This is a genomic window from Cohnella sp. GCM10012308, from assembly GCF_042649185.1.
Classification (GTDB): domain Bacteria; phylum Bacillota; class Bacilli; order Paenibacillales; family Paenibacillaceae; genus Cohnella.
The window spans coordinates 1-57671 of the sequence record NZ_JBHRYU010000013.1; the positions used below are offsets into that span (position 1 = coordinate 1).

Below are 57671 nucleotides of genomic sequence, written 5' to 3' on the forward strand. Positions count from 1 at the left end.
CAAGAGGAAGGACCAAAGGCCGCCAAACGCGTAAAACACCAGCTCCGCTGTTACAGCCGCACCACTGCGATGTGGCGCTTACGAAGCCGTCGAAAAGAAAAAGACGATAAACCCAATTTTTGGATTTCGCAACCTACTGTAGCATGCCTCTGCTCTTTTTAAAAAGTCGAGCGAAATGCGGATGTAAAATTTTACATTAAGGCACTTTTTGAGGAAGTTCCTCAATCCAAGGCAGCTTTTATGCAACGCTAGTGAAGTTTGTTCCGCTATTGCGCCGCGAGGGCGTTGTGCGGGCGGGCTTAGCGGAAGTTTGTTCCGCTATCGCGCAGCGGGCCGCTGCTACTTCTTGCCCTTCGCCTTCAGCCAAGCGTCCAGCTGTTTCTGCTTCTCCTGGACGATCACGCCGGCGCCCGCCTTCGCGAGCTTGTCTTCATACTCCGCCAGGAAGCGCGCCGGGTCGATCGTGCCGGTGGCGAGGGCGGGATAATATTCGTCGTTGACGGCGCGCACGTTCGCGATCTCCGTCTTGACCGCGTCCGGATCGAACTCGAAGCCGTCGAAGGCGGATACGGCCGCTTCTTCGTTTGCGCGTATCGTATCCTCGATCTTGCCGGGCGGCGACCCTTCGGGTAGGTACTCGTTGCGGATGTCGCCGAAAACCCAGTCCGTATTCGTAAAGTAGCCGCTGTCGGGATTCGTACGGATGAAGTTGCCGGTCGTCTTCGTATAATGCTTGCCTTCGATGCCGTAGACGAGCAGATTGTACAGCTGCTTGTCCGTATTCACGAGCTCCAGCAGCATGAGCGCCCGCTCGGGATTGGCGGAGGTGCGGCTGATCGCGTTCATCGAGTTGCCGGCGCCGACGAAGACCGATCCGGCGAGCGGCACGAGCTGCACGTCGTAGCCGCCGTCCGCGGCTTTAAACTCGACCTCCGAGCCCGGCTTGCCCGTGATATCGAACCACACCGCCGTGTTTCCTTTATTGTACGCTTGCGCGGCATCCTTGAGCGTGGCTGCGTCTTCATTAATATAGCCCTTCGTATACCAATCGTGCATCAGGGCGAAGTTGGCCCGCATCTCCGCGGTGACGTCCGGCAGCACCGTCGGCGTCGGATCGTTCCGGTAGACCGGCACGTTCCAGTCGATGCCGTACAAAAGATTCGTATAGAAGCCGCGTGTCGTGCCGAACGGGACGACGCCCTTGTCCCCCTCCTTGATTTGTTTCAGGAAAGGCTCGATGTCCTCGATCCGCTTGATCTTGCCGACGTCCAGCTTGTATTTGTCGATGAACCGCTTCTGGATCACCAGGCTCGGACGCATTGCGGAGATCTGATAGTTCGGGACCGCGTACGTTTTGCCGCCAAGCTTGCCGCCGTTCCAATACTTCTCGTCCATCGACGCAAGCAGTTGTCCGCCGTATTGGCCGAGCAGATCGTCGATCGGCCGAAACACGCCTTTTTTAGCGTTGGTCGACCACTGGAACAGCCAGTTGGAGGTCCAAAGAATGTCCATCGGCTCGCTGGAGGCAACGATCGTATTCATCTTCTGCTCGTAACTGGCGAAGTCGATCGGCCGCAAATCGACGGTGGCGTTAATCTTCGCCCTTGTAATTTCATTGACCGCATCGTTCACGAGCTGCTGGTCGGGATTCGCCCCGTATTGCGGGTAATACCATACCAGGTCCGCCGGCTTCAGCTCGGCCGAGTCGTTACCCGCCGCCGCTCCCGACGAAGCGCCCGTGCCCGCGCAACCCGCCAAGGCTGCCGCGCACAGCATGCAGACGGCGAACGCCCAAGCCCTCCGTATGCCAATCCTCCGTTCAATCGCTCTGTCCAAGATCAACCGCTCCTCCTCGATGCCTTTTGTCCCCTGCCGTATGTTGCGATCGTTCACTTATTTATAAATATAGCAACTCGACCGTCCCATTGCGTATACAAAAGTGCATTTTGGCGTGCTTCTCCAGAAAGAGCAATCTGGTACGCTTGCGGAAGACCCGACATCAAGCCGCGATCAAACGCCATGCGCGATCTGAACGACGCCATCCGAACGACGCCATCTGAACAATGCGATCTGAAAAAAGGGGGATTACGATGCGATTCGAACTGCCGCCGCTGCGCGCGGCTGCCGTAGCCGCCTCAGGCTCCGGCTGGTACCTTCAAGGCGGATTCCATTCATCGGCAGCCGGAGAAGATCCGGCGTTTCGCGCGGGCCGGCTCACCGTGTCGCTGGCTTCCGCGGCCGACGGCACTCAGACGGTCTCCGTCGTCAACGACGGGCCCGAGCCGCTCGCGATACGCGAGATCCGGCTGGAATGGTCCGCCTCCATCCTGGGCGGCCGGCTCGATGCGCGGGATTACGTCCAGCTCCATCATGCCCGCGACTTCTCCGGCCATTCCGGCGTTCGCCCGCTCCATCGGCCCGCCGCTTGGTCGCCCGGCACTGAGCCCTCCGGCATGGTAAGCGTCGTCTGCCACCGCCGGACGGGCGCCTGCCTCCTGCTCGGCGCGCTGCCGCCCTTTGGCGATTGCTTCGTCGATATCGCGATCCTGCATGCGCAGCCCCATCGCGACGGCGCATTCGGACTCGGCTTCCATCTCCGCGCGCCGCGCGAGCTGGGTCCGGGAGAGCGCGTCGTCCTGGCGCACCTGATCGTGCTGCAGGGGGACGACGGCATCGCGCTGCTGTCCGAATATGCGGAGCGGATGCGGCAGCGGCTCGCCGCGTTGCGGTTTCTGCCGCCCGCGGCCCGGATCGGCGGCTGGAACAGCTGGGATTACTATGCGGGCGCCGTTCAAGCCGATGACGTGCTGGCCAACGCGAGAGCGGCGAACAAGCTTTTCGGCACCGGCTTGCGGTACGTCGTCATCGACGAAGGCTACGAGCGCCAGTGGGGCGTCTGGGACGCCGGCTGGAAATTTCCGCAGGGACTGGATGCCCTCTGCGCGCAGATCCGCGCCGAAGGCTATGAGCCCGGCATCTGGACGGCGCCGCTTATGGTCAGCGTGTATACGCCGCTTTACCGAGAGCACCCGGACTGGTTCGTCGGCGACGAGAAGGGCGACCCCTTCGTTGAAAATGCGGGCTACGGCAGCATGGTTCAGCTGGATATTACGCACCCGCAAGTCGAGGCGCATATCCGCAAGACGTTCGAGCGGCTTCGGGCCGCCGGCTTTACCTATTTTAAATGCGACTTCGCCCAGCTGCTGCTCGGCGCCTCCACCTTCCACGACGGCGGCATGTCGCACGCCGGCATGATCCGGCGGCTGTTCGAGGTCATCCGCGAGGCCATCGGACCGGATGCCTACTTGCTCGCCTGCGGCGCTCCCTACGAGGCCGTCATCGGCATCGCGGACGCGCACCGCACGACGGGAGACATTCACAATTATTGGAGCCATATCCGCCAGAATATCCGCTCGATGCTGGCAAGATGGTGGATGCAGGGGGCTGTCGGCAATACGGATCCAGACACCGCCATCGTACGCTGCCCGGATACGACGGACGACCGACGGCTCAACCGCCGCTTGGCGAAAAATCCGTGGGGACTCGGCGGCGGCTGGGCCGCTGGCAGGGAGATGAACCTTGAGGAAGCCAAGACGCTGCTCCTCGCCTGCTATGCCAGCGGAGGCGATCTCCTGCTGGGGGACGCGCTCGACAAGCTGAACCGCGTGGGCACAGAGCTGCTCGCCGGAATGCTGCGGCAGCCCCCGGTTCGGCGCGGCGTCCCGCTCAACCTGTTCGCGCCCGACGGCGACGAGCTGCCGGTCGTCGCGGCCGAGACGGACGACCCGGATAATCGGCTGCTCGCGCTGTTCAATCTCGGCGACGATTACCGGACGCAGCGAATCCCCGAATTATTCCAGGCATCCGATCTCGCGTGGACCTCATTCTGGACCGGGGAGGCCGTACCGGCTCCGATCGCCGGAGAGGTTGCGCTCGCGCCGAGAAGCGCGGTCGCCTGGCTGATCGCGCGAAACGGCGCGCCGGCGCTTGAGCCAAAGACGCGGCCCTGATTATCGGGCCTCCGTTCCGGTCGCCAGCACGGTCAGCAGCTCCGAGATCACGCCGTCGTAATCCCGCTCGTCGAGCGAGATCAATTCCTCGACGCGCCGCCGGGCGTCCCGGTGCAGGTCGGCCGGCGACCGCCACCGCAGAACGCTTTGCAGGCGCGTCTCCAGATGCGCCAGATCTCCGCCTTCGCGGACGTACCTGGCGATGATCTCGTAATCCCGGATCCCCTTCTGCAGCAGCTTGTACCGCAAGCTCAGCAGCGGACGGCCGTCCCGGCCCGGGTAGACGAAGTTGGTATCGCCCGCCGGGAAAAACGGATGGTGGTACGAGATTTTGCGAAGAGGATCGGTCGGCCACACCGTATAGTTCCAGCGCAGGAAGCCGTCCAACCGGAGCTGCCAGACGATCCAGGGAATGGCGCGCGCCTCAAGCAGGTTCGACGAGATGAAGGTGTTCGGATGCTTGACGTCGCAGGCGACGTAGTATAGCGTCCGCCCCTTCTTGCCTTGCCTCATCTCCATGATCTGCTCGTGCTCCTGACCCGCGCAGTCGAGGATCGGCACGTGGTCCACGATGCCTTCCTCCGCCATAAACGATGCGTGCGCGATCGCGGCCTTATATTGGAAGGAAGGGGCCATCTTGCGCATGGCGCCGAGACGCTCGCGGAACAAGGGCAGGTCCGAAGGCTCGTCCGCCAGCACCCGCACCTTGTCGATCCACCCGCGATCGATAAAATGCTTTTCCAGCGCGACGACGTACGCTTCGAACTCGCTCCGCTGCCGGATGAAGCGGTATGTGCCGCCCGCTTCGTCGCGGTACCGGATGCGTACGGCATCCGGATGATCCGCAATGATTCCGCCGTAGCCCGCATCCTCGATGACCCAGATGTTCAACAAGCCGAACACCTCGATCTCGTCCGCGATGCCGTGCTTCATGCACAGCTCCACGTAGCGGTCGAGCGCGCGGAAATCGTAATCCCACGCCCCGCCGGCAAGCTTGGTCACCCGCACGATGCTGTACTCGAACAGGTTGGCCGGATCGATTCGGTCGTAGCAGGAAGCCTGGCCGGACCACGGGATTTCGGAGACGACCAGCGAGATCGCCTTCTGTCCGAGCGCCGCGAGCGAAGCGACGTAAGGCTCGATCGCCTCGAAATGGCTGTCGCTCCACAGCTCGGCGTCGTACTTGCGAGCGATGTTCGAATTGTGCTGCCACAGGTCCAGATAAAACGTATTTTCCGCAGGCGCGCCCAAGAGCGCGTCATGTACGACGATCTCGAACTGCAGGGCAGCCTCCACCCGCTCGTCCTCGAACATCCGCCTGCGATAGACGGTGATCTCCGTGCGATAGACGCCAGGCGCCGCGCCCTCGCCGATCTCCGCCTCGATCCAGACCGGCTGCACACGCCGCTTGTCCACGCGGAGCGACGTCTGCCGCAGGAGAATATCCGATTTGAGCTGCCGGTCGTCGTCCTCGACGAGGCCGACCAAGCTCGCGCGGACGCTGCCGTCGGCGAGCCCGGGCACCTTCGCGCTCACGCGCAGGACGTCGATCGGTCCGCGCTCGTCGAACGCGGCATCCTCGCCGACGCAGACCAGCAGCTCCTCGTCCGCGCAGATCAGCAGCTGCGCTGCCGCCTTGTCGCGGCGCCCGCAAGCCAGCGTGACGGTGCGTTCCGGATCGAACGGCACGCCGTACTTGTGGTAGACGCCGAATACATATTTGTAGCTGTCCGGGGCGAGGCCCATGGTGATGTTCATGTCCAGTAATTCCTCCGATACAAGGATGCAGACGGCGCGTCGGAGCGCCGTCTGCATGGTCTTGATGATTAATGAATGGCTGTTGAATGAATGGCTGTTGAATGAATGGTTGTTGAATGAACGATAAATTTAATTCGCAAAGCGATTAAGCTTCCGCCGCTTCAAGATTGAGCGGCGGCTGCTCTTCTCCCGCCTGCAGCTCGTCGCCGTATACGGCGTCCGGAACCGATGTCGCCTCTTCGCTCGCCGGCTCTGCCTCTGCCTCCTCGGCGGAAGCCGCGTACGAGAGCGCGTCGTTCGTGTTATACAGGACAAGCTTGTCCAGCGTGTACTTGCCCGTGAACCGCTGGGCGCTGAACTTGAACAGCTCGAAACCCTTGACGGCGTTGTTCGGATCCATGAACGGGATATTCGTCACGCGGTAGACGCCCGTCGCGGCGTCCAGCGTGCCGCCGGCCGTGATCGAACCGCCGTAGGTCTTGAGCGAATCCGCCTGCACGGTCAGCGTATAAGTTTTGGCCGTAAAATTAAAGTCGAAGCGCAGCGTCACCCACTCGTCGGCCGGCTGCTTGTAGACGTTGTAGTCCGTCAGGCGGACGAACGTCGGCGTCCCGTTCACGAGCTTCTGATAACCGAGCCCGCCGTCGGAGAAGCCCACGAACTCGCCGAAGACCTTGCCGTTGCCGGCCAGATCGATCAGATAATGGCCGACGTTGCTGTTCAGCTTGGAGAACTGCACGCGCGTCTCCAGCGTCACCAGTCCGGTAATGCTGCTCGTCGTGCGCTGCATGATCGGCGACGAAGCGTACGCATCCGTCGACGGATCGTAATTGTCGATCGCCTGCAATCCCTTGCCGCCGAGATCGTTCAGCGGAACGGCTTGCACAGATGTGCCGCCGGTCTTGGTGTAGGTCCAGCCCGCGCCGTTCGAGACTTCGCCGGTCGGCCACGTATCGAACGAATCGTACACCATCTTGCCCGTTGCCGGCAGCGTGACGGTCAGCGTCGGTCCGTCTCCGGACTCCCCGCCGGCCGCATTCTTCGCCTGGACGCGGAACGTATACGTCGCGCCCGGCGTCAGGTCGGCCACGTCCAGCGTCGTGCCAGTCGCGGTGCCCGCCGGCACGGCAGCCGACGAACCCTCCGCCTTATACACCGTATACGAAGCCACCTGACCGGAGCCTGCCGTCGCCGGGCTCCATGTCAGCCGTACCGCATTCGTGAACGTCAGGTCCGCGTTCAGCGCGGCCGTCGCGCTCCAGGTCGGCGCGCCCGCCAGCGTTACGGCCAGGCTCCGCGACTCGGCCGACGTCTTGTCGCTCTGGTCGACGGCCCGGATGGCGAACGTATACGCGTTGCCGACCGTCAGGCCCGTCAGCGTCGCGGTATTCGCGCTCGCCGGCACCGTCGTTTTCAGCGTGCCGTTCTGATAGATCGCGTAGCTCTTCACCGCCGGATCGGTCGAAGCGTCCCAGGCGAGCGTCGCCGACGTGTTAGACTGCGACGCCAGCCGCAGCTTCGGCGCCGGGAGGCTGTCCTTGATCGAATCCGTCGGATAGACGGCCAGATGGTCGAACGAATACTTGCCCGTATACCGCTGGGCGGAGAAGCGGAACATCTCGAAGCCGACGAGCGTCGCGCTCGTGTTCAGGAACGGAATGTCGTCGACCCGGTATACGCCGGAATCGCGATCGAGCTGCCCGCCTGAGACGAGAATGCCTTTGTAATCCCTGAGACCGTCCTCCTGTACGATCAAGTCGTACGTCTTGGCGTCGAAGTCGATGTCCCAGCGGATCGTCATCCACTGATCCTTGGGCTGCTTGTAGCCCTCAGCCAGGCGGATGTTCGTGGAGACGCCGTTCACCATCTTCTGGAAGCCGATGCCGCCGTCCGAGAAGCCGACGAAGCCGGCGAAGACTTTGCCGTTGCCGCTCAGATCGATCAGATAGTTGCCGACGTCGTGATTCACCTTGGAGAACATCGTCCGCGTCTCGACGGTCAGCTTGCCGCCGGTATTCGCGATGGTCTTCCGCATGATCGGCGAAGACGCGTATTCGTCGGTGGACGGATAATAGTTGTCGATCCCTACCAGCGCCTTGCCGCCTTCAGGGAGACTGACGGTCTGCACCGACGTGCCGCCCGTCTTGGTGAAGGACCAGCCGCTGATATCGGAGACCTCGCCGTCGCCTACCCAGCTGTCGAACGTATCGTAGACCGGCAGGACGACGGACGAAGGCAGCGTCGCGGTCACGTCCGGACCGTCGGTCGTTGCGTTGTTCTGATTGTCCTTCGCCTCGACCTTGTACGTGTAGGTGCCGCCTGCCTGCGTAACGTTCAGGTCGATCGTCGTACCCTTCGCCGTGCCGACAGGCAGCAGCGTCGAGCCGCTCACGCGATAGATCTGATATTCGCTGACCTGGCCCGCATTATCTACGGCCGGCGTCCAGGTCAACCGGACCATCTTGTTGGACAGGAACCGGGTATGCACCGCAGCGTCGGCGCCCCATACCGGCGGCGTCGTATCCGTCATCAGGACGGTAAGCGGCGCAGAACCGGGAGCTCTGAACGAGCGGTTGCCGCCGGTATCCACGGCCGTAACGCGGAACGCATACGCTTTGCCGGAGGACAATCCCGTGATCGTGGCCGTGTTCGTGCCGAACGGCACGGTCAGCTTTTTGACGCCGTCCATCTCGACCTCGTATTCTTTGACGGCCGCATTGTCCGTGGACGGGTCCCAGCCGAGCGTGACTTGTCCGTCCGCCTGGGCCACCTCGCGAAGGTTGGCCGGTGCGGAAGGACGAATCTCGTCGCTGCCGACCTTGACGAGGCCGATCCAGTCCAGGTTCACGCCGCCGCGGGAATGGTACATCGTCAGGTCGACGATTCCGGCGGACAGCTGCACGCCCGTCTTGACGCGAAGCCCGCGCCACTGCTCGGCCGTCGTGCCGAAGCTCTCGGTTTTCGGCAGTTTAAAATATTTGATGTCATCGCCGAGCGTGACGTACCGGACCGAATCCGTATCCGCCTCCGTCGCGAGATCCCAACCTCCCACGTACTTCAGCACCAGGTCGTACGTGCCTGTCTCCGGCACGTTCAGCTTCCACTTGAGCGAGACGCCGAACTGATCCCAGTTGCTCACGCCTTTGCCGTTCGAGAGGAACGCGCGGGTGTCGTACACCGTCGGTTGCTTGGTGCCGTTCCACTGCGTGAACGACTCGGCCTCCTGCCATTCGATGCCGAGCGTCTGGCGCGTCTGATCCGGATCCTGGTACTGCTCCGTTTGCAGCGGCGCGCCCGATCCGAGATTTTTCAGCTTCAGCACGCCGGTGGCGCCCTTCAGCAGGACGGAAGCATTCGCGTCGATCAGGCCGCTCGCAATCTTGCCGTACTTCTGGAAGGAGAAGCCCGCCGGTGCTTCCAGCACTTCATAGAAGCCCTGTGCGTTGGAGATCTGTCCCCAGGCGACGCTGTCGCCGTTCACGTCGCGGTACGCTTGCAGCGTGACCGACCCGGCGACGCCGTCGATCTCCGTTTGCAGCGTGACCGGTGCAAGCGTTCCCGGCATCGGCGCGGCGTTCAGCTTGAACGCGCGTTGACCCTTCTCGACGTACATCGTCAGCTTGTTGCTTGCGAACGTCCATTGCACCCCGCGGTTGTTCATGCCGTCGGCTACCGTGCCGCCGGAAGGAATGGCCGTACCGGTATCGGCATCGCGTACTGCCGTCAGGCCCGTTGCAGCCAGCGTAACTTGAACGTCGGCCTGCGCCGATATGGACAGCTGATCGCCGCCGTACGAGACGGTCGCGGCCGAATCGCTCTCGATAAGCGTAACGCCGTTTTTGACGAGCTTGGTTCCGACCACGAGCAGCGCCGAATCGCCCTTGACCGCTGCGGCCGCGCCGTCGAACTGCACGCCGTCCGCGCCGGTGTCGACCAGTCCGCTGTTCGACTTGCGGACATATACGACGGTGCCGTCTTCGAAGGCGAGCTTGATATAGTTCGCCGTTTCGGTCGGCGTTACGGCTTCAGGCGCTTCGCCGCGCTTGTAAGGCGTCAGCGTTGCGACCATCTTGGCTTCGTTCGCCCGTGGCGTGATGAAAGCCGCATGTACCTGCGATTTGCCGGCGAACGCGTTCACCGGCGGGTACGAAACGCCGTCAGGCCCCAGATATTGGGTCTCATACGTCGTACGGTAGCTCTGCGCGGCCTGGCCGTAGAACCGCACCTTCAGGTTCGCGTCGCCCTTGACGATCGTCGCGCCGGCGCCGGCGGAATCGAGCGTCAGATTGTCGTCGGCATGCAGGTTCCATTCGAACTCGGAACCGCCGTCCTTGGTCGTCGCCAGGTCGTCGATGACGACGTAGGCGTCCGGACGCACATAGATAATGTGGCGAACGGCCTTGGACAAGCCGCCCTGGTAAGCCTGGGTGGCGTCGCCGCTCGTCGCGTCGAAGTCCGGGCTCGTGACGAAACCGAGAATTTTGCCGTCAGCCGAGATGTTGTCGTTGGCTTGACCCTTGCGTCCGTCGAACGTAATCGCGTTGGCGGAGAAGGTGTTCCGGGTGAAGTTGGCATGATGCTTGCTGCCATAGAAGTCGTAATAGCCTGCTTTCACGGCTAGAGACTCGCCGAAGGCGTTCAGCACGAAGCTGTTCTGATCGGACATCGTATGATTGTACGTCCCGTAAGGGCTCGAACGGAAGTACAGCGACGTGCGGTCGGTCTCGTACAGCTCCGAATGCATGGCGACGGCGCCCGTATCCGGGAACCAGATGCCCTTCGGCAGGTCGACCGGCGGCTGGCTGCCCACGTCGTCGGCCCGGTAGAAATAGTCCGTCAGGCCGGTCGCCTTGGTGCCGATCGCTTCCGCTTCCCATTTCAGCCGGGAATCGTCGTAAATCTGGGCCATCCGCGTCAGCAGGCTGGTGCTGGCCGCGCCCGGCGTATACTGGGAATCGTCGCCGAAGACGCCGATCGGACTGCCGTGCGGGAACATGTACAACGGATACAGGCCCTCGTTGCGCGAGAACGCCTTGTCGTAAAGGTTGATCGCGCCGGAGCTCAGCAGCACGTCCATCAGCTCCTTGTTGGAGCCGGACGACCACTGCCAATATCCGGTGCCCTGGGACCAGGAGCCGTCCTCGCCGCCCCACGGCGGCAGCACGTTGATGAACAGCGGCACGGACAGCTTGTACCAATTCGCGGCTTCCGGCATGTCGTTCAGCATCGCGGTCGCGATGATGCCGATGTAGCCGACGATCGTCCAGCCGTGAGAGTCGTAAGGGAACTTGTAGAAATTTTGCCCGGCTGCGCTGCTGTCCAGATATTTCTGAACCAGCGTATCCGTCCGCGTCTTGATCATCGTGCGAAGCGCCGTCTTGTCGCTCTCCGACAGCAGCGGATAGAGCCAGTCGTACGCGATCGCCGAGCGATAGGCGATGGCGCGGTGCACCTGGTCGTGAATGCGGTAGCTCGTCGCGCCGTTCGGATCCCAGCTCGCGAGGTTAAGGAGCAGCGTCTTGGCGCGGCTGCCGTAAGTCGTGTTGCCGGTCACGAGATAGAGGAACGAGGCGTTCATCATATCGGTCATGGCCGTTTCGGCGTAACCTTTGAGCACGCCTTGGGCATCTACGTATGCGTCGCTGTTCGTCGGCACCTCGTTGTTCATATAAGGGAACGTCGGGTCGGCCGGCAGCGGCTTGCTCGCGCTCGCATTATATGCGGTCACCGTCTGGTCGAATACGGTCTTGGAGTTGCCCGTCAGCCGCAGATTGCGGAAGGCGGCCAGCTCGGCGGGCGTCGTCCAGACGCGCGGATGCGCCGTGGAAACATTGCTCATGAGCGTTTCGACCGAAGGTACGGGGAAGGCCACGTTGTCCTGGTCGATGCGGAACTTGCGCGTCGTGCTCCAGTCGGACCAGGCGCCGCTCGTCTGGTGATAGCGGACGCGCCAGTACCAGGTGCCGGCATCGAAGGTTGCGGGAAAGTTGTAGTAATTAAGCAGGATCGCGTCGTTCTCGTGCGCGACCGTCGCGAAGGCGGACTCCCGGCTCACCTGGAGATCGTACTTGTCCGCTCCGGTTACGAACGGCCAGCTGAAATCGGGCGGGTTCTGCGTGGTGACGAGGGAATCCGTCGGCCTAAACGGCATGTTTGTGCCGCCGAGCACGCTCGCGGGCCAACCGGAGTCGGCGGCCGCGACATGCCGCGCCCCGCTTGCGGGCCACAGATTCAATAAGCCAAGCAGCATCGTCAGAGCCAATACAATTGCGGTTTGCTTTTTCAACTTCCCGAACATCGTCACTACACTTCATCCCCTTCGATTCATGGTCGTTAGCCTTCTCAGAGCTTGCCGGACGGACGCCGCCATAGAGGCGACGCCCTTCGGCCGGGATTGCGAAGCGCTCTCGCCCATTCGGACGAAAAAACGCTCCTATGCGTGAAGATCAGCCCTTGACGGAACCGATCGGTGCACCTTGTTCGAAGTATGGCTAAGCGCAATTTTAAGGCTAACTGTTCAAGACGCGATGCCTTCTACAGCTGCTTAAAAATGCGGTATAGCATCGTTGCGGTCTCGGCTCTCGTCGCGGAAGCATCCGGATTCAGCTGTCCGCCGCTGCCTTGGACGATGCCGGCGCCGACCATGGCGGCGACCGCTTCCTTCGCATAGCCGGAGATGGCGCCCCCGTCTTTAAACGCGGTCAGATCCGCGGGCGTGCCCGTCAAGTCGAGCTTGCCGGATATCTGCAGCGCTCTCGCGATCAGCACCATCATATCCTGACGCGAGATCTCCGCATGCGGATCGAAGTTGGTGCCGTCTACGCCGTTGGCGATGCCCAGCTTCTTCACGACGGCGAGCGTGTTGTAAAAATAATCGTTTGGTCGAACGTCCGCGAAGTTGTCGGCGCCGTCCACGTCCGCCTCAAGGTCCAGCATGCGCACGAGCAGCGTCATAAAGTCCGCGCGCGTGATCGGCTTGGCCGGATCGAAAGTCGATTCGGCCGTGCCCTGGATGATGCCTGCAGCCGCGAGCGTGCCGATCGCTTCGTCCGCCCAGCTGTACTTGGCGTCGACATCCTTGAAGATGGCGGCGCCCGATGTAGGTGCCGGCGTAGGCGTTGCGGACGGTGTTGGCGTCGGTGTCGCGGACGGTGTTGGCGTCGGTGTCGCGGACGGTGTTGGCGTCGGTGTCGCGGACGGCGTCGGCGTCGGTGTAGGTGTCGAAGCCGGCGGATTCGTCGTCACGGGGCCGGGTGATGTCGACGGCTCCGGCGATGTCGACGGTTCAGGTGACGTCGACGGCTCCGGCGATGTCGACGGTTCAGGCGATGTCGACGGCTCCGGCGATGTCGACGGTTCAGGTGACGTCGACGGCTCCGGCGATGTCGACGGTTCCGGGTTCGTGCCGTCGATCAGCACGCTCAGGCTTCTAACCTCCGGCGACGCTTGATCGGTCTGGTCGACCGCCCGGATCGCGAACGCATAAGTCGTGCCGAGCGCCAGCTCCGTCAGCGTAGCCTTATTCGTGCCGGCCGGAATACTCTTTTTCAGCGTCCCGTCCTGATAGATCGCGTACGCTTTCACCGCCGGATCGGACGAACCGTCCCAGGCAAGCGTCGCCGAGTCGGCCGTCTGCGAATCCAGTCGCAGCTTCGGCGCAGGCAGGCTCGTCTTGACCGCGTCCGTCGGATAAACGGCCACGTAATCGAACGAGTATTTGCCCGTAAACCGCTGGGCCCAGAAGCGGAACATCTCGAAGCCCTTCAGCGTCGCGCTCGTGTCGAGGAACGGAATGCCGTTGACGCGGTAGGTTCCCGTGTCGCGGTCCACTTCGCCGCCGGCGACGGGCAGGCCGCCGTAGTTTTTAAGCCCTTCTTCCTGAACGATCAGGTCGTACGTTTTGGCGTCGAAATCGATGTCCCAGCGAATCGTCATCCACTTGTCCTTCGGCTGCTGGTAGCCTTCCGCCAGACGGATGTTCGTCTGAACGCCGTTCACCATCTTTTGAAAGCCGATGCCGCCGTCCGAGAAGCCGACGAAGCCGGCGAAGATTTTGCCGTTGCCGCTCAGATCGAACAGGTAGTTGCCGACGTCATGGTCCACCTTGGAGAACATCGTCCGCGTCTCGACGGTCAGCTTGCCGCCGCCGGTGTTCGGGATGATCTTCCGCAGCACCGGAGACGACGCATATTGATCTGTAGCCGGGAAGTAGTTGTCCAGCGCCACGAGCGCGTTGCCGCCCTCCGGCATTGCAGCGACGCTTACGGACGAGCCGCCCGTTTTCACATACTCCCAGCCGCTGCCGTTTTCGACCTCGCCGACCGGCCACTTGTCGAAGTTGTCGTATACCGGAATGTTGACGGCTTCCGGCACCGTGACGGTGACATCCGGTCCGTCCTCCGTTTCATTGTCCTGATTGTCCTTGGCTTCGACCTTGAACGTATAGGTGCCTCCTGCTTGCAGGCCGCCGATGTCGACGGTCGTGCTATATGTCGCATAGACTACCGACATAACCGAGTCCTCGACGCGGTACACCTGATACCCGCTTGTCTTGCCCGCATTATCGACCGCCGGCTCCCAGGTCAGCCGGACCATGTCGCTAGAGAGGAACTGCGTATGAACGGCCGCATTCTCGCCCCATACCGGCGGGATCGTATCCTCCTTCAGGATGCGCAGCGGCTGCGTGCCCGGCGCAACGTAGGAACGGTTGCCGCTCGTATCGACCGCCTTCACCATAAAGGCATACTCTTGTCCCGAAGCCAGTCCGGTTACCGTGGCCTCGGTCTTGTCGGCCGGCACCGTCAGCACTTTCGTGCCGTCCATGATGATCTCGTAAGATTTAACTTCCGCGTTGTCCGTGGACGGCTCCCACCCGAGCATGATCTCGCCGTCTCCTTGGGAGACTTCCTTCAGGCCGGTCGGCACGCTCGGACGAATCTCGTCGTCGCCCACCTTGACGAGGCCGATCCAGTCCAGGTTCATGCCGCCGAGCGCGTGATACATCGTCAGGTCGACGACGCCTGCGGACAGCTGCACGCCGGTCCTGATGCGCAATCCGCGCCACTGCTCGGGCGTCCCGCCGAAACTCTCGGTCTTCGGAATTTTAAAATAATTGATTTCGTTGCCCAGCTTCACGTACCGGATCGAATTCGTATCCGGCGTCGTCACGTCCCAGCCCGCCACATACTTCACGACCAAGTCATAGACGCCGTCCTCCGGCACGTTCAGCTTCCACTTGAGCGATACGCCGAGCGCATCCCAGTTGCTCACGCCCTTGCCGCCCGACAGAAACGGACGGGTGTCGTATACGGTCGGCTGCTTCGTGCCTTTCCACTCGGTGTACAGCTCGGCTTCCTGCCATTCGATGCCCATCGTCTGGCGCGTATCGTCCGGCTTCACATATTGCTCCGTCTGCAGCGGATCGCCCGAGCCGATGTTGGTCAGCTTCACCACGCCCGTATCGCCCTTCAGCAGGATCGAGGCGTTGGCGTCGATCAGGCCGCTTGCGATTTTCCCGTACTTCTGGAACGAGAAGCCCGCCGGCGCTTCGACCACTTGATAGAAGCCCTGCGCATTGGTCAGATTGCCCCACGCTACGCTGTCCCCGTTCACATCGCGGTACGCCTGTAGCGTCACCGATCCCGGCACGCCGTCGATCTCCGTCTGCAGCGTGACCGTACCGAGCGGTCCCGGCAGCGGCGCGGCATTCAGCTTGAACGCGTGCTGGCCCTTTTCGACGTTCATCGCGAGCTTGTCGTCCGCAAAGCTCCACTGGACCCCGCGGTTGTCGAGCGCTTCCTGAATGCTGCCGCCGGCAGGAATCGCACTGCCGCTGCCGGCATCGCGCACCTGGGTCAGACCCGTCGCAGCCAGCGTCACTTGCGCGTCTTCCTGTGCGGATACGGACAGCTGATCGCTGCCGTACGAGATCGTCGCGGCCTTATTGCTGTCGATCAGCGTTACGCCGTCGTTGACGAGCTTGGTGCCGACGACGAGCAATGCCGAGTCGCCCTTGATTGCGGCGGCCGCGCCGTCGAACTGCACGCCGTCCGCGCCGGTGTCGATCAGACCGCTGTCCGTCTTGCGCACATAGACCGTCGTGCCGTCCTCGAACGCGAGCTTCATGTAGTTCGCGAACTCCGTCGACGTTACTTTCGCAGGCGCATCGCCGCGCTTGTACGGCGCCATCGTCGCGATCATCTTCGTCTGGTTCTCTCTAGGCGTGATGAACGCCGCGTGAATCTGCGACTTGCCTGAGAATGCGCCCGTAGGCGGATAAGATACGCCGTCGGGACCCAGATACTTCGTCTCGTAGGTCGTGCGATAGCTCTGAGCCTCCTGGCCGTAGAACTGCACCTTCAGGTTCGCGTCGCCCTTGGCGATCGTCGCGCCGGTGCCCGTCGGATCCATCGTCAGATTGTCGTCGGCATGCAGGTTCCATTCGAACTGGGACCCGCCGTCCTTCGTCGTCGCCAGGTCGTCGATGACGACATAGACGTCCGGACGCACGTAGATGATATGGCGTACGGCCTTGGACAAGCCGCCTTTATACGCTGCGGTGGCGTCGCCGCTCGTCGCGTCGAAGTCGGGGCTCGTGACGAAGCCGAGAATTTTACCGTCCGCCGAGATATCGTCGTTCCCCTGCCCCTTGCGTCCGTCAAACGTAATGGCGTTGGCAGAATAGGTCTGACGGGTGAAATTGGAATGGTGCTTGCTGCCGTAGAAATCGTAATAGCCGGCTTTTACGGCCAGAGACTCGCCGAATGCATTGACGACGAAGGAGTTCTGGTCGGACATCGTATGGTTGTACGTCCCGTAAGGGCTCGACCGGAAATAAAGCGAGGTTCGGTCGGTCTCGTACAGCTCCGAATGCATCGCGACTGCGCCCGTATCCGGGAACCAGATGCCCTTCGGCAGATCGACGGGCGGCTGGCTGTCCACGTCATCGGCCCGGTAAAAGTAGTCCGTCAGACCGGACGACTTGGCGCCGATCGCCTCCGCTTCCCACTTCAACCGGGAATCGTCGTAAATATCGGCGAGACGCGTCAGCAGACTGGTGCTCGGCGCGCCGGGCGAATACTGGGAGTCGTCCCCGAAGACGCCGTTCGGGCTGCCGTGCGGGAACATATACAGCGGATACAGGCCCTCGTTGCGCGAAAATGCCTTTTTGTACAGATCGATCGCACCCGAGCTCAGCAGCACGTCCATCAGCTCTTTGTTGGAGCCGGACGACCACTGCCAGTACCCGGTGCCCTGTGACCAGGAGCCGTCCTCGCCGCCCCACGGCGGCAGCACGTTGATGAACAGCGGCACGGACAGTCTGTACCAGTCGGCCGCTTCCGGAATTTCGTTCAGCATCGCGGTCGCGATGATGCCGATATAGCCGACGATCGTCCAGCCGTGCGAGTCGTAAGGGAATTTGTAGAAGCCGTTATTGCTCAGGTAATTTTGGACAAGCGTGTCGGTGCGGGCTTTGATCATGCTGCGTACCGACGTCTTGTCGCTCTCGGACAGCAGCGGATAGAGCCAGTCGTACGCGATCGCCGAGCGATAGGCAATGGAGCGATGCACCTGGTCGTGAATGCGATAGCTCGTCGCGCCGTTCGGATCCCAGGTGGCCAGGTTCAGCAGCAGCGCTTTGGCGCGGTTGCCGTACGTGGCATTGCCGGTCACAAGATAGAGGAATGCGGCGTTCTGCATATCGCTAACCGCAGTCTCGGAATAATTTTTCAGCACCAATTGCGCAGCCACATATGCGTCGCTGTTCGTCGGCACTTCGTTGTTCATGTAAGGGAAAGTCGGAGCCGCCGGCAGCGGTTTGCTCGCGCTGGCATTGTAAGCGGTCACCGTCTGGTCGAACACGGTCTTGGAGTTGCCCGTCAGCTTGAGGTCGCGGAAGGCGGCCAGCTCGTCCGGCGTCGTCCAGATGCGCGGATGCGTCGTGTAGACGCTGCTCATGATCGATTCGATCGGCGGCACCGCGAACGCGACGTTGTCCTGATCGATGCGGAACTTGCGCGTCGTGCTCCACTCCGACCAAGTGTCGTCAGCCTTGTGATAGCGGACGTGCCAATACCAGGTGCCGGCATCGAAGGTTTCGGGGAAATTGTAGAAGTTGACCTTGATGGCGTCATTTTCGTGCGCGACCGTCGAAAACGACGTGTCGCGGCTGACCTCCAACTCGTACTTGTCCGCTTCGGACACGAACGGCCAGCTGAAATCGGGCGGGTTCTGCGTGGTGACGAGGGACTCCGTCGGCCGGAAAGGCATGTTCGTGCCGCCTAGCACATTGGCCGGCCAGCCGGAGTCGGCCGCCGCGGCCTGCGGCGTCAAGCCGGCAGACGGCCATAGATTCAATAAACCAAGCAGCATCGTTAAAGCTAGTACAAGAGCGGTTTGCTTTTTTAACTTCCCGTAAATCGTCACACCTTTCATCCCTTTCGACCCGAATTTGGTCATCCGTTTTTCGATTCCAATTACTGTAAGCGTTTACTTTTTTGCATCGCTTAAAGGACGGCTCTCCTTAGAGAGCCGCCGCCGATATTAAATGCTAACGGAAGCGATCAAATCCCGAATCGGTATCGTCTTTCGTTCCAACCTGGACTGCTCGGCCGCGAACGCCATCATATGGCTCTGCACTGAGACGTCTGCCGAAGATAAGCTCGCTCCGTCCCCCTCCCCTCGCACGAGTCGCGTGAAGTCGCGCATGATGCCCAGGTCACCGCCGCCGTGATTCAGCCCGGTGGACGCCAGATCGATCGTTTCCACGCGTCCCGTCTTAAAGTCGGAAATCTCGATGGTGTTTTTAGCCATGTGGGCGCGCAGTTGTCCCCGGGTTCCCATAATCTTGAGCGTGCGGCCCCCGTCCGTCGTGAAGGCGGTCATCGTGAACGTCGCCGTGATGCCGTTGGCGAACTCCATCGCCACCACTTGGTGATCGACGACGTCGTTGTCGCAGCGATAGACGCATCTGCCGTAAGGACCGGTGCGCAGTGCCTCCAGCACGCCCTCTTCGCTCGTGTCGTGGCTGATCGCGCCGCGAAGAATCCGCTCCGAGACCTTATCCTCGTTGTTCAGGTAAATATCGGGCGCGTAGTAAGGACACTCGTCGCTGAACGGGCAGCCGTCCAGACAGCGGTACGGCGCGCCCGGCGGCGCGTTTTCTTCGGTAAAATGCTTGAGTCCCCCGAAGGAAGACAGCGTGTCGCAGTCCGCGCCGGCCAGCCAGACCAGAATGTCGAGATCGTGGCAGCTCTTGGCCAGGATCATCGGATTGGACTCTTCCGCTCTGCGCCAGTTGCCTCTGACGAAGCTGTGCGCCTGATGCCAGTAGCCGACGTTCTCGATCATGTCGATCGTGACCGGATCCCCGATCCGCCCTTCGTCAAGCAACCGCTTGACGGTCGAAAAGAACGGCGTGTATCGGAGCACGTGGCAGATGGCGAACACCCGGTCCGTGCGCTCCGCGTATTGGCCGAGCCTCGCGCATTCGCCGGGGTCGTTGGACATCGGCTTTTCGAGCAGCACGTGGTAGCCGAGGGTGAGTGCCTGGACGGCCGGATCGTAATGCATCCGGTCCTGCGTGCAGATGAGGACCGCGTCCGCGACGGGAGGCCTTGCGAGCAGCGCCTCCCAGCTGTCGAAGCGCATGGCCGGATCGATGCCGTGCAGATCGGCGAACGCTTCGCGCCGGATTGCGTCAGGCTCGGCCACGGCGGTGATCCGCAGCTCTCCGGGCTGATCCAGCGCGTATTGGGCATACTCCCTGCCTCTTCCACCGGCGCCGATGACGGCAACCGTTACGGTTTTCATGATGTCGGACTCCTTTTGACGCTTTGGATCAGCCCTTGACGGAGCCGATCATGGCGCCTTGCTCGAAGTGCTTCTGAATAAACGGATAGATGATCAGGACAGGCAAACAGCCGAGCAGGATAATCGCATATTTCAGCGATTCGAGAATGACCTTGTGGCCGTCCTTGGTCGTTGCCTCGAGCACGTCGCCCGCTTGTCCGACGACGACCAGATTGCGGATGACGAGCTGCAGCGGGAACAGGTTTGGATTGCGGATCAGCAGGAGCGCGCTCTGGAAGTCGTTCCAGATCGCGACGGTATAGAACATGCCGATCGTCAGCAGCACCGGCAAGGACAGCGGCATCACGATGCGCGTGAGCACCGTGAAGTCGGATAAGCCGTCGATGCGTCCCGATTCCTCGACCTCGACGGGCATCCCGGAGAAAAACGTACGCATGACGATGAGATTGTACGTATTGACCGCATTGGGCAGTACGACCGCCCAGATCGTATCCATGAGTCCGTAGGCTCGCGCGGTCAGGTAGAACGGAATCATGCCTCCGGCAAACATGATCGTGAATACGATATACAGCATGATCGGCTTGTACAAAACGAGTCCCCTGCGCGAAAGCGCGTAGGCGCCCATAATCGTCAAAGACATCGATATGAAGAGACCCAGGACGACATAGCCGATTGAATTGCGGTAGCCGATCCACAGCCGATTGTCTTCGAAGACGGCTCTCAAGGCGTCGAACTGCAGGCCCCTCGGAAAGAAACTGATCTCGTTGCGAACGACATGTTCCGGCGCGCTGATCGCGACGGAAGCCATATGCAAGAATGGGAATACCATGGCGACCGCGACGAATAGCAGCAGCAAAAAGTTGACGACGTCGAATACGCCGATTTTTCCTGTCCTTACCATAGACTGGTCTCCCCCACTTTGCGGCTTGCGACATTCGTTAAATAGACGAGCAGCATGGTGACAAGTCCCAAGGACAAATTGATCGCCGTAGCGTAGCTCATGCCGCCGCCAAGAATGCCGATCCGGTAAACGTAGGTCGAGATGATGTCCGCGGTGTCCAAATTGCCGGGGTTGCCGAGCAGGAACGCTTTGTCGAACGGAATATTGATAATGCCTGAGATACTCAGGATGAACATGATGACAATCGCCGGGATGATGCCCGGGAGCGTCACGTGAACCGTCTGCTTCCAACGGTTCGCGCCGTCCATCCGGGCCGCTTCGTACAACTGGGGATCGATGGCCGCGAGCGCGGCGAGGAAGATGATCGTGCCGTAGCCCGTCATCTGCCAGATGTCCGACGCGATATAGATCGTCCGGAACCATTCGGGCCGCTGCAGGAAGTTGATCGGCTCGAAGCCGAAGGATTGAATGGCTTTGTTGATCCACCCTGTGCTCGGGGACAGCAGCATGATCATGATGCTGGACAATACGACGCTCGAGAGGAAGAAAGGCAGGTAACTGACGGACTGCACGAATCGCCTGAACTTCTTCCAGCGCATCTCGTAGAACAAAACCGCCAGCGCGATCGGCGCCGGGAAGGCGAAAATAAACTTATATAAACCCAATAAGAGCGTGTTGCGGACAATAAGCCAGGCGTCGGGATTGCTGAAAAACATCCGGTAGTGCTTGAGCCCGACCCATGGGCTGTGCCAGACGCCCTTGAACAGGTTGTAGTCCATGAAGGAGACTACGATCCCGAACATCGGGACGTAGTGGAACAAGAGATAGTAGAGCAGCACGGGCAAGAGCAGCAGCAAATACACCTTGTCGCGCTTCATGCGGTGAAGGACGGATTGCTTCATGGCGTTACTCCTTTCGGGAAAAGCACGGAGCCGTGCACTGCTTCATCTACGCACGGCCCCGCTGCTTGCTATCGTTGCTTACTTCGTATTCGCGAGCTGACGATCGAGCGCCGTCTGGTACGTCGTGCGGACCTTCTCGAGATCATGCTTGCCGAGCTCCTTGAGGAAGGCGTCCCACTCGCTCATCGGACGGTCGCCGTTGATAAACTTCGTGACTTCGCCCGTCCAGAACTTCCATAGCTGGTCGTTCGACGTCGAGAGCGCTGCCGCTTCGTCGGCGGTCAGGTTCGGACGGCTGTAGGCGACGGGGAACCGGTACTTCGGCGCCTCGACATAAGCGTATTGCTCTTCCGGCTTGACCAGCGAGAGCCAGGCGTTGAAGTCGAACCAGCCGTAGGTCGCGGCGGTCTGGATGCCGGAGATCACGCGCAGGTCGTTCGCTTCCTTGTAGTTTTCGTTAAACTTGCGCTTGCCGTCCACTGTCGTGTACGTCTCGCCTTCCTTGCCCCAGCTCTGGATGTCCTTGCCCTTCTCGGAGAAGATGTAGTCCAGATAGCGGTAGGCCGCGTCCTTGTTCTTGGACGTGGAGGCGACGGCAAGGCCGTAGCCCTCTTGGCCGCCCTTCGGCAGGTAAGGCTTGTCGCCGGCGCCGATCGGAGGCGCCATGAATTGCAGGTGGCCCTCGGTCAGCTGGCTGTTCATGATCTCGATCTGGCCGATGAATTGGACGGTGACGAACGCCTTGTTGGTCGACATGAACTGCGTCCAAGCCTTGTAGTCCATCGTCAGCCAGTCCGGCGGGATGAGCTTTTCCTTCACGAATTTGTTGAGCCATTCTACCATCGTCTTGGCGTTCGGGTCTTCGAGACCGAACTTCATCTTGGTCGGATCCGCCGGATCCTGATAGAATTCCGGGTAGACGTCGAAGGAAGGTCCGAACGTATCGAGCGTGCTCAGGCCGTGGCGGAACAGGAACGGATAGCTGTCGGGGTAGATCTCCTTAAGCTTCTTGGCCACCGTATACAGTTCGTCCCACGTCTTCGGAACTTCGAGATTGTTCTTTTGGAAGATGTCGTCGCGGTAGAACCAGACCATCTGGCTGCCTTCGCCCGCGCCGTCGTTGATGATGCTGAAGATCTCGCCGTTCGGCGACACCACGCGGGACATGACGTCCGGGTGGCTGTCGAGGAACGCCTTGACGTTGGGCATCTGGTCCAGATGCTTGGACAGATCCTCGAAGGCGCCTTGGGAGCCGAACTTCTGAACGTCGTTCGGGAATACGGACAGCACGTCGGGCATGTCGCCCGAAGAGACGGCCAGCGCCAGCGATTCCGGGCCGGTCGCGAGCACTTGCTCGACGTCGATGTTGGTCTCTTCCTTGACCCACTTCCATACGCCCCAGTCCGGCTTGGGCGGCCAGGCCGTATTGTTTTCGGTAAAGATGCGAATCTTCGCCGGCTCCGGCAATGCAGCCGACGCGCTTGCCGATCCGCTCGCCGTTGCCGATGCCGACTGGCTCGCTCCGCTTGCGTCAGATGAGCTTGCGGCCGGCTCATTGTTATTGTTGTTGCCGCATCCGCTTACGGTCAGCGCGACCGCCGCCGCGGCCGCCCATGTCCATTTCAACGATTTCATTCCGACACCCCGTCCTTTTCGAATGTAGTCTTAAGTTGCCTTGCAAGTTGCCTTGCGATTAAATGGCCTTGCGCATGCTGCTTGCCGTTCGGTCCGGCCCGGCATCTCCCCGGCCATCCTTTGGCTTGCTCTCATCGTAGGCGCTCCGGGCCTGCCCGGTAAATAATCGGTTGTCTTTAAAAATTGTACTTTTTTCGAGGCATATTAAAAAAGTATTAGCTTTCCGTAAAACAGGCAAAGAAACAGGCTTCAACAGTCAAAAACGGCGGCAGGGCGGGCTTTTTCCCGCTTCCTGCCGCCGTCTGCTTCATTCCCCCGAAGCGCCTTGCATGCTTTTGCGATAATCGCTGGGCCTAAGGCCCGTATACTTCTTGAACATCCGGTTAAACGATGCAATGTTGCGATAGCCGACGGCCTCCGCCACTTCCTGGATCTTGGAGCGGCCGTTCACGAGCATGGCCGCCGCCTCCTTGATTCGCGTCTCGTTCACGTACTCGACGAAGTTTTTGCCCGTCTTGTCTTTAAAGTAAGTCGACAAATAACCGCTGCTCAGGTTCAGCTTTTCCGCAAGCGCATCGAGATAGATTTCCTCCGCCAGATGCTCGTTCACGTAGTTCATAACGAACGTGGTCACCGTATCCTTGCGGTCCTTTTTGCCGTCGATCTCCGCCGCCGTCCGGCGTATCCAATCGAGCAGCAGAAGCTCGAGCGCCTCCATCGTGACGCAGCCTTCGATGCGCTGCTCCGCGTTTTCCATAATGACGTCCGCGGCCGGCGCGCCGAGCTGATCGGCTGCCGTGCTTCGGATTCGCTCCGTCAGCGACTCGGCGAATTCCAGCCAAGCAGCCGCCGTCAATTCGCGGTCGCGCTGCTTCGCGAAGAAACGCTCCATGAGCCGCTCGAGCACCTCTCCGTTGCCTTCTCGCAGATTCGCCCTGAACTCGGCCTCTTCTTCCTGGGAGAAGGCAATCTCCGTCTCCCGGCTCGAAGAGGACGTCACGATCTGCGTCTCGTCGACGAGGCCGCGATCGTCGATCCGCTCCCGCACCTCCTTGTAGGCGGCGCTGATCTGGTCGGAGCGATCGTAGATCGAGGTGACGGCGATCGTGATCGTACCGCTGTCCCGGTCCTGGTCGAACACCGTCTTCATCTCCTGCAGCAGCTCCTGCAGCGTCTCCAGCCGATCGATGAACACCAGGCTTAAGATCTGGTTGTATTCCACCTGATTTGTCAGCGCGTCGGGGAATACGCGGTTCAGCTTGTCCTCGATAAATACCTTCATATAATACAACCAGCTGCTGAACGTTCCGTCGTCCCAACTCGCGCCCTTCTTTTCGACGACCTGGAACAGGACGAACGCAAACGGCTTGTCCGTGAACTCCAGCTTTGCGGCTTCGCGGCCGCTTCCCCGTATGTCCTTGAGCATATGAATGAACGCCCACTGCCTCATCAGCTTGTTCTTGTCCTGCAGCTGGCTGCCGATCAAGTCGAACTCCCGGATGCTCGATCTGTATGGCTCCTCGTCGCTTGCGCCCCGTATCGAGTCGACAAGCCGCTTGAACGGATTGTTGATGCGGGCGGCCAGCAGCAGCGCCATGACAAGACTGAGCAGCACGACCGCCACCACGAGCACGACGAGCGTCAGATTAAGTCGCGTCTGGGAAGCGATCTGCGCGACGGGCAGCCGGTGCATGTACGTCCTTCCGCTGATGCTTGTCCTGAAAAAATGATAGCGGTTGTCCATGACGAACTCGTTCCCGGTCCGCGACTTGAGACTGGCGAGCGCAGGAAATTTGCCGATATCCGAGCGCTCGAAAATCGTCTGGCCCTCGAAATTGTAGATGATAAAGTCATCGTTCAGCGACTGGTGGAACGCCTCGTACATACGGTTCGCGTCAAGGAAGACCGCCATATAAAAGTCTCGGTTGTCCGCGCGCTTGAAAATCATGGGGATATAATCGCCTACGACCTCCTGCCTGCCGGTAAATACGTCGGAATAAAAGCGATCCGCAGGAAAGGTCTGGTTGGTGTAGCTCTCATCGAATTGCCGGTCCCAGAAGGACTTGGGATATCGATCTCCGGCCATGAACACGTCAAAAAGATTGTCCGGCGTCGTGCTCGCCGACTTGTCGATGACGAAGTTGTGGGACTTGGAGTAGAGCACGATGTCGGCGATATACAAGTTCGAGTTCGACACCTGCGTCTGGATATCGGTAACGATCGCGCCAAAGTCCGAGTAACGCGGTTCGCGCTGCAGCTTTTGAACATGATCGCTGAACATGAAAAGGTACATTTGTTTGCGAATAATGTCGAAATGCTTCTCGTAATTCTCCATCGACGTGTCCAGCATGAGCGTGTTATACTTGACGATCTCTCCGCGAACGTTGCTCTTGGAGACGGACAGCGCATACGCGGTCAGCGATACGAGGAGAACGATAATGCTCAAGAAGCCCGCCATCAGGCGAAGGAAGAGCGTCGTCGAGAAATTGCGAAAATAACGCAGCGGCTGGAGCTTCATGATGATCATCCTGTCTGTTTGGTCTGATCGCCCGGGCGCCTTGTAAACGCTGTCGCGGGAGCTGCCAATAAATTATGTCCATCGAAACGGATTCAGCTGCCAAGCGGTATCATTTACACGATCGAATTGGGATATAGTTGCGTTGAAGCTGTCTTGAAGCTGCGGTGCTGATGCAAACGACCTATGTCCATCATAATAGCCCAGGGCATTTCGAGACAAATCTTTTTTATGTCTTTATACGATTTCGTGAAGAAAGCGCAATTAAACGACAGCGGTACCGTCCGCTCTCGCCGGCATTCGATCGATATTTAATAATAAAACAGGGATGGCTGGGAAGGGATGGATGTACACGCCTGCATGCAGGAGTTCCCGCTTGACGTAAGAAGCGCTGAAGGGGAACTCCGCGGGGCCTTGGGCCGGTTGCCGAGGTTTACGCTTTTTGTCCTGCGTACTCTTTGTTCGCCTTGTCGAGCATCGTCTTCCAGTCGGCGAACTTGGTCTCCCTGGCTACGTGCCGCTCCCACAGCTCTTCATGAATATTTTTAATGTCTTCGTGGGAGTAAACCTGGAAGTTGCCCTTCTCGAGAAACGCGGGGAACGAGTCGAAGTTCGTGTACTTGCTCATGAACGCTTCGTTGAACAGCTTATCCAGCGAGACATGGTTCGGATCCTCTTGAAACGTACGCTGGCCTTGCAAGTCTTTCAGCAATTCTTCCATGGACATCGGTTTTTGCTTTTTCAAACGACCACTCCTAATTTTTAACGATACTCCATTATTGCCGTATTCCGCCAAAGTTACAAGTCGGTAACGCAGAAACCGTCAAGGCAAATCGCCCGACGGTTCACATAGCGCCTATCGATTGCCCATCGGGAGCCGCTCCGGCAAACTGGACGAAGCATCTGCCAACTTGCGCTCTCCAGGTCTAAAGAAGCTGCAAATATACATCATTTATCTCCTAAATTAACCATCTAAGAGAAAAAAGATGCAGAAATACATCTTTTTCACGATCGCAAACCGATTACCCATGCAGACGCTGAATTTACCTGCATATTTACATGTATTTCATCCGATCGCACTGGCTGGTTGAAAAAAGATGTACGGACGCAGGCTTTTGGTTCAATGGCCGAATCAGTATTCGGCCGTTCTGCGATAGGATCTGGGTGAGTGGCCGAAGGCGGCCTTGAACGCCCGCTCGAAATGGGGCAGCGTATTGAAGCCGGAAGCGAAGCAGATCTCTGTGACGGGCAGCCGCGACACCTTGAGCAAGGCGCTTGCGAACTGAAGGCGCAAATCCTGGAGGAAGCGCTGGTAGGTCATGCCGGTCAGCTCCCTGAAGCGACGGCTGAAATAGTTGGGGGACAGATGGGCCTGCGCGGCGGTCGCCTCGAGCGTCAGCGGCTCGCGGAAGTGGATCTGCATATAGGCGACGGCCTGTCTGACCGCCTGGTCGCCGCCATGCTCTTGTGCCTGGCGGACCGACTCGGAGGGGACGCGACGGATCAGCTCGACCAGGATCCGCTCGATCGTCCCTTGGACGATCAGGCTGGCGCCCGGACGCTGCCCCTGGCGCAGCTCCGTCTCGATGCGCTCGAACTCGGCGCGGATCCGGGCTGCATCCGCTTCTTCGAATTGAACGACGAGACTGTCCGTGCGAGGGACGAACAACAGCGCTCGCAGCTCGTCCCGCAGCGCCTCGTCGGAGAAGATGAGATTGTAGTGGACGCAGGGCGGGCCGGCCGGTTTGTATAGCGCGTGAAAGTCCGCCGGCGTCAGCAAAAACAGCGTGCCGGGCCGCAGCGGGGCCGGCCGGCCGTTCAGCACGTGCTGGCCCGCGCCGGAGACGACGAAGCCGAGCTCGAAGAACTCGTGCCAGTGCACGTCGACGTCGCCCGACAGCTCGTGCACGTACAGACGAAAAGGAAGCGCCCGGTGCATGTGATCGCGATTCGTGAGCCGATCCGGCTCGCGGGTTCGATGGATGGTCATGCAGGACGCCTCCGTTTCCTCTTCAACGAGCCTCTTCAACGCGGCTCGCCGCCTGCCTTATACGTTAACGAACGGGCTGCCGGCGACATCCTTGCCGCGGGCGAGCCAGATCTTGAAGCCCGGATTGCGCTCCGGATAGACGCGGGCTTCGGTGGAAAAGTAGCGCATCGTATAGCCGCACCGTCTGTACGGGCTCGTGTTGGGCTCGGCGCCGTGGATGATGCGCGAATCGTGGAGCGAGCACTCGCCCGGCTCCAGCTCGAAGTAAACCGCCTTATTTTCGTCAACCTGGCCCTTGATTTGCGTCGGGAACAGATTGCGTCCGGCATCGATGTCCTCGTACTCGGAGAATCCGCCCCTGTGGGTGCCGGGAATGACGCGCATGCAGCCGTTCTCCCGGTTGCTCCGGTCGATCGCAAGCCATACGGTCACGATCTTGTCGTAAGAGCTGAGCCGCCCTTCCCAGTATGCCGAATCCTCATGCCACGGCGTGGCGCGTCCTACGCGCGGATCTTTGCAAATAAAGTGGCTCGACCACAGCCCGATATTCGGACCGATGATCGGCTCGACCAAATCCAGCACCTCGTCGCTCATCAAAAACGAAAGCAGGCGCTCGTCGCGAAAGTGCGGCGTATCCAGCTCGTCGGACAGCTTTGAGCCCTTCTGGGCGAGCTGATCCTCGAAGATCTCCGTCAGCTCCGCCATGCGTGCAGGGGGGAACAGCGGCTTCTTATGCAAATAATAACCTTCGTTGCGATAAAACGCGACTTCGTTGTCGGACAATACGGACTGCGTCATGAGCGGATTCCTCCTCGGTTCTTGTCGTTGCAGTACCGATTATAGATCGCCCGGCCGTTGTCTTACTCGTCATAAGATAACCAAAAGTATGCTTATCTTATCATGCTCCGTTTATGGGCCTCGAATGAGCGGCCCTAAACCTGAAGCAGCTGCTCCGCCCAACGGCGCATCCTGGCCGCATACGGCGCGAGCTCGTGCTCGGTCGCCAGCTCGTTCAGCAGCGCCGTGACGAGGAAACGCCGCGGCGCCTCCCTCTCCCCTTCCTCCCGAAGCAGCTCGACGATCTGCTCCAGCTCCCGCTTGCGCGCGTTGGGCACGCTCAGCTCGCGGATGATAGAGGTCGCTTGCTCGATGACCAGGGCGCCGCAGCGCTCGATCGCTTCCCGCAGCGACTCCGGCTGCTCGGACTCGAACTCCTTCATCAGGTCGGCCGTAAGCATCGGCTCCGAGTTCCGCGCGAGAAGACCTGCGACCAGATCGTCCATACGGTCGGCGAAATAGGCCGCCAGCGCGCGTATCGAGAGCGGCTTGGCGGATGTCTTCATCAGGTGGAGATACTCCTTGCCCATCGCGTTCAGCATCATGACCGCATCCCAGATATGCGGCTCGAGCGCCTCCCCATAGCGGCGCTGCAGCACGCCGCGGTTGAAGTTGATCAGCCTGGCGCGCTTGCGGAAGAGCATGGGACCGAGCTTGTCGCTGGAGATCGGCGGCTTCTCCTTGAACGAATTGGCCACGAACAAGCCGTGATTATAGAAATAGTCGAGCTGATGGCGGATCTCCTCGACGAACAGCTCGCGCTGCGACAGCTCCGTGCGCTCGCGGATCCGCTCGGATTCCTCCATGATCCGCGTGAAATGCGCCTCCATGATCTCGATGTACAGGTCCTCTTTGGACGGAAAAAACTTGTACAGCGAGCCCTTGGCGATGCTGCAGTCGTCCGCGATATCCTGAATGGAAGTCGCCTCGTAGCCCTTTTCCGCGAACATCCGCTCGGCCGACTCCACGATTTTGTTTTTGAGAATACTCATAGGTCCTCCTGAAAAATAAGGATTGACAAAAGTTGCCCAACACGATAAAACTAGGCCTGTAGCCTTTTATGACTGTCCGGTTTTTATTAAAACTGTATAGTCAGAACGTTAACGGAAAATCAGGATTCCGTCAAGGTTTGGGTCCGCTATTTTGGAAAGGATGGAATCATTATGGCAAATTCGCGTTCGGCTTCGCCTGACGTCGCAGCGCCCTTCTCGCTGCTCAAGCTGCTGCCGCCGCTTCTCGCCGTTATTATCGGCATGTTTATGGTTATTCTTGACACGACGGTCGTCAACAACGCGATCCCGACGCTGGTCGGCGACTTCGGAACGACGCTGCATCATCTGCAGTGGGCCGTCACCGGCTATACGCTGGCGCTGTCGGCCGTCATTCCCCTCGCGGGCTGGATGACCGACAAGTTCGGCTCCAAGCGCATCTTCATCGCGACGATCGTACTGTTCTCGCTCGGCTCCGCGCTCTGCGCGCTCGCTACGAACACGGAGCAGCTCGTCGTCTTCCGCGTCATCCAGGGCCTCGGCGGCGGCATGGTCGCCCCGATCGGCATGGCGCTCGTCTTCCGCATCTCGCCGCCCGAACGGCGCGGAGCCGTCATGGGCGTGCTCGGAATCCCGATCCTGCTGGCGCCGGCTCTCGGCCCCGTGCTGTCCGGCTACTTTGTCGAGTACGTCTCGTGGCACTGGATCTTCCTGATCAACCTGCCGATCGGCGTCGCCGCGGTGTTCGTCGCCTGGCGGTACCTGCCGACCTTCGCAAGCGCGAAGCCGCCGGCCCTCGACATCCTCGGCATGATCCTCGGACCGGTCGCCTTCGCCATGCTGGCGTTCGGCGTCAGCGAGGGCGGCTCGGACTGGGGCTCCGCCCGTACGCTGACCGGCCTGATCGTCGGCGGCGTCAGCCTGCTGCTGTTCATCATCGTCGAGCTGAGGCACCGTCAGCCGCTGCTGGAGCTGCGCGTATTCCGCACCTTCGCGTTCACGCAGGGCATCATCCTGTCCTGGATTCTGTATGCGGCGCTGTTCGGCTCCATCATTCTATTCCCGCTCATGCTGCAGCAAGTCAAGGGCTACACGCCGCTTGAGACCGGCCTCATCCTGCTGCCGCAAGCGCTCGGCTCCATGCTCTGCATGCCGATCGGCGGCAGGCTGTTCGACCGGATCGGCGCGCGCCCGATCGTCATTACCGGCACGATCTTTATATCGGCCGCCCTGCTCATCATGTCCCAGATCACGCTCGACAGGCCGCTGTACGTCATCATGCTGAACCTGTTCCTGCTCGGCTGCGGCATGGGGCTGTCGATGATGACGATGAACACCTACATCCTTAACACGGCGCCCAAGGACCTGGTCAGCCGCGTTACGCCGCTTACCAACTCGGCGCAGCAGGTCATCGTCTCCTTTGCGGTCGCCGGACTGACCGGCTATCTGTCCACGCACAGCGACAAGGTCATGGCTGCCTACAAAGGCCCGAACCCGCTCGAAGCGGCCGTCGGCGCCTTCGGCGATACCTTCCTGCTGACCTCGAGCTTCGCCATCGTCGGTTTCCTGCTTAGTCTGTTCATTCGCCGCATCAAGCCGGCCGCGCAAAAGAGCGGCGCCGGCGAGACGCGGGCGGAAGAGAGCATGCTGGCCGGACACTGATATCGTACGACCGTTTAAGAATGGCGAAAAGCAGCCGATCCTCGCGATCGGCTGCTTTCTTTTGTATATATGAGTCGGGCGGCGTCCTGCTCGCTAGGTTCGTGCGATCCGCGCGCCCGACAGTTTGGAAGCCGGCAGAATTCCCGCTCTAGCGATACCGCTCATCCGGTCGCCGGAGACGCTTACCTCGAACGCAAGATTCAAACGCATCGGCTTCGTGATCCGCTGCGTCCACCGAAGGATATCTCCCTCAAGCGCAAGGTTTAGCAGCTCGCTTTTTTCTTCTCCTTGCGTCGCCGTACCTTCCAGCTTTCCATTTACGGACGCAATCAGCAGTTTGGCGGCCATTTTGCCGATCGGCGTCGCGATCGTCGTATCCCATTCCCCTTTGAAAACGGACGGGCCCGCGGCCGGACTCGCCACTGCGGCGTCCCTCCGCTCGTCGTTCAATAAGATATGGCTCTCCGCGCCAGGAAGGGAGAGCTCGCTCGTTCTCGGCGCGTTGCCGTGCGGTCTCCAGACCGTCCCCCGCTTCTCGTACTCGAACAGCCGCTCCACCGCATGCGCAATCTGCGGCCCGAGCTCACGATCGACCAGATGCAGAGCGACGTCAAGGCCCGAAGTAACGCCCCCGCCGGTCACCAGGTCTCCGTCGTCTACGATGCGCGCCGGTACGGCGATCGCTCCGGTCGCTCCAAGCAGGCCCATGCCCATATGATTGGTGACGGCATGTCTTCCCTCGAGCAATCCTCCCATAGCCAAAATCAACGAACCTCCGCATACTGTCGCCACGATGACGTCCTTTTTCCCGAGCGCCTCCTTGATCATGCCCGTTAACGCCGAGTTCAAGGCGCGGTTCAGAATAGCCGGGACGGAGTCGGGACCGTCTCCCACGACATCGCCGGACGCGCCGGGTACGAGAATAATGCCGGACCGTTCAGGGTCGAGCTTTTCGCTCGCCTCGATTTTTAATCCGTTGATGCCGCTCGGCACGGCTCTGGCCCCTTCGGCGGAGACCATCTTCACGTTAAGCGAACCGGGAGCATACATCTCCGCAGCCAAAAAAACCTCGTACGGCGCAATGGCATCCATCAGATCAAAGCCGTCAAACAGCGCAACCTGTACGTCCAGCATCGATAGTTCCTCCTCGGTGGCATTCCGTTTTTCGATGCAGCCGCATTGCGGCACCGCATAAGAGGAATCATACCGGACGAATCTCTCGATCAAGGATACACATCCGTCTCGGGGCGATCAGGGAATCATCACAAAATGGTAACGCGGATAAGGCGAAGCCCCATTTTGCAAACGCAAAAAAACCGTCTCTCCGGCCGGCGGCATCGATCCGCCATACGAGAGAAACGGTCTGTCTGGTCCCATAATGCTAAAAATCAAGCCGACGGATAGGCGAAAACGACTTCGTGGACGCTCAGCTTGGCCCCCAGCATGATGCCGCTCCCAGGACGCGCCTGCTCCCCGTGACCGCCCGGCTGCCGCTCGGGCTCGGCGCCCGCTTCCGGCTTCGGACGGGCATGCGCGTGCGCCTGCTTAAACGCATCGCTGTTCACCCAGCCGTCGAAGGCAGCGCGGTCCTCCCAGGTCGTGCACACCTTCAGCTCGTCATGCTCCTCGAGCGATTCGGTCAGCAGCTCCATCCGGACGAAGCCCGGCGCGTGCTGAACGCCCTTCGGATTTTTGAAGCGCTCGGCGACCTCGGCGACATGGCCCGACTTGATCTTAATCGTATTGATAGCGACGATCATGGCGAACATCCTTTCCGTGTTTGTTTTGTACCTATTGTAGCAAAGGCGAGATCGTGGCTCAAACGGCGGCGGGTGCGAGGGGCGGCGTGGTGCGACGGCAGGTGCGCGGCGGGGAGAGCTGCGGCACGATTACATGGTGCGGAGAGCTGCGGTGCCAGGGAGTGGCGCGGGTGCGTACGGCACGGGTGCTTGATGCGGAGAGCTGTGGCGCCAGGGAGTGGCGCGGAGAGCGTGGCGCAGGTGCTTGGCGCGGAGAGCGTGGCGCAGGTGCTTGGTGCGGAGAGTGCGGCGCAGGTGCTTGGCGCGGAGAGTGCGGCGCAGGTGTGAGGCGCATAGAGCTGCGTCGACGGGAGGGGTGCGGAGAGTGCGGCTCGGGTGCTTGGTGCGGAGAGCTTCGGCGGCAGATGCGTGGCCGTGAGTAGCAGTAAGGAGTAGCTGTGCGGAGTAGTTGTAGCGCTGAGAAGTTGCGGCATGCCGTTTCGATACGCGATACAAAATAGTTGTTAAAAGGCAGCTAATTCCTCATTTATTCTCGTAAACGCTCAAATAGTTGTTAAAAGGCAGCTAGTTCTCTCTCAAGCGCCGTAATTCCCCCTATCGCGCAGAAATAAATGCCTTTTAACAGCTATCCGCCGCTCGCTCTCGATGCCGCTCGAAATAACTGCCTTTTGACATTTATCGCCCGGGTCGCTTGCGTTGCTTGCGTTGCTTGCGCCATACTGCCTGTCCGCCAAAACCGCCAGTATTGTCTGTAACCGTCGCCCGTACACTCCCTGTACTCCCTGTACTCCCTGTACTCCCTGTACTCCCTGTACTCCCTGTACTCCCTGTACTCCCTGTACCGCCCGCACTCCCCGCAACCGCCAGCAACGCCCGCCCGATCGCCTATGTTGCCATTTTTGTCCGCACAAATCAAAAACCCCCTGCCGATCGACCGGCAAGGGGGAAGCTTGTACATGCTGCAATTCGTACAGAATTACTTGCGAATCGTCTTCAGGCCCGTAGACCAGGAAATGACCTGATCCAGCATCTGCCCAAGGGAGGTTGCCTGCACGTCCTTCGGCTTGAAAACGGAGCCGTTCTCGAAGTCGGTGAACAGCGAGAGCGCCGGGTGCACGCGCACGTCCGCGACCGACAGCTCGCCGAGGATGCCGCGGAGGTGCTCCGCCGCGCGGGCGCCGCCGACCGAGCCGTACGAGACGATGCCGGCAGCTTTGTCGTTCCATTCTTTGCGCACGTAATCCAGCGCGTTCTTAAGCGCGCCCGTGATGGAGTGGTTGTACTCCTGCACGATGAATACGAATCCGTCGCAGCTGTCGACCTTCTGCGTCCAAGCGGCTGCGCCGGAAGCGTCCTGACCCGGCTCGCCGAGCAGCGGCAGCTTGAAATCGGCGATGTCGATGATCTCGTATTCGGCGTCGCCGCGCTTGTCCGCAAGCTCCTTCACCCATTCGCCTACCTGCGGGCTAAGGCGGCCTTCGCGCGTGCTGCCCAGAATAATGCCGATTTTCAACATTAGATTTCCTCCCTTGGCCTTAAGTAGATTTCAATTCATTGTATCATTTGCTCCGGCGTATTCCAAAAAATCGCAAGTCAGGAACGCGTTGAAAGCGCGGGCGCCGCCGTATAAGCCGCTTCCGGCAGCTCGACCATCGCAGGCGAAGGCGCGATGCCAAGGCAGCGGCACATGAGCGGAGCCAGCAGCAGCTGCGGCAGGGCGGACTCGCCGCGTCCCCGCTCCAGCATAAAACGCGCGTCGCCCAGCAAATAAAGCGGAACGCTGCGCTCCTCGGCCGCCGTGCCTCCGTGCTGTCCGGACGCGCTCATCCCGTGATCGGAGGTGACGAGAATGCGGTAGCCGCGCAGCAGCCAATCCGGGATGAGCGACGCCAGCATGCCGTCCGCCGCACGCACGGCCGCTTCGTACTGCGGGCTCTCGCCGCCGAACTTGTGGCCCGCGTCGTCGATGTTCATCGTATGAACGTACAGAAAATGCGGGTCGTACGCCTTGCGCAGATGCTCGGCATCCGCGAACAGGTGGCTGTCGGGATAGTGGTCCTCGAAGTAAAAGACGCCATGTTGAACCGGCTTGTCCGCGTCATGCTGATGGCGGTCCGTCAAAGGCTGGAACGGCGCTGCGTTGTACAGCTCGCTGACCCAGTGATAGGCTGCGGCCGCCGTCCGCAATCCTGCGTCGGTCGCCAGATGGAAGACGCTCCGCTCGCGGCTCAGGCGCGCGATATGGTTGGCCGTAATGCCGTTCTGCGCGGCGGGCGTGCCGGTCAGCAGCACCTCGTAAAGCGGTCGCGACAGGCTCGGCAGCTCGGACCTGACTTTAAGGCAGACCGCCTCGCCCTGCTCGGCCAGATGCTCCATATAGCCGAGATAGCGGCGCGCGGCGTCGTATCTTAGTCCGTCCAGCACGACGACGACAAGCTTCGGGGACGATGGGGTCATGCACGCACTCCTCCTTTTATCTCCTGTACGCTTCTTTAATCTCCTGTACGCTTCATTAATCTCCCGTACTCCCCTTTAGTTGGCTACCGTCCATTGCAAGCGGTGCGCGCGCAGCAGCTGCGTCCACTCCCGCGGCGCGGCCACATTGCTGACAATCGTATGGACGCTCCGCAGCGGGACGATCTCCACGAAGGCTTCCTTGTTCAGCTTGGAATCGTCCGCGAGCACGATCGTCTGCCCGGCCGCCTCCGCCATTCGCCTGGACATGCCCGTCTCGCCGAGATCGTAATCGCTGATGCCCCGGTTCGGCGACACGCCGCCGACCGAGATGAAGGCCTTGTCGACCCGGAACTGCGAGATCATCCGCTCGGCCATCGTGCCGGACATCGACTGCTGCTCCGGATTGAGCTCGCCGCCGATGACGATAATTTTGCCTGTAAAACGCCCGCCGTTCAGCGACTCCATCAGATGATAGGCGACGGCGAGGGAATTGGTCAGCACGGTGAGCCGCTCGCAGCCCGAGATCGCCTTGGCCATCTCCAGCGTCGTCGTGCCGACGTCGATGGCGATCGTGTCGCCCGACGAGATAAGCGCTGCGGCAGCGCGGCCGATCCGTTCCTTCTCCTGCGCCTTCTCCTTCTGACGCTGCAAATAGGGAGGCTCGTAGTTGGTCGGCTTGCTCGGCACCGCGCCGCCGTACACGCGCTTCGCCAGCCCTTCGCGCTCCAGAAAAAGCAGGTCGCGGCGCACCGTCTCCTCCGACACGGCGAACCGCAGCGACAGCTCGGGCACCTTGACCCGCCCGTCCAGCTTGAGCTGGTCCACGATGACGCGCTTGCGTTCTTCCGACGAAATCGACATGTTCCTTAAGCTCCTTCTTTCTCCAGATGCAGCAGCTGCGATTCGTCGAGCGCCAGGAGCACGGGGCTCTGCTCCGCGAGCGGCAGCGACCGGCCGTCGTTCAACGCGTCGATCGTGAGCCGCACGCCCGCGGCCTCGACCGCATAGCGGATGACGTTGCCGAGGATGGATACCGACCGGATCATCCCCTCCGCGACGCGACGGCCGGACCCGAGCGGCTCGGTCCGTCCGGTCAGCAGCACGACCGATTCGGGACGAATGGCGAAGCTGTGCGCCGCGCTGTCCACGTTGCCGAACAACTTGGACGCGTCCGCCCGGCTGAGCACGTTGTAGCTGCCCATGAACCGGGCGACGAATTCGGTCCGGGGCTTCGTGTAGATCGTTTCCGGCGATCCTTCCTGGACGATGCGGCCTTTGTTCATCAGGCACACGCGGTCGGACAAGGTCAGCGCCTCCTCCTGATCGTGCGTGACGAAAATCGTCGTCATGTTGAACTGCCGCTGGATCGCGCGAATCTCCGCACGGAGGTTTTTGCGAATCTGCGCGTCCAGCGCGCTGAGCGGCTCGTCCAGCAGCAGCACCTTGGGACGGACGGCCAGGGAGCGCGCGAGCGCCACCCGCTGCTGCTGCCCGCCGGACAGCTGCTGGGGATACGCGTCGCGCTTGTCCGTCAGTTCGACGATGGCGAGCAGCTCCTCGGACCTGCTTTTTCTGGCCGCCTTGTCGATGCCGCGCATCTTGAGGCCGTATTCGATATTTTGGCTGACGGTCAGATTAGGGAACAGCGCATAAGCCTGAAATACCATGCCGATCTCCCGGTTCCGCGGCGGCAGCTTGGCGATATCCTTGCCGTCCAGCAGGATCCGGCCGCCATCCGTGTCCGCGAGCCCCGCGATGCAGCGCAGCAGCGTGCTTTTCCCGCAGCCAGAAGGCCCGAGCAGCGTTACGAGCTCGCCTTCGCGAATTTGCAAGTTCACGTCGTCCAGCACGTCGGCGTTGCCGTACCGCTTGCGGATGCCTTGCAGCTCCAGATAGTCGCTCATCCTTTCATGCCTCCGTTCACTTTTTGGCCCAGCTTCATGAGCAAAGCCGACAGGATCAATATAAACACGAAATAAGTGATCGCGATGGCGCTGGCCATATGGCCGCTCTCGCCCATCCGCTGGTACAGGTACACCTGGATCGTCTGGATGCGTCCGCCGACCAGCATGTTGGTCAGCACGAACTCGCCGAACAGCACCGAAAACGAAAGCAGCGAGGAGATGAGCACGCCGGGCCAAATATTCGGCAAAATAACCGTCGCGAACGCTCGCATCCGGCTCGCGCCGAGCAGCTCGGCGGCGGAGAGCAGCGGGCCCGCCGATACGGTCAGCAGACTGTTGCGGATGCCCTGGTACATATAAGGCAGCACGACGACGAAGTAGGCGCCAAGCAAAATATAGGCCGTGCCCGAAATGTTGAGCGGACCGGAGGAATAGGCGCGGATGAGTCCGACTGCCGCTACCACGCCGGGCACCGCGTACGGGAGCACCACGATCCCTTTCATGAGCGATTCCAGCCTCGGCATGTAGATCGTAATGACGAACACCGCGGGAAGCATGACGAGCAGACTGATCGCGACGGCGAGCAGACAGAGATAAAGCGACGTCCAGAGCGACTCCAGGAAACGCAGATCCTGGAACATGCCGCTAAACCATTCGAGCGTCCAACGCGCGGGAAGCACCGTCGTCTGCCATTCTTTGGCGAACGCGTAGATGCAGGTGGCGAGCAGAGGCAGCAGCAGATAGACCATCAACAGCAGCATCAACGAGCGGTGCGCGGGACCCGCCCGCTTGGTCGAAGCGTCCATTATAACTCCTCCTTGGCAGCGGCCGGCGCGGCGGCGGTCCAGGAACGCGGCTGCCGGCGGCGTTTAGGAGAAGTCTGCTGACCGGCGCCCAGCACTGCGTCAAGTTTCCGAGTCCGCTGGGTCATCTTATGATTGAGAAAGACGGCGAGCAGCGTCGTCAGCGCGAGGATGACGGCGAGCGCATTGCCGAGCTGCGGCTGGTTGACGACGTCGCCCGCCACAAGCGAGCCGATCCGCACGGCCAGCAGGTTATAGTTGCCGCCGACCAGCGCGTAGGCCGTCGCATAAGCGCCCATCGCGTTTGCGAACAAAATCCCCAGCGTGCCGAACACGGCCGGCGACAGCACCGGCAAGCCGACGCTCGTCCAGAACTGCCACCTGCTCGCGCCCAGCATGGACGCGGCTTCGCGCCATTGGTCCCGAATGCCGTAGAAGGACGGGTACAGCAGCAGCAGCGCAAGCGGCACCTGGAAGTACACATAGACCAGAACGAGTCCCAACCAGCTGTACAAGTCGAAGCCGGCGAAGACGCTCCAGCCCCACTGCTTGAACAGAAGCGTGAATACCCCGTTGCTGCCCAGCAGCACGATATAGGCGAAGGCGAGCGGAACGCCCTGGAAGTTCGACGTCATATTGGAGAGCATCAGCAGGCGGTCCCGCGTGCGCGCCGGGAATCTCGTGATCGCGTACGCGCAGGCGAGGCCGACGACGATGCCGATCGCGCTTGACGCGCCGGAGATGAGCAGGCTGTTTTTAATCGCTTGCATATAATAGGCGCTTTGCAGAATCCGCGCATAGAAGCCGAAGGAAATGCCCGAGCCCGACGCGGACTTCAGGCTGCCGGCCACCATGGATACGACCGGAATCAGCTGAAACAACAGGATCATCGCCAAAAAAGGGACGAGCCCCAGCCACATCCACCGATTGCTTCGTTTCAAACGTGCCACGCTCCTGTCGGATAAGAGAGGCGCCTTCGGCAAGAAGTCGAAGACGCCCCGTAAGGATTAATTCATGTGGACGAGAACGCGCTCCTGCCACAACTGCGGAATCTGCTTGGCCGTTTCTTCCCATGCCTTGTAGTCGTTAACCGGCTTTACGTTGGTGTAGGCATCCTTGGGCAGCAGCTTGGCAGCTACGTCGTCGGGCAGCTTCACGCTGTCGCGGATCGGTCTTGCATAGCCCTTGGCGAGGTTGATCTGGCCTTCGTCGCTCAGAATATACTCGCGAGCGAGCTTGGCCGCGTTCGGATGCGGCGCGTACTTGTTGATGATCGTGGCGTAGCCGCTCACGACGCTGCCTTCTGAAGGAATCGCCACGTCGTATTGCTCCTTGCCGAGCTGATCGCTGTAGTTGAGCGCGTTGAAGTCCCACAGCAGCGTCACTTGCACTTCGCCCTTCTCGATGTTGGCGAGGCTCGCTTCCGCATTGGAGAGGCGGCCTTCCTTCGCCAGGCTTTCGAAGTAAGCGATGCCCGGCTCGATGTTCGTCTCGCTGCCGCCGAAGGCGATTGCCGCGGCCAGCACGGCCATCTGGGCTTGCGCGGCTTTGGTGACGTCGCCGACGATGATTTTGTAGTCGCCTTTCTTCAGATCTTCCCAGCTCTTGGGCGGGTTCGCGACCAGCTTCTTGTTGGTCAGGAAACCGATCGTGCCCTGGTAGCCAACGATCCAGTGGCCGTCCTGATCCTTGGCCCAAGCGGGAATTTCGTCCCAGTACGAGGTCTTATAAGCTTGCGTGACGCCCTTGTCGATCGCGACCGAGCCGAAGGCGATGCCGACGTCGCCGATGTCCGCGGTCGGCTTGTCCTTTTCCGCGTCGAACTTGGCGATCTCCTCGGCGCTCGACATGTCGGTATCCGTATGAGAAAGGCCGTATTTAGTCTGCAGATCCGCCCACGTATCTTTCCAGTTCGCCCATGTGTCCGGCATGCCGACGCTGACGACGGAGCCTTCTTCCTTTGCGTTCTTCTCCAGATCGGCCAGCGAAATTTCCTGCGTGGCGCCGCTCGCTTCTGCGCCGTCCGCGTTTTTCTCTCCGCATGCCGCCAGCGGCAGCGCGAGCGTCGTCAAGACGAGTCCCGCAGCCAATTTTCTCTTCAATGCGTTTTTCATGGTTTCCCCTTCACTCCCGCGTGGATTATTGTGGACTATGTCTATATTCTTGTTGTTTTCTCTCCTATTAGAGTGTAGTTGGGGACTATTTACGCTGGATTATCCGAACCGGGCATGTTTGTTAAATCCTTTGGGGGATTCATCGGGAGAGGGGATCTAGTATAATGTTGCAAAAGGCCATAATTTGTCATAAGGAGTAGTAGAATCGTATGCGAAAAAAACTTGCAGCACTCGTCTCTGCCGGACTCTCTCTGGCCATGGCGGCCGCTCCGTTCGGCGCGTTTGCGGCGGGTCCGAAGTTCCAGAGCGCGTCTTCGGCCTATTCGCTGTCCGCAGGCAGCTCGATCAACGATATCGCGTTTGCCGACCTGGACGGGGATGGGCATCTCGACGCCATTGCTAACGATAATTTTAATAACAGGATCGCGATTTTCAAAGGCAACGGCGACGGCACGCTTCAACCCGCGCACGCTTACCTGCCGGTGGGGCAGAGCCCTAGGGAGATCGCCGTCGCGGATCTGAACGCCGACGGCCATCTCGACATTGCGGTTACCAGCTATAGCGACGATGCCGTATCGATCTTTTTGGGGCAAGGCGGCGGGACGTTCGGACCGCGCGCCGCCTATCCCGCGGGAGATGGTCCCAACGGCATCGCTGCGGCCGATCTGGATGGAGACGGCCTCGTCGATCTGGCGATCGCCTGCAACGACAATAACAGGCTTGCCGTTCTGTACGGGAACGGAAACGGCACCTTTTCCGCTCCGGTTCAGTCCGCCGTCGGTACTTATCCTCGTCGCGTAATCGCACGCGACTTCAACAAGGACGGACGTCTCGACCTCGCCGTTGCCAACGATGGTTCCGGAAATATTAGCGTCATGCTCAATAATGGCGACCGGACGTTTAACATAACCAACTTCGCCGGGCTTCACACCCCGACCCAACTGGTGTCGGGAGACTTCAACGGAGACGGCCATTTAGATCTGGCGACTGCGGAAAACGGCAACGACGGGGCGGCTGTCCTGCTTGGCCTGGGCAACGGTTCCTTCGGACCTGCCTCCTATTATTCGTCCGGTGCCGGCACCCAGCCGGTAGACATCGCGATGGGCGACTTCGACGGCGACGGTCATCTCGATCTGGCCGTTACGAACCAAATAAACACCATTTCTATTTTGAACGGCAACGCCGACGGGACCTTCCAGCCCAAGAATGACCTTCCGGTTAAAGGTTTCGTTGCCTCGGGCGATCTTAATGAGGACGGACTGGCGGATTTAGCTTACGGGAGTGGCAATTCCCTTAATTTGCTGACGAGCAGAGCCGAAGGCGCGCTGGCATTCTCCGCGCCGACTTTTTCGGTATTGGAGAATGCTGGGAATGCGATCGTTACCATCGAGCGTACGGGAAGCTCTTACGGCCGGACGACGGTTCGTCTTCAGACGTCCGACGGCACGGCCGTTGCCGGAACGGATTATACGGCTGTCGACGCGAGAATCGTCTTCAGCGCAGGGGAGACGACCAAGACTTATTCGATTCCGGTCTTGAACGATTCGGATTACCGTTCGGACCGGACATTCGACGTCACGATCTCCGGACCGACAAACGAAGCCACGATGGGTACGCAGACGAGCGCAACCGTCACGATTCAAGAGGACGATCCGGCGCCGGACACGACCGCGCCTACAATCGATGCTGCGAAGTTCGCGGCCGTCGACAACTACAGCGGCACGCAGGATCGGCTGGCCGGGGCAGCCGGCGCAGTAGGCGAGCCGGGAGCGGACGTGCGCGCTTTCCGCTGGAATGACGACAATAGCGACGGCATCGTGGACGCAGGCGAGCTCGGATCGGAGATCGCACTAGGGACGAGCGCCGCTGATGGCTCGGTACCAGGCGCCGACATCGGCGACCTGTCGCCGGGGACGTACAAATACGTCGTTTCCGCCGAGGACGCCGCGAGCAACGAATCGCCGCGCACGGCGGCGGCCGCCGTGACCGTGACGCTCACCAAAGGATTAACGCCGGACGTCGCCGATCCGACCTGGCCGGCAGGCGCGGAGCTGGCGGATACAAACTTGACGCGCACCGGCGTCAAGCTGTCCTGGCCCGCAGCCGCGGACGACCGCGGCGTCAATCATTATGAGCTGACGCAGGACGGCGATCCGATTACCTCGCCGGATGCAGCGACATTGTTTTACGACGTCAGCGGGCTGACCGCCGGCACGACCTATGCGTTCGCCGTCGTCGCCGTGGACGCCGCGGGCAACCGCAGCGCTTCGCTCTCCGCGATGGTCGCAACTGCGCCGCTGGTCGATCCAGCGAAGTTTAGCGCCGTCGACAACTACGTCGGCACGCCGGATCAGTTGATCGGCACAGCGGGTGCCATCGGGCGCTCGGGCGCGACCGTACGCGCCTACCGCTGGAACGACGCCGACAGCGACGGCATCGCGGACGCGGGCGAGCTCGGCGCGGCCATCGCGCTCGGCACCAGCGGCGCCGACGGCTCGGTCGCAGCCGCGGATCTCGGCGATCTGGCGGCCGGGACGTACAAGTTCATCGTGACCGCGACCGACGGCGCCGGCGTAGAATCGCCGCGCAGCGCGGCCGCAGCGGTCAGCGTCACGCTGACCAACGGCATCGCGCCCGACATCGCGGCGCCGACTTGGCCGTCCGGCGCGGAGCTCTCGATCTCAGCGGTAACCTACGATAGCGTTAAGCTCGACTGGCCTGCTGCCGGGGACGACCGCGGCGTCGACCATTACGAGCTGACGCTGGACGGCGAATCGCCTGTCGCTCTCGATGCCGCCACGCTTTCTCGTGCAATTGGTGACCTCATCGCTTCAACTAACTATACGTTTTCCATCATTGCCATCGATACTGCCGGCAACCGGAGCGCTGCGCTGACGGCAACGGCCACCACGCTGCCTCAGCCGGCGACCGTTCAGCCACCGCAGGCCTCGGGCGAAGCTCGTCTTAAGTTGCTGACGTTCATTGGCGGTGCGCAAGCTATCGATTTGACGCCTGCCTTCGACATGAACGTGCTAGCCTACGAAGCGGAGACCTTTGAATCGCGCATTACGCTAAATGTCGAGTCCCTTGCTCCAGCCGCGATCGTGTTGATTAACGGGAAAAGCACCATCGGAAAGCTTCCGTTCGATCTCGATCTCGACTCGGGCAGCAATATCATACAGATCAGTGTACGGGCAGCAAACGGCATCGTTCGCGAATATACCGTGACGATCGATCGGCAGAGCAAGCCGCCTGCCATTGCCTGCTTCGCCGATATCCGTGGTCATTGGGCGGAATCGGAAATCAACGATGCTTGCGAGATGGGCCTCGTCCAGGGCGGTCCGGACGGACTGTTCAGGCCTGACGGTCTGGTCACGCGGGCCGAATGGGCCGTGATGCTCGCAAGATGGCTGAAAACCGACATCAACGGCGTGTCTGGCGACTCAACCTTTGCAGATGCAGCCGGGATACCGGCCTGGGCGCGAGAGGCGATCGCATCCGCCGTTGAGAACGGCATTCTGAACGGCTATCCGGATGGCACGTTCCGCCCGTCCTTGACGATCAATCGTGCCGAAACGGCTGCCACTTTCGTCCGCGCCGCAAAATGGACCCTGGATTCCGCAGCCGTCACATCCTTCGCGGACGACGCAAGCATCCCGGCCTGGGCGAAGCCCTATGCGGCAGCCGCGGCGACGCATGGCATCCTGAGCGGTAAAAACGACAACCGGTTTGATCCCTTCGCACCGACCACCCGTGCCGAAGCTGCTGCAATGTTCGTCCGATTGTCCAAGCTTTTTAACCAACTGTAAGAACGGCTATTAAACGAGAACGGGATGAAGCAGGTTAATTCCTGCCTCATCCCGTTTTTTTGTTTGGGTCGACCGCTGGGCAACTACTGCTCTACGACAGTAGTTTGCGCATTCCGATGCCCGGCACCGCCCATCTACTGCTCTACGACAGTGGTTTGCACATTTAGGAGCCCGGCACCGCCCATCTACTGCTCTACGACAGTAGTTTGCGCATTCCGATGCCCGGCACCGCCCATCTACTGCACTACGACAGTAGTTTGCGCATTCCGGCGTCCGGCACCGCCCATCTACTCCACTACGACAGTAGTTTGCGCATTCCGGCGTCCGGCATCGCCCATCTACTCCACTACGACAGTAGTTTGCGGATTCCGGCGTCCGGCATCGCCCATCTATTGCTCTACGACAGTAGTTTGCACATTTAGGAGCCCGGCACCGCCCATCTACTCCACTACGACAGTAGTTTGCGCATTCCGGCGCCCGGCACCGCCCATCTACTCCACTACGACAGTAGTTTGTGCATTCCGGCATCCGGCATCGCCCATCTACTGCTCTACGACAGTAGTTTGCGCATTCCGCTTTATTCCGGAGGCGGACAACGGCCAATAACTGCCCTACGCCATCTCCTTCTCCCCTACTGCGCCCGAATCCCCTCGAACCCGCTCTTCACCAGCTGCCGCACATAATCGTCGTCAAGCGGCTCGCCGGTCACCAGCAGCCGGTAGAAAATCGGTCCGTACAGCAGGTCTACGCCGAGTCCGACGTCCAAGGTCTCCTTAAGCTGTCCGCGCCGGATCCCCTTTTCCAGGATGCCCTTCGCTTCAAGCCGTCGCGGCTGAAAGTAACGCGTCCGGTACGCTTCTGCCAAGCCCTCGTCGAACTGCCCTTCCCCGACCAGCGCGGTAATGATCTTGCCTTCCCTGCTCGTCAGAAAGCGAGTCACGTTCACGGCGTGAATCTGGATATCCTCAAACGCATTGCCCGTGTCGGGCACCGGCAGCCGGGCCGAGGCGGCGGACAAAAAGCCGTCCATGACCACGGCGGCTTTGTTCGGCCACCATTTGTAAATGGTCGCTTTGCTCACGCCCGCGCGCTCCGCGATCTTCTCTACCGTCACCGCGCCGAAGCCGACCTCCAGCAGCAAATCGTACGATGCGGACAAGATCGCTTGTTGCGTCTTCGGATCCCGGGGCCGCCCCCGCTTGCTCTGTTCTTGCTGCATCTTCATGACATCCTCCCTCACACTCAAGCCGGTATTTCTAAACATTAAAATACAATACGTTCAGTATACGAAAAAAGGTGCGAAAGAAAACAAATCGCCTATTTACAAAACGCTTCGTTCAGTATATCATGATGTCACCAATTAATAAACTGTACGTTCAGTATTTATTATACTACCAAGAGCGTACCGGACGGAGGATGCAACATGCGAACGGAACAAAAGATGAAGGATGGCGGCATTTCCCGCGGGTTGACGATTTTGTTGGCGGCCGCTTGCGGCCTGATCGTAGCGAATCTCTATTACGCCCAGACGCTGGTGGGACCGATCGGCGCATCGACGGGACTGTCCGCCGGCGCGGCGGGCCTGATCGTCACGTTGACGCAAATCGGTTATGTGGCGGGGCTTCTGTTCATCGTACCGCTTGGCGATATCGTCGAAAACCGCCGGCTGACGGTGATCTCGCTCGCCGTGGCGGTCGCCGCGCTGATCGCGGCCGCGATCGCGCCGAACGCGCCGCTGTTCCTGGCCGCGTCGCTGCTCATCGGAACGGCTTCGGTCGTCGCGCAGGTGCTCGTGCCCTTCGCCGCTTCGCTCGCATCCGAAGCCCAGCGTGGCCGCGCCGTCGGCAACGTGATGAGCGGACTTCTCCTCGGCATCATGCTCGCGCGCCCGGTCGCCAGCTTCATCGCCGGCATCTGGAGCTGGCCTTACGTATTCGCCGCTTCGGCGGTCGCCATCGCATTGCTGGCGATACTGCTGTCGCGCAAGCTGCCCGAGCGCCGGCCGGCGCCAAGCGTATCCTACGGCAAGCTGATCCGCTCCCTCGTACCGCTGCTCGTCCACACGCCGGCTCTGCGCCGCCGCGCGCTATACCAGGCGTTTTTGTTCGGCGCCTTCAGCCTCTTCTGGACGGTCGCGCCGCTCCGCTTGGCCGACGCCTACGGCATGTCGCAGCAGGGCATCGCCTGGTTCGCGCTGGTCGGGGTCGGCGGCGCGATTGCCGCGCCGATCGCCGGACGGCTGGCGGATAAGGGCTGGAGCAGGCCGCTTACCTGGCTGGCTTTAAGTATCGCCCTCGTGTCCTGGCTGCTCCCGCACTTTTTCCACGGCCACTCGACCGTCTCGCTTGTCCTGCTCTTCATCTCCGCGATCGCGCTCGACATGGCCGTCTCCGGCAATCTGGTGCTCGGGCAGCGCGTCGTCTACGCGCTCGGCAGCGAAGCGCGCGGGCGCTTGAACGGCCTGTTCATGTCGATCTTCTTCATCGGCGGAGCCGTCGGCTCGGCGCTCGGCGGCTGGGCGTACGCGCATGGCGGCTGGCAGCTCGCTTCGCTCATCGGCGCCGCGCTGCCGCTGCTGGCGATCCTCTATGCGTTTACCGAGAAAGGACAAAGAGAGATCGAAGCAAAACCTGTCATTAACTAAGCTTCGCCAGTTCTTTATACAAGCGGGCCGTCTCCCGTAAGCTTAAGCCGTCTTTAATCGGGAGACGACCTTCGCTTGCCTGGACGCGCCGGCTATTTTTTTGTAGCGGTTAATGACGCGGCAGACGGGATAGGCGCGAACATATTCCATCAGCTCCGGCAGATCGTTCTTCTCCACAATCAGCCTCAAGTACATGCCTTTGGAACGCCAATCGCCGGCCTTTCTCAATTCCTCGACGATACCTCGATAGAATGCTCCTTTATTTTCCCCGGCCAAATTCGCAAGCTCTTCATATTCTTGACGCCCCGCCCCTTAGGGGTTATTATGGATATTCAATGTCTACGATTAAAAATTGAAGAACCCTAAAGGAGGCTGCGACGATGCATAGTAAGTCCAATCCCGATCACACAAGTCCGGCAACGGGGGCGAAGTCTTCGGAAGTAATGTCCCGGCTGGGCGCGGAAGTCCTCTCCCTGCTCCAGCCCGCCCCGGGGGAGCGAATTCTCGACCTCGGCTGCGGAAACGGAGACCTGACAGCCCGCATCGCGGCGGCGGGTGCGATTCCGACGGGCATCGATCTGTCTGCTGAATCGGTAGCACTTGCGAGAGGGCGGCATCCGTACCTTGATATTCAGGCGGCTGACGCCTCCCTGTATCTGACGGATACCCGTTATGATGCGGTCTTCTCCCACGCCGCGCTGCATTGGATCGGGAATGCGGAGGCGACGGCACGCACCGTATGGCTCGCCCTTCGGGACGGCGGACGATTCGTCGCCGAGTTCGCGGGCAGCGGCAATCTGGCTTCGCTGACCGATGCGATCGGGCAGGTGCTGTCGGCGCGCGGCTACGACCCGGAGGGGCGCAATCCCTGGTACCTGCCGACGATCGGCGAATATGCCGGTTTGCTGGAACGGACCGGATTTCGCGTGACGTTCGCCCTGCACTTCGATCAACCTTCGCCGTCCAAAGCCCCGTCGGGGGTCAGGGCCTTGCTGGACAGCTTCGCGGGCTGTTTTTTCCCTGATGTCCCGCCGGCGGAGCTCGCCTCCGTCTATGACGAAGTCGAAGCCGCGGTCAAACCGCGCCTGTACCGGGACGGCCAGTGGATCATCGATAAGAGCCGCTTGCGGATCGCGGCCGTCAAGGTATCGCGCTAACCGTCAAACGTTGCGCCGCATTCATTGATTGGCAAGCCTATTCCGATATAGGTATGGGGAGGCGAGATAATGGATATAGCGGCAATCTCAACAGGGCTGGCGATGAACGACCTGCGTCAGCAAGCCGGCATCGCGGTTCTGGGCAAAGTGCTGGATACCGCGCGCCAGAACAGCGAAGCACTCGTGCAGTTGACGCAGAGCATCGCGCAGCCTCATTTGGGCGGCAACATCGACGTGCGCGTCTAAGCGACTGCCCGCTCGAAATTAACGCCGGCGCAAAAAGCCGAATCGGCCTCGTCCGGGGTCCGATTCGGCTTTTTGCGCTGTCGCATATTGCGGCAGGCACGCCGGGCAAACTACAAACTGAACTACAGGCTACAAGCGATCCAGCTCCCGCGCCTCCGCTTTGGGCCGGCAATCCTTGCATACGCCGATCGTACGGCCGCTCTCGTCGATATAAAAAGACAGCCGCGAGGAACGCGCGCGGCACAAAGAGCAAGGGCGCGCCTGCTCTCCTGCTCCCGGCTCCCGCCGCTTATCGGTCCGCTTGCGGGCGGCCCGAAATGGCACGACTTTGGCGCTGCGGGTGGCGGCCAGCCTCCGCTTGCGAACCCTAAGCCAAAGCGCCAGTCCTCCTCCCGCCAGTACGACGACGGCTGCAATCGTTGCGATCAGCATGCGGTTCTCCTTTCAAGTGCGGATGCGCTCTTGCGCGGACAATCTAGCTTATTGCAATCCGCTCCGCCGACTCAGTCTTTCGCCTCCGTATAGAGCTGCATCGGATCCCGGACCGTCCGCCTGAAGCTCTCGCCCCAGTCGCGCATGGCGGCGATGATCGGGGTCAGCGTCTGTCCGAACGCCGTCAGCGAGTACTCCACCTTGGGCGGAACCTGGTTGTACACCTCGCGGTGAACGACGCCGTCCTCCTCAAGCTCTCGCAGCTGAAGCGTGAGCATCCGCTGCGTGATCGTCGGGCAGATTCTGCGGAATTCGTTGAACCGCTTCGGGCCGTCCATCAGATGATAGAGCAGCACGCCCTTCCACTTTCCGCCGATCACGTCCAACGTGAACTCGACCGGGCAGCCTTCCTCGTCCGGACAAAACCCGTACCCGCTCTTCCGATCCCGCACGCCGATCCGCTCCTTCGTCTCTGTCTTCCTTATCTGATGATCATAGCATTCATGCGCGGCGATTAAAATCCTTCGAGTACGACCTTGCCGACCGTGCGGCCCGTCTCCAGCATCGCATGCGCCTTGCGCAGGTTGTCGGCGTTAATCGGAGAAATCGTATCGCTCGTCGTCGTGCGGATGGCGCCTGCGTCCACGAGCCGCGCGACTTCGTCCAGCAGCCGATGCTGCTCGATCATGTCCGCCGTCTGATACGTCGATCGCGTGAACATGAGCTCCCACACGAAGGTCGCGCTCTTGTTTTTGAGCAGCGTCAGGTTAAGCAACTCGTCGGTCTCGACGATCGAGCAGATCTTGCCTTGCGGCGCGATCGCTTCCGCCATGTTCGCCCAGTGCTTCTCCGTGCTGTTGAGGCAGAGAATGTAATCGACCTGATCGAACCCGATCGCCTTCAACTGAGGCAAGAATGCCTGGAAGTGGTCGATCACATGGTCCGCGCCAAGCTCCATGGCCCAGTCGGCCGATTCGCGGCGGGAGGCCGTGCCGACGACCGTCAAGCCCGCCAGCTTCGCCAGCTGCGTGGCGATCGACCCGACGCCGCCGGCCGCGCCGATGAGCAGGATCGTCTTGCCGGCATTGTCGGCCGGATTCCGCGCTACGCCCAGACGGTCGTAAAGGCTCTCCCATGCCGTAATCGTCGTCAGCGGCAGCGCGGCCGCCTGCGCGAAGCTCAGCGAAGCAGGCTTCGCGCCGACGATCCGCTCGTCAACGAGGTGGAACTCGCTGTTGCCGCCGGGCCGGGTGATGCTGCCGGCGTAATACACCTCGTCGCCCGGCCTGAACAGCCCGGCCTCCGGCCCGACCTGCTCGACCACGCCCGCGACGTCCCAGCCGAGCACTCTCGGCGCGCTCTCCTCGCGGCTCTTGGGCGAGCGGACTTTGTAGTCGACCGGATTCACCGAGATCGCGCGCACCTTCACGAGCAAATCCCGGCCCATCGGCGACGGCTTGTCGATCTCCACGTCGATCAGGCTCTCCGGATCGGCGATCGGCAAATACTTGTACAGGCCAACGGCCTTCATCGTTTCTTTCACAGGGGCTTTGAATTCGTTCGTCATGTCGGTTCGCTCCTTCGCAGGTTTGCCGTCGGTTCGGCTTATACCTGCAATATAAGGCATACACGACATTCGCGTAAGTACGCACATTTATGTGGGATAGGCACACGAATGATACCCTTGAACACAAGGGCTAATCCGCGGAAAGGACCGATGTCGCCCCCGGCTCCTTCTGCGCCTCTTCGTTCCATCCTTTGCGGTACGTCTTCGGGCTCACGCCGTAGACATCCTTGAACACCCGGCTGAAGTAGTGGGCCGCGCCAAAGCCCGACACCTCGGCGATGGCGCCGATCGAGGCGTCGGTCCGCTGGAGCAGATCGAGCGCGCGCGCAAGGCGAATCTCGGTCAACCGGCCGACGATCGTCTTGCCGGTGAGCCGCTTATATTTGCGGGCCAGATGGTTGTAGCTGACATGCAGGGCGTCGGCGAGTCTGCGGACATTCATTTTTTCCGCGCGCTCGTCATTCAAGTAGACCTCGATCTTGCGCAGAAACGCAGTATCGGACTGATCGACGGCTGCCGGCGCGGCCCGTCCTTCGGGATGGCGAACCGCGGCGATCGTCAGCACAATCTGCACGAAAGTCAGTTGAACGGACGCTAGCGAGCCCGTCTCCCGCGTTTCCTCGAACAACCGCATGATTCGTTCGCCCAGACCGTAGCGATCCTCGTAGCAGCCGAGCTGCCACTGCCGCAAGCCCTCGAGCGCGGCATAGACCGAGCCGGCTCCGCCTGCGGCGGAAGAATCGGCCGGGGCTACCGTCCATCGCATGCAGACGCCCCGGTGCGGAGACTGCGGCATGTACTCGTGGCGGTGCTCGGCGCCCGCGGGGACGAGAAAGAATTCACCCGGTCCGACGTTCAAGAGCGGTCCCCCGAAGCCCGTCTTCATGCTGCCTTCGTAGATATAATTGCATTCGAACCACGCATGCGTATGAGGCGGACACGAGCGGGCACCCCAGGGCTGCTCCTCCAGCACCTCGATGATCTCGATGACGGCGTCGTTCACCCTGACGGTTCCGTACAGTTGGTCCGGCAATATGCCGCGCGCCATAGGCTCGTCCCCTCCCCGCTGCTTATTTCTATCATAGTAGCACAAGCGAACCGGTCATTTTAGTGTAAAAACGGGATACTTCAATGAATTTACATGAACGCGCTTCAAAATGAAAATAGAAGGGAAGAGAGCGACGAATCAGAAAGGATGCATGGGCTTGAAAAAATTGCATCTCATCAGCAATGCGCACCTCGATCCCGTATGGCAATGGGAGTGGGAGGAAGGCGCGGCGGCGGCGGTATCCACGTTCAGGGCCGCCGCATCGTTTTGCAGAGAATATGACGGCTACGTTTTTAATCACAATGAAGCGCTGCTGTACAAATGGATCGAGGAGTACGAGCCGAGCTTGTTCGCGGAGATTCAAAGCCTCGTTCGTCTCGGCAAGTGGCACATCATGGGCGGATGGTACCTGCAGCCCGATTGCAATATGCCTTCGGGCGAATCGCTCGTCAGGCAGATTCTGCTCGGCAGGCAGTACTTCAAGGAAAAATTCGGACAGGCGCCGACGACCTCGATCAACTTCGACTCCTTTGGGCATTCCAGGGGACTGGTGCAGATCATGCGCAAATCCGGCTTCGATTCTTATCTGTTCATGCGGCCCGAGCAAAAGACAGCGGGTCCGGCGGACGACTTCATCTGGGTCGGCTTCGACGGCTCCGAGGTGCACGCGCATCAGATTGCGGACGGATACAATACGCTGATCGGGCAAGCGCACAAAAAGATCGGGAAATGGCTGGAGAAATACGCGGACGACGGCGAGGACCGCCCTCGCCTGCTGCTGTGGGGCGTCGGCAATCACGGCGGCGGTCCCTCCCGTCTCGACCTCGACCGCATCGGCGAGATGATGGCTTCGAGTCCGGTGGAGATCGTGCACTCTACGCCGGAGGCCTACTTCGCGGAGCTGCGCGAAGCGACCGATCTCCCCCGTCATGCGGACGATCTCAATCCGCGCTTCGTCGGCTGCTATACGTCGATGATCCGGATCAAACAGAAGCACCGGCAGCTGGAAAGCCAGCTATTCATGACTGAGAAAATGCTGGCGGCAGCCGCGATTCAAGGGCTGCTGGCGTATCCGGCCCGCGAGCTCGGCGAGGCGTTCCACGACCTGATGGTCGCCGAGTTCCACGACATTCTGCCGGGCAGCTCGATCCAGCCTGCGGAGGAAGCGTCGCTCCGGCTCATGGACCACGGCCTCGAGATCGCTTCGCGCCTGCGCGCCCGCGCGTTTTTCGCCCTGGCTGCCGGCCAGCCCCAAGCGGCGACGGGCGAGTATCCGATACTCGTATACAACCCTCATCCGCATCCCGTACGCGGCATCTTCGCCTGCGAGTTCATGCTGGAGGACCAGAACTGGACGGAGGAGTTCTCCATGCCGCTGGTTTACCGCGACGGCGCGCAAGTGCCGAGCCAGCCCGAAAAAGAGCAAAGCGCCCTGAATCTGGACTGGCGCAAGCGCGTCGTATTCGAAGCCGAGCTCGCCCCCTCGTCGATGAACAGGTTCGACTGCCGGATCGTCAAGCTGCCGCAGAAGCCCAAGGCCTATCTGGCCGAGCGCGACGGCGCGATCCGGTTCGAATCGCCGTCGCTGCAGATCGAGATCAACACGCGGACCGGACTGATCGACAGTTATGTCGCGGAGGGCGAATCCTACCTACGCCCGGGTGCTTTCTTGCCCGTCGTAGTCGCCGACAACGAGGATCCGTGGCGCATGGATACCGACCGGTTCGAGCCGGTCGTCGGCCAATTCGAGCTGATGAGCCCCGCACGTAGCACGGCGTTTTCCGGCGTTAAGGACGAAGTGCTGCCGGCCGTACGGGTAATCGAGGACGGAGACGTGCGGACCGTCGTCGAAGCGCTGCTGGCTTATGGCGACTCCGCGGCCGTTCTCACCTACCTTCTGCCCAAGCAGGGCACCGAGATCGAAGTGCAGGTTCGCCTGTATTGGCAGGAGAAGGACAAGCTGCTCAAGCTGTCGATTCCGACGGCGCTCGGAGACGATCACGAATACTTGGGGCAAACGGCGTACGGCGTCCAGCGGCTGCCGCAGAACGGCGACGAGGCGGTCGCGCAAAAATGGACGGCGATCGCGGAGCCCGCGGCCGACGGCCGGGCCGTGACGCTCATCAACGACGGCGTCTACGGCTCGGACGGCGCCGGCGGCACGCTGCGGCCGACCCTGCTTCGCGGCGCCGCCTACTGCGCGCACCCGATCGGCGAGCGTCCGATCCTTCCGCAGGACCGGTTCCTCCCCCGGATCGACCAGGGCGAGCGCACGTATACGTTCTGGCTCAACGCCGGCAAGCGGGAGTCGCGTCTTGCGGCGATCGAGCGCGAAGCGCTCGTCCTGCACGAACGTCCGTATGCGCTGTCGTTTTTCCCGAGCGGAGCCGGCGAGCTGCCGTCCCCGGGCGTCGCGCTTGAAGGCGACCGCGCGGTGCTGACCGCCTTCAAGCAGGCGGAGGACGGCGACGGCTATATCGTCCGGCTGTTCGAACCGACCGGCGCGCCCGGCTCGGTCCTGGTTCGCATCCCTTCGCTGGGCATCGCGGAGCGCGTCGAGCTCGGCGCGTTCGAGATCAAGACGTTCAGGACGGACGCTGCCGGGAGCGTGCTTCGGGCATGCACATTGATGGAAAAAGACTGAGCCTCCTCCGGTAACGACACTCGCAAATCAAAGCTCCCGCCGGTCACCGACGGGAGCTCAAGGCTTGTTTGCCGATTTCATGCTGCGAAAGTTGAGTTATTAATTGAAGTTACCTACAGTATCTATGCCATTATTAATAAAGGTATTGTTGTTCTGCGTAATTGTAACTGTTGTAACGTTTTGCAGGCCTATACCATTGTTTTCAATAGTTGCACCGGTTACAACGGCATTGGTCGGATAATTGTTGTTTTGGCCGGTCTCTCCAAAACGTATTCCAACGGGGGCGTTGGAGTAAGTACCGCCGGATACGGTCACACCAGTAAGCGTACCGTTGTTGGTACCGTCATTCCTGCCTTTTATTACCGCGGCCGCACCGTTTACAGGATCGCCGTTCCCGCTGTTTGTAACAATATTGTTTATGAGGTTGACATTCTGGTAGTTGCCGTGTTTGAGGTTGATATCTATACCGGCCGCAAAACTCCCGGCAGTACCGCTGCTGTCGATCGTATTATTTGAAATAATTGCATGATTCAACGCTTCATAGTACATTCCCTTTGAAGTGTTGTTGTTGAACGTGGATTTTGAAATTTGAATGTTATTAAATATTGCCGTTCCTGAAAATACAAGCATTCCAAAGGCATTTCCGTTAAACATGCTGCTTTGGATCGTTACATTTGAAACCTGCGCGTAAGTCGGGACTCTGAATCCCGCAGTAACGTTATTGGAGAAGTTACTGCCTGTTATAATCAGATCGTTCATAACAGGAAAAGAGGGACTGATATTGATACTAAAGCCGTTATCCAAATTATTCAGCAATGATACGTTAGAAAAAGTAATAAAGCTTGGCTGATTGTTTCCTATGGTTAAAATCCCCTGGGAAGCACCGGTGACCTGCAGGTCTGATATTACCAGCCGATTTGTCGAACTCACCCCGCCGTTTGAAATGGATATGCCGACTCCTGACGCCGGATGAATGATCGTTCCGCCAACGCCGCTTCCGGCACCATTTAGCGTAATCCGCCTGTCAATGGTCACGTTTTCGGGATAGCTCCCAGGCCCCGCCTGGATCATATCTCCCGGATTAGAAGCATTTACGGCCTGTTGAATCGTAGTATAGAAAGTCCCCTGGGTTTGGTTATATACCGAATTGCTTCCTATGGCGATGACTGTAAATGATACGACGGGACCTTCAATATTTTTTGTGGCTACGGTTATTGCAGCAGAACCGGAATTATTTATTGAAATAGCGCCGGTATTTGGGTCTACCGGAAAATCGGGATTGTCTGAACTAAAGGTAAGCGGTACCTGATTCGGATTGAGAAGATTGTCGTTTGCATTCAGAGTATGATCAACAGCTCCGGAAATAATAGGATCAACGATACCGACAATTGATATTCTTTCATCTAGCCTGGATGCCGTGGTGGATAACACCTTTGTCTGCCCAGGGCTTACTTCCGCCGATTTTTCGTCCACCCAGATGCTGCTGCCGTTCAGTATTTGAAGTACGGCAAGTCCATTTGTAAATCCGGTGTTTTCAACACTGAAAGTACCAAGTATTCTTTGGCCTAACAACAGCGTATTTGACTCGTTAATCATGTAAGCTCCAGATTGAGTTACTTCATTGATCATGTCACTGTTGCAGCTACTGCTTTCCTGGTAAGTTACCTGAAGAAATGGATATAAGTTGCTGTTGGAAAAGTTCGTACTGTAACTTCCGATTATTGAATACGTATTTTCCGGGCCAATCATTGTGATACCGTTATTGGCTGCGGCATTCGCATACCATTGTTGCGCAAGCGGAGTTATATCGATACTGATAAAATTGTTTACATCTGCGTCATTAACGGTTTTAGTAATGCCCGTTGGCGTAACAGCAGGTGCATTTGAATATGTCGCCGTATTCTGGTTGAAGTCGCTTTGATTTAAATTTATAGCTATAACTTCCGGACCAGGGACGTCTTTTCTGAAAATATAAAGCTTTAATATGGCCTCAAGGATGTCACTGCCTTGGGGAATAACGGACAAGTCAAATTTTAACAAAGTCCTGTAAATATCTCCTGGAACTACATAATCACCCACATATAAAAAGGGATAACTGCCGAATGCAGCTGTAGGGTAACTTGAAGCGATAAGCGTATCGTCACTCGGAAGTAAACTTGCTACCGGCATGAAAATTCCTCCTTCGTATGGCGGCGTATGCTCTTGATGCAGACTTCGGAGAGCGCCAGCTGGTTGTTGGACAGCCACGTAATGCGCTTGTAGGTGAACGCGACGGGGGGAAGAGAAGCTTGCCGCGGACGAAGAGGATATCGTGGATCGGATAGATCAAGCGAGGCCCGATCGAACGCTTCACCAGCGTGCGATTAGCCTTGGGAAGCTACGCCCCAGAAAGCTTCGGGTCCGATGCGGGTAACCAACACAACGCCCGCTACGCCGGTGCTGCTGATAAAGGCTGTGTATTGAGTAAGGAGAGCTGCGGGAGCGAGCAGGTCTTGCGCGTTGAAGGGGACGATCGTGCTGGTGTTCGACTGAATCGGAAGTACGGCTGTGTAGATGATCGTGCCTTGGGCAATGGTGCCGCCGCGTACGACATTGATCGTGACTGTGGCGGGCGCAACAATGGAGAGTCCGATGGTACCGGCCAGATCGACGATCAAAGAACCGTTGATCCCAAGTCCGTTGCCCGCTACCCCTTGGGTCTGCAAGCCGATGTCGCCGAATAGAGCCGGAGTCGTCGTTGCGGCTATCGCGAGGGTCGTGCCTGTGTTCATCGAGCTTCTTTGGTCAAGAAAGGTTCCCATAGACGCTTGACCTTCTTTCTTTTTGCATTTTTATATCCTATGTACTCCTGTCTGTCGCAGTATGGACAAACCGTTCGGTGCGATCGCGGAATCTTACCGCTGCTTCGCGGGGGGACATCGGGCATGGATATCGCGCAAGTGATATCGGACAGGTCCCTGTCGAGATTGAAGGCAAGTTCTACAGCGTTGCAAATAAACGTCAGGGCTCATTGCCCTGACGTTTATTCGTTATGCCGGCGGCTTCAAGCGTCCGGCGCGACAGATCAACTGAGCAATCCATAAGAAACGCCTCCCCTTCGGTCCATGATAAAATGGAAGCAAAAAGGAGGCTATAAGTAATGAGTGACGCAAACGCCGGTACGACCGCCCCCCGCATCGTCCCGCATCTGTGGTTCGACCGGGAAGCCAAGGAAGCCGCTGCTTTTTACAGCTCCGTCTTCCCCGATTCCGCCATTAAGAGCGTGACGACGCTGCGCGATACGCCGTCGGGCGATTCCGACGTCGTCTCGTTCACGATCTGGGGCAGCCCTTTCATGGCCATCTCCGCAGGTCCGCTGTTCAAGATGAATCCGTCCGTATCGTTCATGGTGAACTTCGATCCGTCGCTGGACGACCGCGCGAGCGAGCTGCTGGACGAGATCTGGGACAAGCTCTCGGAAGGCGGCGCCCCGCTCATGCCGCTGGGCGAGTATCCGTTCAGCAAGCGGTACGGCTGGATTCAGGACAAGTATGGCGTCAATTGGCAGCTCATCCTGACCAATCCTGAAGGAGAGCCCCGTCCGACGATCATTCCATCTCTCATGTTCACCGGGGACAACGCCGGCAGAGCCGAGGAGGCGCGCGAGCTTTATCTGTCCGTGTTCGAGCGTTCCCGCCCGGGCCAGCTCCATCGCTACGGTCCCGGCAGAGAGCCGGATCGCGAAGGCACGGTCATGTTCAGCGACTTTATGGTGGAAAACACCTGGATGACCGCGATGGACAGCGCGCACAATCACGGCTTCACCTTCAACGAGGCGGTCTCCCTGCTCGTCCGCTGCGATACGCAGACGCAGATCGACGCCTACTGGAGCGCTTTGTCCGCCGATCCGCAGGCCGAGCAGTGCGGCTGGCTCAAGGACAAGTTCGGCCTCTCGTGGCAGATCGCGCCGGCTGCGATGGACGACATGATGGCGAATGGCACGCCCGAGCAGATCGCGCGCGTGACCGCGGCGTTTATGCCGATGAAGAAGCTCGATATCGCCAAGCTGGAGGAAGCGTATCGGGGCTGAGGCGAC

At 60.1% G+C, this 57671-nt stretch carries 39 protein-coding genes; 9 read left to right on the forward strand and 30 right to left on the reverse strand.

Features of this window, described 5'->3' with window-relative positions:
* Positions 1–339 precede the first annotated feature (339 nt).
* Positions 340–1836 carry an ABC transporter substrate-binding protein gene (locus ACFOTD_RS15765; protein ID WP_378120345.1) on the reverse strand — a complete coding sequence of 499 codons (1497 nt, stop codon included), beginning with the start codon at positions 1834–1836 and terminating at the stop codon, positions 340–342.
* A gap of 254 nt (positions 1837–2090) precedes the next feature.
* Here ACFOTD_RS15765 and ACFOTD_RS15770 point away from each other — a divergent pair, with 254 nt between their 5' ends.
* Positions 2091–4010 (forward strand): glycoside hydrolase family 36 protein, encoded by a 1920-nt coding sequence (locus ACFOTD_RS15770; protein WP_378120347.1) that lies wholly within the window; start codon positions 2091–2093, stop codon positions 4008–4010.
* Here ACFOTD_RS15770 and ACFOTD_RS15775 read toward each other — a convergent pair whose 3' ends face one another.
* From ACFOTD_RS15775 to ACFOTD_RS15830, 12 genes are all read right to left on the reverse strand, one after another.
* On the reverse strand, positions 4011–5768 hold the full coding sequence (locus tag ACFOTD_RS15775; RefSeq protein WP_378120349.1) for a DUF4091 domain-containing protein: 1758 nt from the start codon (positions 5766–5768) through the stop codon (positions 4011–4013).
* Positions 5769–5913: 145 nt separating this feature from the next.
* The gene (locus tag ACFOTD_RS15780; RefSeq protein ID WP_378120542.1) at positions 5914–12066 is read right to left on the reverse strand and encodes a DUF4962 domain-containing protein; all 6153 of its coding nucleotides are present in this window, start codon (positions 12064–12066) and stop codon (positions 5914–5916) included.
* Positions 12067–12302: 236 nt separating this feature from the next.
* On the reverse strand, positions 12303–18125 hold the full coding sequence (locus tag ACFOTD_RS15785; protein ID WP_378120351.1) for a DUF4962 domain-containing protein: 5823 nt from the start codon (positions 18123–18125) through the stop codon (positions 12303–12305).
* Positions 18126–18311: 186 nt separating this feature from the next.
* Positions 18312–19580 carry a Gfo/Idh/MocA family protein gene (locus ACFOTD_RS15790; protein ID WP_378120353.1) on the reverse strand — a complete coding sequence of 423 codons (1269 nt, stop codon included), beginning with the start codon at positions 19578–19580 and terminating at the stop codon, positions 18312–18314.
* Positions 19581–19608: 28 nt separating this feature from the next.
* Positions 19609–20481, reverse strand: a complete 873-nt coding sequence (locus ACFOTD_RS15795; RefSeq protein WP_378120355.1) for a carbohydrate ABC transporter permease — start codon at positions 20479–20481, stop codon at positions 19609–19611.
* Complete coding sequence (locus ACFOTD_RS15800; RefSeq protein ID WP_378120357.1) at positions 20475–21383, reverse strand: ABC transporter permease; 909 nt, start codon at positions 21381–21383, stop codon at positions 20475–20477. The genes ACFOTD_RS15795 and ACFOTD_RS15800 overlap by 7 nt, the downstream gene beginning before the upstream one ends.
* A 78-nt stretch (positions 21384–21461) precedes the next feature.
* A complete protein-coding gene (locus ACFOTD_RS15805) occupies positions 21462–23018 on the reverse strand; it encodes an extracellular solute-binding protein (RefSeq protein ID WP_378120359.1) in 1557 nt (518 codons plus the stop codon).
* A 307-nt stretch (positions 23019–23325) separates the two neighbouring features.
* Positions 23326–25536 (reverse strand): helix-turn-helix domain-containing protein, encoded by a 2211-nt coding sequence (locus ACFOTD_RS15810; protein WP_378120361.1) that lies wholly within the window; start codon positions 25534–25536, stop codon positions 23326–23328.
* A gap of 430 nt (positions 25537–25966) precedes the next feature.
* On the reverse strand, positions 25967–26260 hold the full coding sequence (locus ACFOTD_RS15815; protein WP_378120544.1) for a hypothetical protein: 294 nt from the start codon (positions 26258–26260) through the stop codon (positions 25967–25969).
* Between the two features lie 405 nt (positions 26261–26665).
* Positions 26666–27523, reverse strand: coding sequence for a helix-turn-helix domain-containing protein (locus tag ACFOTD_RS15820; protein WP_378120362.1), 858 nt, complete (start codon positions 27521–27523; stop codon positions 26666–26668).
* A gap of 57 nt (positions 27524–27580) precedes the next feature.
* Positions 27581–28321, reverse strand: a complete 741-nt coding sequence (locus ACFOTD_RS15825; protein WP_378120363.1) for a phytanoyl-CoA dioxygenase family protein — start codon at positions 28319–28321, stop codon at positions 27581–27583.
* Positions 28322–28455: 134 nt separating this feature from the next.
* A complete protein-coding gene (locus ACFOTD_RS15830) occupies positions 28456–29352 on the reverse strand; it encodes a TetR/AcrR family transcriptional regulator (protein ID WP_378120365.1) in 897 nt (298 codons plus the stop codon).
* A gap of 171 nt (positions 29353–29523) precedes the next feature.
* Between ACFOTD_RS15830 and ACFOTD_RS15835 the strand changes: the two genes are divergently transcribed.
* A complete protein-coding gene (locus ACFOTD_RS15835) occupies positions 29524–31011 on the forward strand; it encodes a DHA2 family efflux MFS transporter permease subunit (RefSeq protein ID WP_378120367.1) in 1488 nt (495 codons plus the stop codon).
* Positions 31012–31104: 93 nt separating this feature from the next.
* On the opposite strand, the gene ACFOTD_RS15840 is transcribed toward ACFOTD_RS15835, so the two are convergent.
* Together ACFOTD_RS15840 and ACFOTD_RS15845 are read right to left on the reverse strand one after the other, a co-directional pair.
* Positions 31105–32145, reverse strand: coding sequence for a DJ-1/PfpI family protein (locus ACFOTD_RS15840; RefSeq protein ID WP_378120368.1), 1041 nt, complete (start codon positions 32143–32145; stop codon positions 31105–31107).
* Between the two features lie 254 nt (positions 32146–32399).
* On the reverse strand, positions 32400–32771 hold the full coding sequence (locus ACFOTD_RS15845) for an antibiotic biosynthesis monooxygenase (protein WP_378120370.1): 372 nt from the start codon (positions 32769–32771) through the stop codon (positions 32400–32402).
* Between the two features lie 204 nt (positions 32772–32975).
* On the opposite strand from ACFOTD_RS15845, the gene ACFOTD_RS15850 reads away from it, so the two are divergent.
* Complete coding sequence (locus tag ACFOTD_RS15850; protein WP_378120372.1) at positions 32976–33098, forward strand: hypothetical protein; 123 nt, start codon at positions 32976–32978, stop codon at positions 33096–33098.
* Positions 33099–33747: 649 nt separating this feature from the next.
* Here ACFOTD_RS15850 and ACFOTD_RS15855 read toward each other — a convergent pair.
* The 7 genes from ACFOTD_RS15855 to ACFOTD_RS15890 all read right to left on the reverse strand — a co-directional run bounded on the left by ACFOTD_RS15855 (position 33748) and on the right by ACFOTD_RS15890 (position 40049).
* The gene (locus ACFOTD_RS15855) at positions 33748–34287 is read right to left on the reverse strand and encodes an NADPH-dependent FMN reductase (protein WP_378120374.1); all 540 of its coding nucleotides are present in this window, start codon (positions 34285–34287) and stop codon (positions 33748–33750) included.
* Between the two features lie 77 nt (positions 34288–34364).
* Complete coding sequence (locus tag ACFOTD_RS15860; RefSeq protein WP_378120376.1) at positions 34365–35228, reverse strand: alkaline phosphatase family protein; 864 nt, start codon at positions 35226–35228, stop codon at positions 34365–34367.
* Positions 35229–35303: 75 nt separating this feature from the next.
* Complete coding sequence (locus ACFOTD_RS15865; RefSeq protein ID WP_378120378.1) at positions 35304–36089, reverse strand: DeoR/GlpR family DNA-binding transcription regulator; 786 nt, start codon at positions 36087–36089, stop codon at positions 35304–35306.
* 5 nt (positions 36090–36094) lie between these two features.
* Positions 36095–37132, reverse strand: a complete 1038-nt coding sequence (locus ACFOTD_RS15870; protein ID WP_378120379.1) for an ABC transporter ATP-binding protein — start codon at positions 37130–37132, stop codon at positions 36095–36097.
* Positions 37129–37938 carry an ABC transporter permease gene (locus ACFOTD_RS15875; RefSeq protein WP_378120381.1) on the reverse strand — a complete coding sequence of 270 codons (810 nt, stop codon included), beginning with the start codon at positions 37936–37938 and terminating at the stop codon, positions 37129–37131. The genes ACFOTD_RS15870 and ACFOTD_RS15875 overlap by 4 nt, the downstream gene beginning before the upstream one ends.
* Complete coding sequence (locus ACFOTD_RS15880; RefSeq protein ID WP_378120383.1) at positions 37938–38876, reverse strand: ABC transporter permease; 939 nt, start codon at positions 38874–38876, stop codon at positions 37938–37940. Before ACFOTD_RS15880 ends, ACFOTD_RS15875 begins: the two co-directional genes overlap by 1 nt.
* 66 nt (positions 38877–38942) lie before the next feature.
* Positions 38943–40049, reverse strand: a complete 1107-nt coding sequence (locus ACFOTD_RS15890; RefSeq protein WP_378120384.1) for an ABC transporter substrate-binding protein — start codon at positions 40047–40049, stop codon at positions 38943–38945.
* A 209-nt stretch (positions 40050–40258) separates the two neighbouring features.
* Between ACFOTD_RS15890 and ACFOTD_RS15895 the strand changes: the two genes are divergently transcribed.
* The gene (locus ACFOTD_RS15895; RefSeq protein WP_378120386.1) at positions 40259–43858 is read left to right on the forward strand and encodes an FG-GAP-like repeat-containing protein; all 3600 of its coding nucleotides are present in this window, start codon (positions 40259–40261) and stop codon (positions 43856–43858) included.
* A gap of 631 nt (positions 43859–44489) precedes the next feature.
* Here ACFOTD_RS15895 and ACFOTD_RS15900 read toward each other — a convergent pair.
* Positions 44490–45077 carry a TetR/AcrR family transcriptional regulator gene (locus ACFOTD_RS15900; RefSeq protein WP_378120547.1) on the reverse strand — a complete coding sequence of 196 codons (588 nt, stop codon included), beginning with the start codon at positions 45075–45077 and terminating at the stop codon, positions 44490–44492.
* Positions 45078–45281: 204 nt separating this feature from the next.
* Here ACFOTD_RS15900 and ACFOTD_RS15905 point away from each other — a divergent pair, with 204 nt between their 5' ends.
* Positions 45282–46502: an MFS transporter gene (locus ACFOTD_RS15905; RefSeq protein ID WP_378120388.1), complete on the forward strand. Its 1221-nt coding sequence runs from the start codon at positions 45282–45284 to the stop codon at positions 46500–46502.
* Positions 46503–46544: 42 nt separating this feature from the next.
* Here ACFOTD_RS15905 and ACFOTD_RS15910 read toward each other — a convergent pair whose 3' ends face one another.
* Entirely contained in the window at positions 46545–46691 is a 147-nt protein-coding gene (locus tag ACFOTD_RS15910) for a hypothetical protein (RefSeq protein WP_378120389.1), read from the reverse strand.
* A 191-nt stretch (positions 46692–46882) separates the two neighbouring features.
* Between ACFOTD_RS15910 and ACFOTD_RS15915 the strand changes: the two genes are divergently transcribed.
* Positions 46883–47659, forward strand: a complete 777-nt coding sequence (locus ACFOTD_RS15915) for a class I SAM-dependent methyltransferase (protein WP_378120391.1) — start codon at positions 46883–46885, stop codon at positions 47657–47659.
* A 69-nt stretch (positions 47660–47728) separates the two neighbouring features.
* Entirely contained in the window at positions 47729–47905 is a 177-nt protein-coding gene (locus ACFOTD_RS15920; protein WP_378120392.1) for a YjfB family protein, read from the forward strand.
* Between the two features lie 129 nt (positions 47906–48034).
* Here ACFOTD_RS15920 and ACFOTD_RS15925 read toward each other — a convergent pair whose 3' ends face one another.
* The 4 genes from ACFOTD_RS15925 to ACFOTD_RS15940 form a co-directional block, all read right to left on the reverse strand.
* Positions 48035–48337, reverse strand: a complete 303-nt coding sequence (locus tag ACFOTD_RS15925; RefSeq protein ID WP_378120394.1) for a hypothetical protein — start codon at positions 48335–48337, stop codon at positions 48035–48037.
* A gap of 71 nt (positions 48338–48408) precedes the next feature.
* A complete protein-coding gene (locus tag ACFOTD_RS15930; RefSeq protein WP_378120396.1) occupies positions 48409–48789 on the reverse strand; it encodes a winged helix-turn-helix transcriptional regulator in 381 nt (126 codons plus the stop codon).
* Positions 48790–48851: 62 nt separating this feature from the next.
* On the reverse strand, positions 48852–49904 hold the full coding sequence (locus ACFOTD_RS15935; RefSeq protein ID WP_378120398.1) for a zinc-binding alcohol dehydrogenase family protein: 1053 nt from the start codon (positions 49902–49904) through the stop codon (positions 48852–48854).
* Between the two features lie 130 nt (positions 49905–50034).
* Positions 50035–50952, reverse strand: a complete 918-nt coding sequence (locus ACFOTD_RS15940; RefSeq protein ID WP_378120400.1) for an AraC family transcriptional regulator — start codon at positions 50950–50952, stop codon at positions 50035–50037.
* A 157-nt stretch (positions 50953–51109) separates the two neighbouring features.
* Between ACFOTD_RS15940 and ACFOTD_RS15945 the strand changes: the two genes are divergently transcribed.
* Positions 51110–53596 carry a glycoside hydrolase family 38 N-terminal domain-containing protein gene (locus ACFOTD_RS15945; RefSeq protein WP_378120402.1) on the forward strand — a complete coding sequence of 829 codons (2487 nt, stop codon included), beginning with the start codon at positions 51110–51112 and terminating at the stop codon, positions 53594–53596.
* Positions 53597–53695: 99 nt separating this feature from the next.
* Here ACFOTD_RS15945 and ACFOTD_RS15950 read toward each other — a convergent pair whose 3' ends face one another.
* Entirely contained in the window at positions 53696–55765 is a 2070-nt protein-coding gene (locus ACFOTD_RS15950; RefSeq protein ID WP_378120403.1) for a DNRLRE domain-containing protein, read from the reverse strand.
* Between the two features lie 194 nt (positions 55766–55959).
* On the reverse strand, positions 55960–56397 hold the full coding sequence (locus ACFOTD_RS15955; protein WP_378120405.1) for a hypothetical protein: 438 nt from the start codon (positions 56395–56397) through the stop codon (positions 55960–55962).
* Between the two features lie 338 nt (positions 56398–56735).
* Here ACFOTD_RS15955 and ACFOTD_RS15960 point away from each other — a divergent pair, with 338 nt between their 5' ends.
* A complete protein-coding gene (locus ACFOTD_RS15960; protein ID WP_378120407.1) occupies positions 56736–57665 on the forward strand; it encodes a VOC family protein in 930 nt (309 codons plus the stop codon).
* The last annotated feature ends 6 nt before the right edge of the window (positions 57666–57671 follow it).

Bases quoted from the DNA above. Each gene is read 5' to 3' on its own strand.
- ACFOTD_RS15905 (WP_378120388.1), top strand. From the start codon at position 45,282: ATGCGAACGGAACAAAAGATGAAGGATGGCGGCATTTCCCGCGGGTTG.
- ACFOTD_RS15875 (WP_378120381.1), bottom strand. From the start codon at position 37,938: ATGGACGCTTCGACCAAGCGGGCGGGTCCCGCGCACCGCTCGTTGATG.
- ACFOTD_RS15775 (WP_378120349.1), bottom strand. From the start codon at position 5,768: ATGAACATCACCATGGGCCTCGCCCCGGACAGCTACAAATATGTATTC.
- ACFOTD_RS15845 (WP_378120370.1), bottom strand. From the start codon at position 32,771: ATGATCGTCGCTATCAATACGATTAAGATCAAGTCGGGCCATGTCGCC.
- ACFOTD_RS15855 (WP_378120374.1), bottom strand. From the start codon at position 34,287: ATGTTGAAAATCGGCATTATTCTGGGCAGCACGCGCGAAGGCCGCCTT.
- ACFOTD_RS15860 (WP_378120376.1), bottom strand. From the start codon at position 35,228: ATGACCCCATCGTCCCCGAAGCTTGTCGTCGTCGTGCTGGACGGACTA.
- ACFOTD_RS15950 (WP_378120403.1), bottom strand. From the start codon at position 55,765: ATGCCGGTAGCAAGTTTACTTCCGAGTGACGATACGCTTATCGCTTCA.
- ACFOTD_RS15955 (WP_378120405.1), bottom strand. From the start codon at position 56,397: ATGGGAACCTTTCTTGACCAAAGAAGCTCGATGAACACAGGCACGACC.
- ACFOTD_RS15935 (WP_378120398.1), bottom strand. From the start codon at position 49,904: ATGACGAACGAATTCAAAGCCCCTGTGAAAGAAACGATGAAGGCCGTT.
- ACFOTD_RS15915 (WP_378120391.1), top strand. From the start codon at position 46,883: ATGCATAGTAAGTCCAATCCCGATCACACAAGTCCGGCAACGGGGGCG.
- ACFOTD_RS15960 (WP_378120407.1), top strand. From the start codon at position 56,736: ATGAGTGACGCAAACGCCGGTACGACCGCCCCCCGCATCGTCCCGCAT.
- ACFOTD_RS15835 (WP_378120367.1), top strand. From the start codon at position 29,524: ATGGCAAATTCGCGTTCGGCTTCGCCTGACGTCGCAGCGCCCTTCTCG.
- ACFOTD_RS15940 (WP_378120400.1), bottom strand. From the start codon at position 50,952: ATGGCGCGCGGCATATTGCCGGACCAACTGTACGGAACCGTCAGGGTG.
- ACFOTD_RS15770 (WP_378120347.1), top strand. From the start codon at position 2,091: ATGCGATTCGAACTGCCGCCGCTGCGCGCGGCTGCCGTAGCCGCCTCA.
- ACFOTD_RS15830 (WP_378120365.1), bottom strand. From the start codon at position 29,352: ATGAGTATTCTCAAAAACAAAATCGTGGAGTCGGCCGAGCGGATGTTC.
- ACFOTD_RS15870 (WP_378120379.1), bottom strand. From the start codon at position 37,132: ATGAGCGACTATCTGGAGCTGCAAGGCATCCGCAAGCGGTACGGCAAC.
- ACFOTD_RS15865 (WP_378120378.1), bottom strand. From the start codon at position 36,089: ATGTCGATTTCGTCGGAAGAACGCAAGCGCGTCATCGTGGACCAGCTC.
- ACFOTD_RS15810 (WP_378120361.1), bottom strand. From the start codon at position 25,536: ATGAAGCTCCAGCCGCTGCGTTATTTTCGCAATTTCTCGACGACGCTC.
- ACFOTD_RS15840 (WP_378120368.1), bottom strand. From the start codon at position 32,145: ATGCTGGACGTACAGGTTGCGCTGTTTGACGGCTTTGATCTGATGGAT.
- ACFOTD_RS15800 (WP_378120357.1), bottom strand. From the start codon at position 21,383: ATGAAGCAATCCGTCCTTCACCGCATGAAGCGCGACAAGGTGTATTTG.
- ACFOTD_RS15895 (WP_378120386.1), top strand. From the start codon at position 40,259: ATGCGAAAAAAACTTGCAGCACTCGTCTCTGCCGGACTCTCTCTGGCC.
- ACFOTD_RS15815 (WP_378120544.1), bottom strand. From the start codon at position 26,260: ATGTCCATGGAAGAATTGCTGAAAGACTTGCAAGGCCAGCGTACGTTT.
- ACFOTD_RS15925 (WP_378120394.1), bottom strand. From the start codon at position 48,337: ATGCTGATCGCAACGATTGCAGCCGTCGTCGTACTGGCGGGAGGAGGA.
- ACFOTD_RS15795 (WP_378120355.1), bottom strand. From the start codon at position 20,481: ATGGTAAGGACAGGAAAAATCGGCGTATTCGACGTCGTCAACTTTTTG.
- ACFOTD_RS15825 (WP_378120363.1), bottom strand. From the start codon at position 28,321: ATGACGCAGTCCGTATTGTCCGACAACGAAGTCGCGTTTTATCGCAAC.
- ACFOTD_RS15920 (WP_378120392.1), top strand. From the start codon at position 47,729: ATGGATATAGCGGCAATCTCAACAGGGCTGGCGATGAACGACCTGCGT.
- ACFOTD_RS15790 (WP_378120353.1), bottom strand. From the start codon at position 19,580: ATGAAAACCGTAACGGTTGCCGTCATCGGCGCCGGTGGAAGAGGCAGG.
- ACFOTD_RS15805 (WP_378120359.1), bottom strand. From the start codon at position 23,018: ATGAAATCGTTGAAATGGACATGGGCGGCCGCGGCGGCGGTCGCGCTG.
- ACFOTD_RS15820 (WP_378120362.1), bottom strand. From the start codon at position 27,523: ATGACCATCCATCGAACCCGCGAGCCGGATCGGCTCACGAATCGCGAT.
- ACFOTD_RS15900 (WP_378120547.1), bottom strand. From the start codon at position 45,077: ATGCAGCAAGAACAGAGCAAGCGGGGGCGGCCCCGGGATCCGAAGACG.
- ACFOTD_RS15780 (WP_378120542.1), bottom strand. From the start codon at position 12,066: ATGTTCGGGAAGTTGAAAAAGCAAACCGCAATTGTATTGGCTCTGACG.
- ACFOTD_RS15890 (WP_378120384.1), bottom strand. From the start codon at position 40,049: ATGAAAAACGCATTGAAGAGAAAATTGGCTGCGGGACTCGTCTTGACG.